58 protein-coding genes and 2 pseudogenes (1 of these 60 cut by a window edge) are annotated in these 54,781 nt (G+C 68.9%); 28 read left to right on the top strand and 32 right to left on the bottom strand.

What is annotated here, in order from left to right; genetic code table 11:
• Window positions 1-190, top strand: the 3' portion of a protein-coding gene (locus ACIA8G_RS42115) for a TetR/AcrR family transcriptional regulator (protein WP_396424427.1). It extends 374 nt beyond the left edge of the window; only the last 190 of its 564 coding nucleotides appear in the window; the start codon falls outside the window, past its left edge; its stop codon occupies window positions 188-190.
• On the opposite strand, the gene ACIA8G_RS42110 is transcribed toward ACIA8G_RS42115, so the two are convergent.
• A complete protein-coding gene (locus ACIA8G_RS42110) occupies window positions 180-989 on the bottom strand; it encodes an LLM class flavin-dependent oxidoreductase (RefSeq protein ID WP_396424426.1) in 810 nt (269 codons plus the stop codon). The genes ACIA8G_RS42115 and ACIA8G_RS42110 overlap by 11 nt on opposite strands.
• A 15-nt stretch (window positions 990-1,004) precedes the next feature.
• Window positions 1,005-1,523: a DinB family protein gene (locus tag ACIA8G_RS42105; RefSeq protein ID WP_396424425.1), complete on the bottom strand. Its 519-nt coding sequence runs from the start codon at window positions 1,521-1,523 to the stop codon at window positions 1,005-1,007.
• A gap of 592 nt (window positions 1,524-2,115) precedes the next feature.
• Here ACIA8G_RS42105 and ACIA8G_RS42100 point away from each other — a divergent pair.
• From ACIA8G_RS42100 to ACIA8G_RS42080, 5 genes are all read left to right on the top strand, one after another.
• On the top strand, window positions 2,116-3,093 hold the full coding sequence (locus ACIA8G_RS42100) for a tyrosine-type recombinase/integrase (protein ID WP_396424424.1): 978 nt from the start codon (window positions 2,116-2,118) through the stop codon (window positions 3,091-3,093).
• A gap of 130 nt (window positions 3,094-3,223) precedes the next feature.
• Complete coding sequence (locus ACIA8G_RS42095; RefSeq protein WP_396424423.1) at window positions 3,224-4,048, top strand: Ku protein; 825 nt, start codon at window positions 3,224-3,226, stop codon at window positions 4,046-4,048.
• Complete coding sequence (gene ligD, locus ACIA8G_RS42090) at window positions 4,049-5,488, top strand: non-homologous end-joining DNA ligase (protein WP_396424422.1); 1,440 nt, start codon at window positions 4,049-4,051, stop codon at window positions 5,486-5,488.
• Window positions 5,481-6,362: a non-homologous end-joining DNA ligase gene (ligD, locus tag ACIA8G_RS42085; protein WP_396424421.1), complete on the top strand. Its 882-nt coding sequence runs from the start codon at window positions 5,481-5,483 to the stop codon at window positions 6,360-6,362. Before ligD (ACIA8G_RS42090) ends, ligD (ACIA8G_RS42085) begins: the two co-directional genes overlap by 8 nt.
• Before the next feature lie 35 nt (window positions 6,363-6,397).
• Window positions 6,398-7,438, top strand: coding sequence for a GrpB family protein (locus ACIA8G_RS42080; RefSeq protein ID WP_396424420.1), 1,041 nt, complete (start codon window positions 6,398-6,400; stop codon window positions 7,436-7,438).
• Here ACIA8G_RS42080 and ACIA8G_RS42075 read toward each other — a convergent pair whose 3' ends face one another.
• The gene (locus ACIA8G_RS42075; protein WP_396424419.1) at window positions 7,439-9,571 is read right to left on the bottom strand and encodes a choice-of-anchor P family protein; all 2,133 of its coding nucleotides are present in this window, start codon (window positions 9,569-9,571) and stop codon (window positions 7,439-7,441) included.
• Window positions 9,572-9,765: 194 nt separating this feature from the next.
• Window positions 9,766-10,731, bottom strand: a complete 966-nt coding sequence (locus tag ACIA8G_RS42070; protein ID WP_396424418.1) for a GlxA family transcriptional regulator — start codon at window positions 10,729-10,731, stop codon at window positions 9,766-9,768.
• Between the two features lie 53 nt (window positions 10,732-10,784).
• Here ACIA8G_RS42070 and ACIA8G_RS42065 point away from each other — a divergent pair, with 53 nt between their 5' ends.
• The 3 genes from ACIA8G_RS42065 to ACIA8G_RS42055 all read left to right on the top strand — a co-directional run bounded on the left by ACIA8G_RS42065 (window position 10,785) and on the right by ACIA8G_RS42055 (window position 14,611).
• Entirely contained in the window at window positions 10,785-11,174 is a 390-nt protein-coding gene (locus ACIA8G_RS42065; RefSeq protein WP_396424417.1) for a cupin domain-containing protein, read from the top strand.
• A gap of 42 nt (window positions 11,175-11,216) precedes the next feature.
• A complete protein-coding gene (locus ACIA8G_RS42060) occupies window positions 11,217-13,952 on the top strand; it encodes a BTAD domain-containing putative transcriptional regulator (protein ID WP_396424416.1) in 2,736 nt (911 codons plus the stop codon).
• A 410-nt stretch (window positions 13,953-14,362) separates the two neighbouring features.
• The gene (locus ACIA8G_RS42055; RefSeq protein WP_396424415.1) at window positions 14,363-14,611 is read left to right on the top strand and encodes a hypothetical protein; all 249 of its coding nucleotides are present in this window, start codon (window positions 14,363-14,365) and stop codon (window positions 14,609-14,611) included.
• 24 nt (window positions 14,612-14,635) lie between these two features.
• Here the strand turns inward: ACIA8G_RS42055 and ACIA8G_RS42050 are convergent, their stop codons facing one another.
• From ACIA8G_RS42050 to ACIA8G_RS42035, 4 genes are read right to left on the bottom strand one after another with little or no spacing between them, the layout of a single operon-like run.
• On the bottom strand, window positions 14,636-16,183 hold the full coding sequence (locus ACIA8G_RS42050; RefSeq protein WP_396424414.1) for an ABC transporter ATP-binding protein: 1,548 nt from the start codon (window positions 16,181-16,183) through the stop codon (window positions 14,636-14,638).
• Between the two features lie 4 nt (window positions 16,184-16,187).
• Window positions 16,188-17,027, bottom strand: coding sequence for an ABC transporter permease (locus ACIA8G_RS42045; protein ID WP_396424413.1), 840 nt, complete (start codon window positions 17,025-17,027; stop codon window positions 16,188-16,190).
• A complete protein-coding gene (locus ACIA8G_RS42040) occupies window positions 17,024-17,974 on the bottom strand; it encodes an ABC transporter permease (RefSeq protein ID WP_396424412.1) in 951 nt (316 codons plus the stop codon). Before ACIA8G_RS42040 ends, ACIA8G_RS42045 begins: the two co-directional genes overlap by 4 nt.
• On the bottom strand, window positions 17,975-19,729 hold the full coding sequence (locus ACIA8G_RS42035; protein ID WP_396424411.1) for an ABC transporter substrate-binding protein: 1,755 nt from the start codon (window positions 19,727-19,729) through the stop codon (window positions 17,975-17,977).
• Between the two features lie 43 nt (window positions 19,730-19,772).
• On the opposite strand from ACIA8G_RS42035, the gene ACIA8G_RS42030 reads away from it, so the two are divergent.
• Window positions 19,773-20,600, top strand: a complete 828-nt coding sequence (locus ACIA8G_RS42030) for a M55 family metallopeptidase (protein ID WP_396424410.1) — start codon at window positions 19,773-19,775, stop codon at window positions 20,598-20,600.
• A gap of 84 nt (window positions 20,601-20,684) precedes the next feature.
• Here the strand turns inward: ACIA8G_RS42030 and ACIA8G_RS42025 are convergent, their stop codons facing one another.
• A complete protein-coding gene (locus ACIA8G_RS42025; RefSeq protein WP_396424409.1) occupies window positions 20,685-21,197 on the bottom strand; it encodes an RICIN domain-containing protein in 513 nt (170 codons plus the stop codon).
• 134 nt (window positions 21,198-21,331) lie between these two features.
• Here ACIA8G_RS42025 and ACIA8G_RS42020 point away from each other — a divergent pair, with 134 nt between their 5' ends.
• Window positions 21,332-22,618, top strand: coding sequence for a M20/M25/M40 family metallo-hydrolase (locus ACIA8G_RS42020; RefSeq protein ID WP_396424408.1), 1,287 nt, complete (start codon window positions 21,332-21,334; stop codon window positions 22,616-22,618).
• 4 nt (window positions 22,619-22,622) lie between these two features.
• Here ACIA8G_RS42020 and ACIA8G_RS42015 read toward each other — a convergent pair whose 3' ends face one another.
• The 3 genes from ACIA8G_RS42015 to ACIA8G_RS42005 form a co-directional block, all read right to left on the bottom strand.
• Entirely contained in the window at window positions 22,623-23,129 is a 507-nt protein-coding gene (locus ACIA8G_RS42015) for a pyridoxamine 5'-phosphate oxidase family protein (RefSeq protein ID WP_396424407.1), read from the bottom strand.
• A 101-nt stretch (window positions 23,130-23,230) separates the two neighbouring features.
• Complete coding sequence (locus ACIA8G_RS42010; RefSeq protein ID WP_396424406.1) at window positions 23,231-23,806, bottom strand: pyridoxamine 5'-phosphate oxidase family protein; 576 nt, start codon at window positions 23,804-23,806, stop codon at window positions 23,231-23,233.
• The gene (locus ACIA8G_RS42005) at window positions 23,799-24,725 is read right to left on the bottom strand and encodes a helix-turn-helix transcriptional regulator (protein ID WP_396424405.1); all 927 of its coding nucleotides are present in this window, start codon (window positions 24,723-24,725) and stop codon (window positions 23,799-23,801) included. Before ACIA8G_RS42005 ends, ACIA8G_RS42010 begins: the two co-directional genes overlap by 8 nt.
• Before the next feature lie 63 nt (window positions 24,726-24,788).
• Between ACIA8G_RS42005 and ACIA8G_RS42000 the strand changes: the two genes are divergently transcribed.
• Window positions 24,789-25,871 (top strand): epoxide hydrolase family protein, encoded by a 1,083-nt coding sequence (locus tag ACIA8G_RS42000; RefSeq protein WP_396424404.1) that lies wholly within the window; start codon window positions 24,789-24,791, stop codon window positions 25,869-25,871.
• 38 nt (window positions 25,872-25,909) lie between these two features.
• Here the strand turns inward: ACIA8G_RS42000 and ACIA8G_RS41995 are convergent, their stop codons facing one another.
• From ACIA8G_RS41995 to ACIA8G_RS41985, 3 genes are all read right to left on the bottom strand, one after another.
• Window positions 25,910-26,494 (bottom strand): DinB family protein, encoded by a 585-nt coding sequence (locus ACIA8G_RS41995; RefSeq protein ID WP_396424403.1) that lies wholly within the window; start codon window positions 26,492-26,494, stop codon window positions 25,910-25,912.
• Window positions 26,484-26,669 carry a hypothetical protein gene (locus tag ACIA8G_RS41990; protein ID WP_396424402.1) on the bottom strand — a complete coding sequence of 62 codons (186 nt, stop codon included), beginning with the start codon at window positions 26,667-26,669 and terminating at the stop codon, window positions 26,484-26,486. Before ACIA8G_RS41990 ends, ACIA8G_RS41995 begins: the two co-directional genes overlap by 11 nt.
• Before the next feature lie 122 nt (window positions 26,670-26,791).
• Window positions 26,792-27,514 carry a class I SAM-dependent methyltransferase gene (locus ACIA8G_RS41985; protein WP_396424401.1) on the bottom strand — a complete coding sequence of 241 codons (723 nt, stop codon included), beginning with the start codon at window positions 27,512-27,514 and terminating at the stop codon, window positions 26,792-26,794.
• A 105-nt stretch (window positions 27,515-27,619) separates the two neighbouring features.
• On the opposite strand from ACIA8G_RS41985, the gene ACIA8G_RS41980 reads away from it, so the two are divergent.
• Window positions 27,620-29,278, top strand: coding sequence for a M14 family metallopeptidase (locus ACIA8G_RS41980; protein WP_396424400.1), 1,659 nt, complete (start codon window positions 27,620-27,622; stop codon window positions 29,276-29,278).
• A gap of 21 nt (window positions 29,279-29,299) precedes the next feature.
• Here ACIA8G_RS41980 and ACIA8G_RS41975 read toward each other — a convergent pair whose 3' ends face one another.
• Window positions 29,300-30,514: an FAD-dependent monooxygenase gene (locus ACIA8G_RS41975; RefSeq protein ID WP_396424399.1), complete on the bottom strand. Its 1,215-nt coding sequence runs from the start codon at window positions 30,512-30,514 to the stop codon at window positions 29,300-29,302.
• An 89-nt stretch (window positions 30,515-30,603) separates the two neighbouring features.
• Between ACIA8G_RS41975 and ACIA8G_RS41970 the strand changes: the two genes are divergently transcribed.
• Together ACIA8G_RS41970 and ACIA8G_RS41965 are read left to right on the top strand one after the other, a co-directional pair.
• Window positions 30,604-31,140 carry a TetR/AcrR family transcriptional regulator gene (locus tag ACIA8G_RS41970; protein ID WP_396424398.1) on the top strand — a complete coding sequence of 179 codons (537 nt, stop codon included), beginning with the start codon at window positions 30,604-30,606 and terminating at the stop codon, window positions 31,138-31,140.
• A 200-nt stretch (window positions 31,141-31,340) separates the two neighbouring features.
• On the top strand, window positions 31,341-32,105 hold the full coding sequence (locus tag ACIA8G_RS41965; RefSeq protein ID WP_396424397.1) for an alpha/beta fold hydrolase: 765 nt from the start codon (window positions 31,341-31,343) through the stop codon (window positions 32,103-32,105).
• Here the strand turns inward: ACIA8G_RS41965 and ACIA8G_RS41960 are convergent.
• On the bottom strand, window positions 32,102-32,650 hold the full coding sequence (locus ACIA8G_RS41960; protein ID WP_396424396.1) for a TetR/AcrR family transcriptional regulator: 549 nt from the start codon (window positions 32,648-32,650) through the stop codon (window positions 32,102-32,104). The genes ACIA8G_RS41965 and ACIA8G_RS41960 overlap by 4 nt on opposite strands.
• Before the next feature lie 7 nt (window positions 32,651-32,657).
• Window positions 32,658-33,749 carry an agmatine/peptidylarginine deiminase gene (locus ACIA8G_RS41955; RefSeq protein WP_396424395.1) on the bottom strand — a complete coding sequence of 364 codons (1,092 nt, stop codon included), beginning with the start codon at window positions 33,747-33,749 and terminating at the stop codon, window positions 32,658-32,660.
• Between ACIA8G_RS41955 and ACIA8G_RS41950 the strand changes: the two genes are divergently transcribed.
• The gene (locus ACIA8G_RS41950; RefSeq protein ID WP_396424394.1) at window positions 33,748-34,341 is read left to right on the top strand and encodes a hypothetical protein; all 594 of its coding nucleotides are present in this window, start codon (window positions 33,748-33,750) and stop codon (window positions 34,339-34,341) included. The two genes, ACIA8G_RS41955 and ACIA8G_RS41950, sit on opposite strands and share 2 nt — an antisense overlap.
• 84 nt (window positions 34,342-34,425) lie before the next feature.
• Window positions 34,426-34,608, top strand: a complete 183-nt coding sequence (locus ACIA8G_RS41945; RefSeq protein WP_396424393.1) for an antitoxin — start codon at window positions 34,426-34,428, stop codon at window positions 34,606-34,608.
• Window positions 34,609-34,620: 12 nt separating this feature from the next.
• Here ACIA8G_RS41945 and ACIA8G_RS41940 read toward each other — a convergent pair whose 3' ends face one another.
• Window positions 34,621-35,409: a pentapeptide repeat-containing protein gene (locus ACIA8G_RS41940; protein ID WP_396424392.1), complete on the bottom strand. Its 789-nt coding sequence runs from the start codon at window positions 35,407-35,409 to the stop codon at window positions 34,621-34,623.
• A 280-nt stretch (window positions 35,410-35,689) separates the two neighbouring features.
• A complete protein-coding gene (locus ACIA8G_RS41935; protein WP_396424391.1) occupies window positions 35,690-36,043 on the bottom strand; it encodes a VOC family protein in 354 nt (117 codons plus the stop codon).
• 500 nt (window positions 36,044-36,543) lie between these two features.
• Here ACIA8G_RS41935 and ACIA8G_RS41930 point away from each other — a divergent pair, with 500 nt between their 5' ends.
• Both ACIA8G_RS41930 and ACIA8G_RS41925 read left to right on the top strand, forming a co-directional pair.
• The gene (locus tag ACIA8G_RS41930) at window positions 36,544-37,455 is read left to right on the top strand and encodes a zinc ribbon domain-containing protein (RefSeq protein WP_396424390.1); all 912 of its coding nucleotides are present in this window, start codon (window positions 36,544-36,546) and stop codon (window positions 37,453-37,455) included.
• Window positions 37,452-38,501, top strand: coding sequence for an acyltransferase family protein (locus ACIA8G_RS41925; protein WP_396424389.1), 1,050 nt, complete (start codon window positions 37,452-37,454; stop codon window positions 38,499-38,501). Before ACIA8G_RS41930 ends, ACIA8G_RS41925 begins: the two co-directional genes overlap by 4 nt.
• Window positions 38,502-38,763: 262 nt before the next feature.
• On the opposite strand, the pseudogene ACIA8G_RS41920 reads toward ACIA8G_RS41925, so the two are convergent.
• Window positions 38,764-39,348, bottom strand: a pseudogene (locus ACIA8G_RS41920) (MFS transporter); the annotation flags it as partial.
• Window positions 39,349-39,447: 99 nt separating this feature from the next.
• On the opposite strand from ACIA8G_RS41920, the gene ACIA8G_RS41915 reads away from it, so the two are divergent.
• Window positions 39,448-39,627 carry a hypothetical protein gene (locus tag ACIA8G_RS41915; protein ID WP_396424517.1) on the top strand — a complete coding sequence of 60 codons (180 nt, stop codon included), beginning with the start codon at window positions 39,448-39,450 and terminating at the stop codon, window positions 39,625-39,627.
• Between the two features lie 9 nt (window positions 39,628-39,636).
• Here ACIA8G_RS41915 and ACIA8G_RS41910 read toward each other — a convergent pair.
• The 4 genes and pseudogenes from ACIA8G_RS41910 to coaD all read right to left on the bottom strand — a co-directional run.
• Window positions 39,637-39,939, bottom strand: a pseudogene (locus ACIA8G_RS41910) (MFS transporter); the annotation flags it as partial.
• Between the two features lie 397 nt (window positions 39,940-40,336).
• Complete coding sequence (locus tag ACIA8G_RS41905) at window positions 40,337-41,482, bottom strand: hypothetical protein (RefSeq protein ID WP_396424388.1); 1,146 nt, start codon at window positions 41,480-41,482, stop codon at window positions 40,337-40,339.
• Window positions 41,483-41,747: 265 nt separating this feature from the next.
• Window positions 41,748-42,065: a hypothetical protein gene (locus ACIA8G_RS41900; protein ID WP_396424387.1), complete on the bottom strand. Its 318-nt coding sequence runs from the start codon at window positions 42,063-42,065 to the stop codon at window positions 41,748-41,750.
• A gap of 46 nt (window positions 42,066-42,111) precedes the next feature.
• Window positions 42,112-42,522 (bottom strand): pantetheine-phosphate adenylyltransferase, encoded by a 411-nt coding sequence (gene coaD / locus ACIA8G_RS41895; RefSeq protein WP_396424386.1) that lies wholly within the window; start codon window positions 42,520-42,522, stop codon window positions 42,112-42,114.
• A 55-nt stretch (window positions 42,523-42,577) separates the two neighbouring features.
• Between coaD and ACIA8G_RS41890 the strand changes: the two genes are divergently transcribed.
• Window positions 42,578-43,795: an epoxide hydrolase family protein gene (locus ACIA8G_RS41890; RefSeq protein ID WP_396424385.1), complete on the top strand. Its 1,218-nt coding sequence runs from the start codon at window positions 42,578-42,580 to the stop codon at window positions 43,793-43,795.
• Here ACIA8G_RS41890 and ACIA8G_RS41885 read toward each other — a convergent pair.
• From ACIA8G_RS41885 to ACIA8G_RS41875, 3 genes are all read right to left on the bottom strand, one after another.
• Window positions 43,792-44,958 (bottom strand): OmpA family protein, encoded by a 1,167-nt coding sequence (locus ACIA8G_RS41885; RefSeq protein WP_396424384.1) that lies wholly within the window; start codon window positions 44,956-44,958, stop codon window positions 43,792-43,794. The two genes, ACIA8G_RS41890 and ACIA8G_RS41885, sit on opposite strands and share 4 nt — an antisense overlap.
• Window positions 44,959-45,022: 64 nt before the next feature.
• The gene (locus ACIA8G_RS41880; protein WP_396424383.1) at window positions 45,023-45,772 is read right to left on the bottom strand and encodes a M15 family metallopeptidase; all 750 of its coding nucleotides are present in this window, start codon (window positions 45,770-45,772) and stop codon (window positions 45,023-45,025) included.
• Between the two features lie 65 nt (window positions 45,773-45,837).
• Complete coding sequence (locus ACIA8G_RS41875) at window positions 45,838-46,404, bottom strand: TetR/AcrR family transcriptional regulator (protein ID WP_396424382.1); 567 nt, start codon at window positions 46,402-46,404, stop codon at window positions 45,838-45,840.
• Between the two features lie 66 nt (window positions 46,405-46,470).
• Here ACIA8G_RS41875 and ACIA8G_RS41870 point away from each other — a divergent pair, with 66 nt between their 5' ends.
• On the top strand, window positions 46,471-46,962 hold the full coding sequence (locus ACIA8G_RS41870; RefSeq protein ID WP_396424381.1) for an FBP domain-containing protein: 492 nt from the start codon (window positions 46,471-46,473) through the stop codon (window positions 46,960-46,962).
• Window positions 46,963-46,972: 10 nt separating this feature from the next.
• Complete coding sequence (locus ACIA8G_RS41865; RefSeq protein ID WP_396424380.1) at window positions 46,973-47,758, top strand: DUF6183 family protein; 786 nt, start codon at window positions 46,973-46,975, stop codon at window positions 47,756-47,758.
• Window positions 47,759-47,762: 4 nt separating this feature from the next.
• Here ACIA8G_RS41865 and ACIA8G_RS41860 read toward each other — a convergent pair whose 3' ends face one another.
• Window positions 47,763-47,939 (bottom strand): hypothetical protein, encoded by a 177-nt coding sequence (locus ACIA8G_RS41860; protein ID WP_396424379.1) that lies wholly within the window; start codon window positions 47,937-47,939, stop codon window positions 47,763-47,765.
• A gap of 108 nt (window positions 47,940-48,047) precedes the next feature.
• Here ACIA8G_RS41860 and ACIA8G_RS41855 point away from each other — a divergent pair, with 108 nt between their 5' ends.
• The 3 genes from ACIA8G_RS41855 to ACIA8G_RS41845 all read left to right on the top strand — a co-directional run bounded on the left by ACIA8G_RS41855 (window position 48,048) and on the right by ACIA8G_RS41845 (window position 50,124).
• Window positions 48,048-48,602, top strand: coding sequence for an RNA polymerase sigma factor (locus ACIA8G_RS41855; protein WP_396424378.1), 555 nt, complete (start codon window positions 48,048-48,050; stop codon window positions 48,600-48,602).
• Window positions 48,599-49,009, top strand: a complete 411-nt coding sequence (locus ACIA8G_RS41850; RefSeq protein WP_396424377.1) for a hypothetical protein — start codon at window positions 48,599-48,601, stop codon at window positions 49,007-49,009. The genes ACIA8G_RS41855 and ACIA8G_RS41850 overlap by 4 nt, the downstream gene beginning before the upstream one ends.
• A 68-nt stretch (window positions 49,010-49,077) precedes the next feature.
• On the top strand, window positions 49,078-50,124 hold the full coding sequence (locus ACIA8G_RS41845; RefSeq protein ID WP_396424376.1) for a M4 family metallopeptidase: 1,047 nt from the start codon (window positions 49,078-49,080) through the stop codon (window positions 50,122-50,124).
• 12 nt (window positions 50,125-50,136) lie between these two features.
• On the opposite strand, the gene ACIA8G_RS41840 is transcribed toward ACIA8G_RS41845, so the two are convergent.
• The 3 genes from ACIA8G_RS41840 to ACIA8G_RS41830 all read right to left on the bottom strand — a co-directional run bounded on the left by ACIA8G_RS41840 (window position 50,137) and on the right by ACIA8G_RS41830 (window position 52,557).
• Window positions 50,137-50,973, bottom strand: a complete 837-nt coding sequence (locus ACIA8G_RS41840; RefSeq protein WP_396424375.1) for a cellulose binding domain-containing protein — start codon at window positions 50,971-50,973, stop codon at window positions 50,137-50,139.
• A 265-nt stretch (window positions 50,974-51,238) separates the two neighbouring features.
• A complete protein-coding gene (locus ACIA8G_RS41835) occupies window positions 51,239-51,976 on the bottom strand; it encodes a hypothetical protein (RefSeq protein WP_396424374.1) in 738 nt (245 codons plus the stop codon).
• Between the two features lie 5 nt (window positions 51,977-51,981).
• Window positions 51,982-52,557: a hypothetical protein gene (locus tag ACIA8G_RS41830; protein WP_396424373.1), complete on the bottom strand. Its 576-nt coding sequence runs from the start codon at window positions 52,555-52,557 to the stop codon at window positions 51,982-51,984.
• Between the two features lie 68 nt (window positions 52,558-52,625).
• Between ACIA8G_RS41830 and ACIA8G_RS41825 the strand changes: the two genes are divergently transcribed.
• Both ACIA8G_RS41825 and ACIA8G_RS41820 read left to right on the top strand, forming a co-directional pair.
• Window positions 52,626-53,192 carry a TetR/AcrR family transcriptional regulator gene (locus tag ACIA8G_RS41825; protein WP_396424372.1) on the top strand — a complete coding sequence of 189 codons (567 nt, stop codon included), beginning with the start codon at window positions 52,626-52,628 and terminating at the stop codon, window positions 53,190-53,192.
• Window positions 53,193-53,197: 5 nt separating this feature from the next.
• A complete protein-coding gene (locus tag ACIA8G_RS41820) occupies window positions 53,198-54,685 on the top strand; it encodes a carboxylesterase/lipase family protein (RefSeq protein ID WP_396424371.1) in 1,488 nt (495 codons plus the stop codon).
• The last annotated feature ends 96 nt before the right edge of the window (window positions 54,686-54,781 follow it).

The raw sequence follows: 54,781 nt of genomic DNA, 5'->3' as shown, positions 1-54,781 counted from the left end.
CATCGGCACCCAACTGCTCACCCGAGCCCGCGACGCAGGAGCAGTCCGCCCCGACCTAGCCGACGGCGACCTCGTCCCACTCATGTGCGGCATCTCCTACGCCACCTACGTCCACAGCGAAAGCCCCGACGACCGCCTCGCCACCGCCCAGCGCTACCTCAACACCCTGCTCAGGGGCTTCAGCGCCTGAACACCGGGGGACCAGCGGCGATGTAGGACCGAAGCTCCTCGAGCGACGCCTTCCACCCGTCCAGCAACAACCACGTCGCCCCCGCCTCGGCGTACTCCGACACCACAGCAGCCGACGGCCGCGCCCCACCACCCCAGATCGCCAGATCCCCGTCAGCAGGCCCACCCGCCGCGACGAAATCAGCCTTCATCCGCGCCGCCTGCTCAGGAGACGCCACCGCGAACCCACCCGAACCGTCCTGAATGATCGGAAACAACCCGGCAGCACTCGACGCCGCCAAGAACGGCACCTTCCGCGGCCAGATCCCCGAAGTCCACACCGGCACCTCTACCGGCGCGAACCGCACCCCAGACACCTCGTAAACCGCGCCGCGATGCTCAACAGGCTCACCGGACAACAACTTCTGCACCACCTCAACGCCCTCGGTCATCCGCGCCGCCCGCTCACGCGCACCCGAAGCCTCACCGAACGACGTGAAATCCCGCGGCACACCCATACCCACCCCGAGCACCAGCCGCCCACCCGACAACCGCTGCAACGTCGAAGCCTCCAACGCGAGCTTCCACGGCCGGCGCCGGGGGACAGGCGTGATCATCGGACCCAGCGTGATCCTCGACGTCCGCGCCGCCACCGCACCCAAAGTCACCCACGGATCCGCCACCAACGGCTGCGCCACCACGTGATCCCACATGAAGAACCCGTCCCAGCCGGCCGCCTCCGCCTCAACCGCCAGAGAACACAACACCGCGGGATCGCCATAGGTCTCGCCGTAACAGGGCACGTAGATCGCAAAACGCATGCGGGGGAGTCTGCCTCACCACCGACCCTCACCCGTCGCGCCGTCCAACTGCTCCCGCAAGATGTCCGCATGCCCCGCATGCCGGGCCGTCTCCGTCAGCACATGCACCAACACGTTGAACAACATCACGTCCGGACGCGGCCACCACGGCACATGACCAGGGGAGTCCACCGCAAGCGCGTGGATCGTCGCGTCGGAATGCGCCCACACGCGCCGATAACGACCAACGATGTCCTCACGCGACTCCTGCTCGGTCGCCCACATGTCCGCACCGCGCGCTGCGAGGTCGTCCCAGCGCGGCATCGGTTCGGGGAACGGACGGCCGAACACCTCACCGAAGTACCGCGACTCCGACAACGTCAGATGCTTCACCAGACCCAGGAGGTTCGTGCCACTTGCCACGAGCGGGCGGCGGATGTCGGCCTCGGGAAGCCCGTCGAGCTTCCACACCATCGCCTCGCGGATCTCTCGCAGATCGGAGTGGAGGTAGTCCTTCGCGAAGTCATCGATCACCGGATCCAGACTGCCAGGCATATCGCCACGGTGACGTAACCCGGGGGACCGTCGCGGGCAGAATCGGCTTCCTCGGCCAGTCTCGCTCGCCCCTGCCTGAGCCGATGCCGAGCCGATGGGTGCGCACCACACACACGGCGCCGGCCGGGTACCCCCAATTTCGATCCTAGCGAGCAGGACCGACACGGCTTCGGTCTCAGACGCCGCACACGCATGGCGCCGCACACGCAGCCAGCGGGAGAGTCCCGGAGGACCCCAGATCCCCGTTACTTGACATAATGTAGATTATCGGCGAAACATCGACCTGCGAAGATCGTTCCCAGAAGCGGTCCGAACGACCGTTGTTGCGCGTCTGCGGATACCACCAACGGGCAGGCTGGCCGTACCCGCAGACGCCACAACTTTCCAACGCCGGCGATGTCGGAGCGCGGTCGACACCGACGACTCGTCAGTGAGACGTACGTAGAGGTCGGTCATTACGCTCACGATCCCCGGCAAGTGACGCCGCCTGGCCCAGCACATGAGTCCGTCCGGCCAAAACGGACATTTCATGCATAATCCCCATTATCCAGCACAGTGATCATCCAGCACGGTGGCGAAAACTGTCGGTGCTGTGCGGTACAAGATCCATATGCACGTGCTCGCCGCTCAGGACGCCTTCTTCCTCGCTCGCCGGACGCGCAAGGACTCGCCGCACACAACGGCGGCCTACCAGCGCGATCTCTCCGGCGTGAACACACTCCTGGCCGAGGCGCTCCCCTCCCCTGTCGAGGACCTCCTGGTGGAGCACCTCACCGGCGGCAACCTCCGGCAGGCCTTCGGGCAGTTCGCGGACACGCACGCCAAGAGCTCGGTGCTGCGGGCCTGGTCGACGTGGAACCAGTTCCTGACGTTCTGCGTCGCCGAGGACCTCATCGCGGGCAATCCGATGGGTGCGGTCGCCCGCCCGAAGACCCCTCAGCTCGTGCCCAAGCCGCTCAGGGGCGAGGACACGCCGGAGCAGTTGCTCGCGGCGGCCGCGGAGGGTGCGACGAAGGGGCGTGACCCGTGGCCCGAGCGGGATGTGCTGGTCATCGCGCTGGGTCTGGTCGCCGGTCTGCGGAGTGCGGAGATGCGGACGCTGACGTTGGCGAGCATCGTCGGCCGTGATGGTGACAAGAGGTTGCACGTGAAGGGGAAGGGCAACCGGGATCGGAGTGTGCCGATCGAGCCGCCGATGGAGCGGATCGTGGAGGGTTATCTGGCGAGTTGCCGGAAGCGGTTTCCGCAGGGGCGGTTCGATCGGGAGAGTGCGTTGCTGAGGGATCGGCACGGTGAGCCGATCGGGCGGGGTGGGCTGGAGTACCTGGTGAAGTCGTGTTTCCGGTGGGCAGGGTTGAACGATCGGGTGCCTACGGGGGCGAATCTGCACGCGTTGAGGCACACCTTCGCGACGCGGCTGGCGGAGGACGGGGCGTCGGCGAGCGAGATCATGGCTTTGCTGGGGCATGCGAGTTTGGCGACGAGTCAGAACTACATCGAGGCGACTGCGCGCGAACGGCGGTCGGCGGTGGCGAGCAATCGGACGTATCGGGCGCTCAAAGAGATCTAGCGGTGCTCCACCGCGGCACGGCACTCTCAGGTAGTAGACGTGGAGCCGGGGGTCGCTCAGTTGCCGGATCGTTAGGCCAAGTGGGTGACCTGATAGTGCGAAAACCGCATTTCAGGGGTACCCAATGAGAATGAGATCCGTGTGGCGTGGGGCCATCTCCTTCGGGTTGGTGACGATCGCCGTGCGCCTCTACACGGCTGTCGAGGAGCACGACTTCCGTTTCAACCAGGTGCACCGGGAGGACGGCGGGCGCATCAAGTACAAGCGTGTCTGCTCGGTGTGCGGTAACGAGGTGGAGTACGGCGACATCACCAAGGGCTATGAGTTGGACGACGGCCGTTTGGTGATCATGGAGAACGAGGACTTCGAGAAGTTGCCGGTGAAGACCGACAAGTCGATCGAGGTGCTGGAGTTCGTGCCGGCGGAGGAGATCGATCCGATCTACTTCCAGAAGACGTATTACCTGGAGCCGGACAAGGCTGCGGCACGACCGTACGTGCTGTTGCGGGATGCGCTGGTGAAGACGGGTCAGCTGGCGGTCGTGAAGATCACGATCCGGCAGAAGGAGACGCTGGCGACGATCCGGGCGCGTGATGACGTGCTGGTGATGCACACGATGTTGTGGCCGGATGAGATCCGCAAGGCGGAGTTCGACTTCCTGGATCAGAACGTCGAGGTGCGGCCGCAGGAGTTGAAGATGGCGACGTCGTTGGTGGAGTCGATGGCCGGGGACTTCGATCCGGACACGTTCACCGATGACTACCGGGATGCGCTGGAGAAGGTCATCGCGGCGAAGGCGGAGGGTGCTGAGTTGCCTGAGGCGCCGGAGGCCGAGGAGAAGGGCGATGTCATCGATCTGATGACGGCTCTGGAGCGCAGTGTGGAGAAGGCGAAGGCGGGCCGGAAGTCGACTGCGAAGAAGGCTGCGCCTAAGAAGAAGGCTTCGTCGGCGTAGATGGCCGGGCTCGACGAGTACCGGCGGAAGCGGGATCCGGCGAGGACACCGGAGCCCGTGCCGAGTGCTGATGAGCTACCGCATGGTGAGAACGACACTTTTGTGATTCAGGAGCATCACGCGAGCAGTCTGCATTGGGATGTGCGGCTGGAGCGTGATGGTGTGCTGGTGTCGTGGGCGGTGCCGAAGGGGTTGCCGGCGACGACCGATGTGATTCGGCTGGCTGTGCACACGGAGGATCATCCGCTGGAGTACGCGGAGTTCTCCGGGGAGATCCCGAAGGGTGAGTACGGCGGCGGTTCGATGTTCATCTGGGATCGCGGTCGCTATGAGACGGTGAAGTGGTCGGACCGCGAGGTCGACGTGGTGTTGCACGGTCATCGCGTGCAGGGGCAGTTCGTGTTCTTCCGTTCGGGTGACGAGGGCAAGAACTGGATGATGAAGCGCCGGCACGCTCCGGCGCGTCCGGACTGGAAGACGTTGCCGGAGCAGTTGAAGCCGATGCTGGCGGTGCCCGGTCCCCTCCCCCAGGACGATGATGATCTTTGGGCTTATGAGTTCAAGTGGGACGGCGTCCGGGCGATTCTGCGGGTGGAGGGTGGCCGGGTGCAGGCCTGGTCGCGGCTGGGGAACGACATCACCGTCGCGTATCCGGAGCTGCAGGGTGTCGGTGAGCAGCTCGGGTCCACGGAGGCCCTGCTGGACGGTGAGATCGTCGCGTTGCAGAACGGCCGGCCGAGTTTCAGCGCGTTGCAGAACCGGATGCACGTGAGCAAGGCCGACGCGGCGCGCAGGGCCGCGCGGCAGTATCCGGTGACTCTCCTGTTGTTCGACCTGCTGCATCTGGACGGCCGTTCGACGATGCAGCTCCCGTTTCGGCAACGTCGTGAGCTGCTCAGGGAGCTGGAGCTGCGGGGTTCGAACTGGCTCACTCCCCCGTCCTACGACACCGATGGCGCCGCGGTGCTGGCGGCGAGCCGCGAGCAGGGCCTGGAAGGCGTGGTCGCGAAACGCCTTGATGCGACCTATCAGCCGGGGATGCGGTCGCCGGTGTGGCGCAAGATCACGGACCTGTTGGCGCAGGAGGTGGTGATCGGCGGCTGGCGGATGGGTGAGGGCAAGCGTGCGGGTGTGGTGGGGGCGCTGTTGCTGGGTATCCCGCAGGACGGCGGGCTGGCGTTCGCCGGTTCGGTGGGCACCGGGTTCAACGATGCGGAGCTGGCGGTGTTGACGCCGCGGTTGAAGGCGTTGGGGCGCAAGGGTTCGCCGTTTGTGACGGAGGTGCCGCGGGAGCGGGCGAAGGGTGCGTTGTGGGTGGAGCCGGAGCTGGTGGCGGAGGTGGTGTTCCGGCAGTGGACGCCGGACGGGCGGATGCGGTTTCCGGCGTGGCGTGGGTTGCGGCCGGACAAGACGCCTGAGGAGGTGCGTCGGATTGAGTGACAGCCCGAAGGAAGTGACGGTGCGGGTCGGGGATCGGGTGCTGAAGCTGACGAACCTCGACAAGGTGCTGTATCCGGAGTTCGGGTTCGCGAAGAGCGAGGTGATCGACTACTACACGCGGATCGCGCCGGTGCTGCTCCCCCATCTGAAGGATCGGCCGGTGACGTTGAAGCGGTATCCGAACGGGGTGGACGGGAAGTGGTTCTTCGAGAAGAACGCTCCTGAGCACCGGCCGGACTGGGTGCGGACGATGCGGCTGGAGAGTCCTGGCAGCAGTCGTGGGACCGAGACGGTCAACTACGTGATGGTGGACGAGTTGGCGACGTTGGTGTGGCTGGCGAATCTGGCGGCGTTGGAGTTGCACGTTCCGCAGTGGACGGTGGGGCCGCGCGGGGGTAAGCGGGATCCGGATCTGCTGGTGTTCGATCTGGATCCGGGTGCGCCGGCGACGGTGGTGGAGTGTTGCCGGGTGGCGGAGCTGGTGCGCACGGTGCTCGATGACGACGGGGTGGACTGCTGGGCGAAGACGTCGGGGAACAAGGGCATGCAGGTGTACGCGTATGCCCCGGCGAAGGACACGTCGGAGTACGCGAAGGCGGTGGCGCAGCGGTTGGCGCGGGAGGAGCCGAAGCTGGTCGTGGCGACGATGGCGAAGGCGCAGCGGGCCGGGAAGGTGTTCATCGACTGGTCGCAGAACAACACGGCGAAGACGACGGTGGCGCCGTATTCGCTGCGTGCGCGTGAGCGGCCGGCGGTGTCGACGCCGATCACGTGGGACGAGGTCGAGGACTGCCGGGTGGCGGAGGATCTGGTGTTCACCGCGGACGAGGTGCTGGACCGCGTGGACAGCGCTGGTGATCTGTTCGGTAGTTGATATTCTGGCCGACTGCCTATCGCACGGGGGAAGCCATGAACATCGAGCTGGCCGACTACGACGCTGCCTGGCCCGGTCTGTACGAGCGGGAACGGTCGAGGATCCTGGGGGTGCTGCCGAGTGCGGACCTCGAGCACGTGGGATCGACGTCGGTGCCGGGGCTGTGCGCGAAACCGTTGATCGACATGTTGCTGGTGGTGGACGACGCGGCGGACGAGTCGTCGTACGTGCCGGCGTTGGAGGCGGCCGGGTATCGGCTGTCGGTGCGGGAGGACGACTGGCACGACCACCGGATCCTCAAGGGGCCGGACACGAACGTGAACCTGCACGTGTTCCCGCGTGGGTGTGCGCAGGTGCGTCGGCATCTGATCTTCCGGGATTGGTTGCGCGACAACGAGTCTGATCGGGAGTTGTACGCGCAGGCGAAGCGGAAGCTGTCGGCGCAGGACTGGGACCGGGTGCAGGACTACGCGGCGGCGAAGACCGAGGTGGTGCTGGAGATCCTCGAGCGTGCCTATCTGGCGTGGCGGTTGCCGTCGGACGACGTGGAGTACATAACGGAGTCGCAGACGGGGAACGTGCGGATCGTGCTGGAGGAGCACAACCCGGAGTGGGCGCGGTGGTACGCGGCTGAGGAGGCCAAGATCCGGGCGGCGCTGGGTGGGCTGATCGTGCGGCTGGAGCACTGCGGGTCGACGTCGGTGCCGGGCCTGGCGGCCAAGCCGTTGATCGACATCCTGCTGGTGGTGCCGGACTCCAACGACGAGGACTCCTATGTGCCGGCGTTGGTGGAGGCGGGGTACTACCTGCGGTTGCGGGAGCACGGCTGGCACGAGCACCGGCTGCTCAAGCGGCATGACGCGCCGGATGTGAACCTGCACGTCTTCTCCCCCGCGTGTGAGGAGATCGACCGGATGCTGGGGTTCCGGGATCGGCTGCGCTCGCACCCCGGGGATCGGGCCGAGTACGAGGCGGCCAAGCGCGCCTTGGCGGGCGAGACCTGGCACAGGGGCCAGGACTACGCCGACGCCAAGACGCGCGTGGTCGAACGGATCATTCTTCGGGCGTTGAGCTGACTATCCGAGGCGGCACGCGGACAGGATGATCTCCTGGCCGAGCAGCGTGCGGACGCGGACGGCGTTCTGGATCAGCTGGCCGTTGGGTCCGGTGGCGGTTTCGTTGAGGTGCACGGTGGCGACGCCGGGGATGCCGATGGTGGCGGGCCCGGTGCCGATGGGCTGGCCGTTGAGCGTGCCGACCTTCGACGAGCCGGTGATGCCGCTCGCGTCACTCACGCACTTGGCTTCGATGGCGTTGAGCTTGATCGCGCCACCGAGCAGTGTCGCTCCCTCGACTCGGGCCTGGGCCACGGTGCGGCCGGTGTCCGGGTCGAGGGTGCAGTCGGCGTGCAGGGCGTTGACCGAGGCGAGGCCGAGCACGTTCACGGTCGCGACGGTCTTGTCCTCGTTGGGCGGGCACTGGGCGTGCGGCGTCTTGGCGACGTTGATCAGGCCCGTGGCGTTGAGTGCCCACGCTTCACCGCGCAGGTAGACGACGACCTTGACGACCGCGGTGGCGGCGGCGCCGTCATCGTCGGTCACGGTGACCAGGACGTTGTGCGCGCCGAGCTGGGTGAACGCCCGCGAAGCGGTGCAGGTGCCGGAGCCCGCGCCCTGGGCGACGGTGCCGTTCACGACCGGGCTGCCGTCGTCGAAGTTGAGCGTGCAGGTGTGCTTGTCGTTGGTGGCGATGTCGGTGAACGGCGCGGTGAAGTTCACCGTGGTGCCGCGGGTGACGAGCGTCTTGTCGGCGCTCAGGGTGACCTTCGGGGCCACGTTGGACAGCGTCAGCGTGGTGGTCGCGGTGACGGGCGGGTTGACGCCGTCGTTCGCGGTCAGCTTGAGCGCCCACACGCCGTCATCGGTGCACTTGACCGTGGTGGCCTGTGCCGCGGCGTTGCCGAAGGAGCAGGTCGCGCCGGCGTCCACGCCCGACTGCGGGGTGGCGGTCCACGCGGTGGTCAGCGAGGGGCCGTCGGGGTCGGTGACCAGGCCGGCCAGTGCGACGTCGGTGCCTTCCTGACCGGCGTACGGGCCGCCGGGCTTGACGACGGGCGGGGCGTTGACCTTCACGGTGACGCATTCGGTGACGTTGCCGTTGCCGCCGCCGTCGGTGCCGTGCGCGGTGACGCACAGCTGGTGCGTACCCGCGGCCAGGGCGGGGGTGGCGACGGTGTAGTCGACGGTGGCGGGCCCGTCCTGGGGCAGGCCAGGGGTGATGGAGGTGATCGGGATGTCCGCGCCGTTGTTGACCTTCAGCGTCAGCTGCGTGAGCTTGGAGGCGATGACGCCGGGGACGACGTCGGGCAGCTGGGAGACGTCCGGTACGTCGGTGCAGGTGCCGCCGGTGGTCTGGGCGATCTTGCGCAGCGAGCCCTGGGTGCCGGGGTTGTCGCACGCGGCGCCGTTGGACACGGCGAAGGTGAAGATCTTGATGCCGGCGTTCACGGCCTGCTGCAGGGCGGCGTCGACGGTGCCGCCGTCGGTGGAACCGCCGTCGGAGAAGAAGACCATCAGCTTGCGCGGCTGCGGTGCCGCGGTGGCCGAGGAGATGCCGGCGGTCAGGCCGCCGACGAAGTTGGTGCTGCCGCCGGCGTTGCGGGGCGTGAAGAGCTGGACGCCGCCGCCGATGAAGGCGCTGCCCAGCGCGTCGGAGACGTCGGTGGTGCCGTTGCCGTTGGCGTCGGTGGCTGGCGGGACGACTTTCTGGTCGCCGCCGGCGGGGCTGACGTCGACGGTCTGGCCGCTCGCGCCGAACACGGCGGCGCCGACGTTGCCGACGACGGTGTTGGCGGCGGCGGCCTTGGTGTGCAGGGCCCTGGCGGCCGCGATCTCGCAGTCGAGGATCGTGGCCGGGTTGCCGTCGCCGTTCTGGTCGCCGCCGCAGCCCGCGGTGACGTTGCCGATGGTGGAGCCGGACACGTCGAGCACGTATGTCAGCGCGGTGTCGACCACTGCGACGCCGGTGGCGATCGTGGCCTTGCCGGTGACCGTGACCGGGCCTGGCACGACGACGGCGTTGTTCGCCGGGCTGGTGATGGTGACGCCGATGCTGGTGCCGCCGGGCAGGTTGCCGGTGGCCGCGTGCGCTGGGATGGCGAGTGCCACGGTGGCCGCTAAGGCGGCGCCGACCGTGATGGTGGGTCTCATGCTTCTCCGCTCGTTGGTTCGTCCCCGACCGAACAGAAGGAGACCGCAGGTGTGGCCTCGGATACACCGGGTCACTGATTTGCATCGATAGTCGGCCTATTCGGCCCAGCGGGGGTTGCGGGCGCACTCATGGCGCTCGCCGCGGCCGTTGGGCGGTTCGTGGCGGCACGACCAGCTGATCGGCGGCTTGAGGTTCAGCTCGCCGGTCCGAAGCGGCGGCGGTAGTCCGACGGGTTGAGGCCGGTCTCGCGGCGCATCAGGGCGCGGAGGTTGGCGGCGGTGCCGAGTCCGGTGCGGCGGGCGACGACGTCGAAGCGGGTCTCCCCCAGTTCGATCAGCCGGCAGGCCAGGGTGACGCGCTCCGCGGTGAGCCAGGCCAGTGGTGTGGTGCCGAGCTGTGCCTGGAAGCGGCGGTGCAGTGTCGCCGGGCTGACCGCCGCCCGTGCCGCGAGCGCGGTGATGGTGAGGGTGGTGTCGAGGTGCTGCTGGGCCCACGCCAGGACCGGTGCGAGGGATTCGTCGGGCAGGTCGGGGACGGGTCGTTCGATGAACTGGCGTTGCCCGCCGTCGCGGTGGGCGGCGAAGACCAGCCGGCGGCTGACGATGCCGGCGATCTCGGCGCCGTGGTCGCGGCGCACGAGGTGCAGGCCCAGGTCGAGGGCGGCGGCGCTGCCCGCGGCGGTGAGGATGTCGCCGTCGTCGACGAACAGCACGTCGGGTTCGAGGCGCACGGCGGGAAAGCGGGTCCGGAACTCGTGGGCCCACTGCCAGTGCGCGGTGGCGCGGCGTCCGTCGAGGACCCCGGCCTCGGCCAGGGTGAACGCGCCGCTGCAGAAGCCGACCAGCCTCGCGCCCCGTGCGTGCGCTCGCCGGACGGCGTCGAGCACGGCCGGGCGGCGGGGTACCTCGACGTCGGGCCGGTTGGGAACGATCACGGTGTCGGCGTCCTCGGTCGCGTCCAGGCCGGCGACGCCGGTGAGGGTGAAGAACCCGTCGCGCATCAGCGTGCGAGGCGCGGGCGAGCACAGGCGGAAGTCGTAGAGGTCGCGGCCGATCTCGGGGCGGCGCAGGCCGAAGATCTCGGTGGCGCAGCCGAGCTCGAAGGGGTTCGAGTTCTCGTCGACAATCACAACCACCCGATGCGAGGATTCTTGCGACATGTGCGATTCCTAGCACTCACGGTCGCGGCGCGGCAGGGGTGAGGATCGTGACCATGAACGAACCTGTCGCGCTGGACGAGGCCCTGAACTCCTTCGACGCCCTGTGGAGCCCGCGCATCGTCACCCAGGTCAACGACTACGACGTGCGGGTGGCCAAGGTCGAGGGCGAGCACGTGTGGCACGTCCACGACCACACCGACGAGTTCTTCCTCGTGCTCGATGGCGAGCTGCACATCGCGTTGCGCGAGGCCGGTGGGGAACGCACGGTCGTGCTCGGCACGGGCGCGGTGTTCACCGTTGCCTGCGGCACGGAGCACAAGCCGTCCGCGCCGTCGGGGGCACGCATCCTGCTGTTCGAGCCCACCGGAACGCTGTCCGTCGGCGACCGTCACGACGAGATCCCCGGCCACGTGGACGCGACCACCGGGCACGCACTGCGCTAACTGTCCTCTGCCGGCGGGCGCGGTGCGGAAGAATCACGCGCTGTGAGGTTCGGGGTGCTGGGGCCGGTCGAGGTGCGCGACGAGACGGGGACGCCCGTCGCGGTGCCCGCGCCACGGCAACGTGCCCTGCTCGCGATGCTCGCCCTGGACGCGGGCCGCATCGTCGGCCACGACCGGCTGCTCGACGGCCTCTACGCCGACCCGCCCGCCGGTGCCGCGAACGCCCTGCAGTCCCAGGTGTCCCGGCTGCGCAGAACCGTGCCGGGACTGGTGATCGAGCACCACCCCGCCGGCTACCGCCTCGTCGCCGAACCGTCCGAAGTGGACTCCCAGCGGTGTGTGGAACTGCTCGACGCCGGACGTGGCGTCGAGGCGCTCGCGTTGTGGCGCGGCCCGGCGCTGGCCGACGTGGACGCCCCGTTCGCCGGCGAGGCCCGGCAGCGCCTGGCAGAAGTGTTCATCAACTGCGTACTTTCCGGCGGGACCACGAACGACCTCCGCGAACTTTCTGCCGAGCACCCGCTGCGGGAGGACGTGCGGGCGGCGTTCATGCGCGCGCTGCACCGTGACGGCCGCCAGACCGAGGCGCTGGAGGTGTTCGCGCAGGGCCGTGCACTGCTCGCGGACGAGCTCGGTGTCGATCCCTCCCCCGGTCTCGCCGCCGCTCATCTGGAGGTGCTGCAGGCGCAGGCACCGCACCGGGGCGTGCCCGCGCAGCTGACCAGCTTCGTCGGCCGCGACGAGGACCTGCGCCGCGTCACCAAGTGGCTGGGCGAGAACCGGCTGGTCACGCTCATCGGGCCCGGTGGCACCGGCAAGACCCGCCTGGCCGTCGAGGTCGCCCACCGCGAACCGGGCGAGGTCGCGTTCGTCGACCTGTCCGCCACCACCGACGTCGCGCGGGCGCTGCTCGACGGCATCGGCCTGCGCGAAGCCGGGCTGCTCACCGCGGGGCTCGGGGTCGAGGAACGACTCCAGGCCGCGCTGGCCACCCGCGCGGCGTTGCTGGTCGTCGACAACTGCGAGCACGTCATCGACGACGCCGCCCGCGTGCTCGGCACCGTGCTGGCCGCCTGCCCGCAGGTGCGGGTGCTCGCGACCAGCCGCGAACCGCTCGGCATCACCGGCGAGACCCTCAGCCCGGTCACCCCGCTCGACGAGGACGCCGCCGTGCGGCTGTTCCTCGACCGCGCGCAGGCCGTCAGACCCGGCTTCACCGCCGAACACCACGTCATCGCCGAGGTCTGCCGGCGCCTGGACGGCATCGCGCTCGCCATCGAGCTCGCCGCGGCACGGGTCCGTTCGCTGCCCCTCTCCGAGATCACCGCCCGCCTGGACGACCGGTTCCGGTTGCTGTCCAAGGGCAGTCGCACCGCCGCACCCCGGCATCGCACGCTGCACGCCGTGGTCGAGTGGAGCTGGGACCTGCTCACCGACACCGAACGCGACCTCGCCGCCCGCTTCACCGTGTTCCGCGGCGGCGCCACCCTCGCCGCCGTCACCGCCGTGTGCAGATCCGATGTGGACACTCTGACGTCGTTGGTGGACAAGTCACTCGTCGAAGTCACCGACGACCGCTACCGCATGCTCGACACCATCCGCGCGTTCTGCGCGACCCACGCACCAGACCTGAACGCCGCGCACGCCCAGTGGTTCCTGCGGCGCGTCCAGGAGGCCGAACCGCACCTGCGCGCCCACGACCAGATCCAGTGGCTCACCCGGCTCGGTGCCGACCACGACAACCTCGTCGCCGCCGTCACCTGGGCCACCACCAACGACATCGAACTCGCGCTGGAACTGGTGGCGGCGCTCGCGACCTACTACTGGTGCCGCGGCCTGCGCACCGAAGCCGCGACCCAGGCCGAGGCCGTGCTGCGCGCGTGCGGCGAGACCCCGCCCGCCGGCCGCGAGCAGGAGTACGCGATGTGCCTGCTCATCGCCTGGCCGGTGGCGACCGGTGACCAGTCGGCACGGCAGCGCCAGGCCGACGAGCTGCTGTTCGGGCTGCCGGGGCCGCCGCGCTACCCGATCCTGAGCATGATGTGGGGCATGGCGCTGGGGGCGCCCGAGACCGAGTCGCAGAACTGGCACCGCCGGCACCGCCTCATCGGCGACGACCCGTGGAGCACCGCGCTGGCGTTCGTCGGCGACGGCCTGATGACCTGGCAGCAAGGCGACCCCGGCGCGGCGCGAGACCTGCTGCACCGCGGTGCCGAGGCGTTCGAGCGGGTCGGTGATCGCTGGGGTGTGGCGCTGGCCGTCAACCAGCTCGCCGAGCTGGCCCTGGCCGCGGGCGACCCCACCGGTGCGCTGGCCTACATCGAACGCGCCCGCGGCCTGTTCGAGGAGCTCGGTGCCGCCGAGGACACCGCCGAAGTGATCGTCAACCGGGCACGGGCCCTGCTGGCCGCCGGTGACCTGGCCGGGGCGCGAGCCGACTACACCGAGGCGCTCACCGCGGCACGACGGGCGGGCGCGCCCCTGGTGGAGGCGAACTGCCACTGCGGGCTCGCCGAGCTGGCACGGCTCACCGGAGACCTCGCGACCGCGCGCGCCGAATGCGACCGGGCGTGGGAACTGACGCCGGGCGGCTGGTACGGCCCGGACGAGATGCGCTGCCACATCGCGTTCGAACGCGGCCGCATCGCCCGCGCCGGCGGCGACCCGGCCGAAGCCCGCCGGCACCTCGAGGAGGCACTGCGGCGGGCCGTGGGTCAGCGCAACGTCGTAACCGAGACCGCCGTGCGCGCGGAACTCGCCGCCCTAGCCGGGCCTTGATCCGCCGCCACCACAACCAGGCCGGCAGCCGCCGGTGCGCGATGAACGTCCACAGGTCGTCCTCGGCCACCTCGTGGGGATGACGGCGCAGCACCTCCAGGCACTCCCGCGACACCACCCCGTGCTGCCGAGCCACGTGCGCCAGCGCCGTCGCTCCGTGCTGCCGCACCTCGATCCGGTTGTGGTCCAGCGCGCGTGCCACCCGCGTCAGCACCACCCACGGATCCGGGTACGACAACGCCAGCCCGATCACCGACACCCCGACCATGGCCTCGCCGCGGTCGAACGCCGCGTCGACCTCCTCCGGGCGCTCGGTACCCATCAGCGCGGAGAAATCGCGCCAGTTCATGCCCTCACCACGCCTCGCCCGATCCAGCAGGAAACGCTGCCTGCCATCGGAACGCTCCCCCGTGCGCTCCCAGTCCGCGGCCAGGTACCGCCACACCGACGCGGTGTCCGCGCGGGAGGTCGAGGCCAGGATCCGGCACAGCTCCAGCACGTGCTCCGGTTCCGACGCCTCCGCCAGCTCGCCCAGGACTCCTGGCGGGCAGCCCAGGTCGTGCCACGCCAGCCAGGCCAGCGTCGGTACCTCGCCGACGTCCACCCAGCCGTCGGCCCCGCCCCTGCCGATCTCGGCAGGCGTCAGCGAAGCCCGGTAGCGGGCGTGTTCGATCGGGATCACGTCAGACACGAGGCCCGAGCCCGGGCCCCAGTTCGGGTACCGCGCGCAGCAACGCACGCGTGTAGTCATGAGACGGATTGAGCAGCACTTGGTCCACCGAGCCTTGTTCCACGATCTTCCCCTGATGCATCACCGCGACCCGGTCGGCGATCTGCCACGCCAGCCCGAGGTCGTGTGTGATGATCAATGAAGCAAGGCCCAGCTCACGGCGCAACCGGAGCAGCAACGCCACGATCTCCCCGCGCACCGAGGCATCGAGCGACGCGACCGGCTCGTCGGCCACCAGCAGACGGGGTTCGAGCACCAGTGCCCCGGCGATCACCACCCGCTGCTGCTGACCCCCCGACAGCTCGTGCGGCAGGGACTCCAGGTACAGGTTCGCCGGCCGTAGTTCCGCTCGCTCGACAGCGGCCGTGACCTGCGATTCCTCGTCACCAGGAATGTTGTGGACGCGCAGCCCCTCGGCGACCGCGTCGAGCACTTTGTGCCGCGGGTTCAACGCGCTCGCCGGGTCCTGCAGAACCAGCTGGACCTGCCGCCGGAACGCCTTGAGCGCCTTGCCCTTCAACGGCACCTCGGACCCGTCGAAGATCACCCGACCGGAGGACGGTTTCCGCAGTCCCATTATGGTACGAGCCAGTGTCGTTTTGCCGGAGCCGGACTGCCCGACCAGCGCCACGATCTCGCCCCGCCCGATCTCCAGGTCCACCCCGTCGACCGCCCGCGTCCTGCCGTAGTCCACGACCAGATCCCGCACCTGCAGCAGCGGCTGCGGTGTCGGCGCGGCTTCCACCCAGCGGTGCGCCGGGTCGCCGATCACCGGGAACGCCGCCGTCAGCGCCGCCGTGTGGGCGTGCCGCGGGTTCGCGATCACCGCGCGCGTGGCGCCGCGTTCGACGACCTCGCCCCGGTACATCACCGCGAGGTCGTCACACGTCTCGGCCAGCACCGACAGGTCGTGGCTGATCATCAGCAGACCCAGGTCCTGCTCGCCGACCAGCCGTTTCATCAGCCCGAGCACCTGCGCCTGCACGATCACGTCCAGCGCGGTGGTCGGCTCGTCGGCGATGATCACCTTCGGCGCGCACGCCAGCGCCATCGCGATCATCACCCGCTGCTGCTGCCCGCCCGACAGCTCGTGCGGGTACGCCCGCGCCTTCTCCCGGGGCAGTTCCACCTGCTCCAGCAACTCGGCGACGTTCCCCGGTGTGCCGTGCAGGCGCATCGGCTCGGCGATCTGGTCACCGACGCGGCGCACCGGGTTGAGCGCGTGCATCGCGCCCTGGAACACGATCGACGCCGACGCCCACCGCACGGCCCGCAGCCGCCCCCACGACATCGTCCGCACGTCCTGCCCGTCGAGCAGGATCTCGCCACCGATCCGCGCCGCCCCCGGCAGCAACCGCAGCACCGACATCGCCACGGTCGACTTGCCCGATCCCGACTCGCCTGCGAGCCCGAGCGTCTGACCCGCCGCGAGATCCAGGCACACGTCGCTGACGACGCGCTTGTGTCCGTAATGGACGGTGAGGTTCCTCAGCTGCAGCATCCAGTCACCTCTTCGGCGTCACAACGGCTTCGAGGGCGCGCCCGACGAGCGTGAACGCCAGCACCACCACCACGATCGCGAGCCCCGGCGGCAGCAGGAACCACCACGCGCCCTGCGGCACCGCCCCGTGCAGCTGCGCCTGGTGCAGCATCGAGCCCCACGAGATCCGCGTCGGATCACCCAGCCCCAGAAACGCCAGCGTCGACTCCGCCACGATCGCCGACGCCACCGCCAGCGTCGCGTTGACCAGCACCAGCGGCACCACCGATGGCAACACGTGCCGGCCGATCACGTGCCCGTGCCCGCCACCGAGCGCCCGCGCGCGTTCCACGAACGGCCTGGCCTCGATCGTCAGCGTCTGCGCCCGCACCATCCGCGCCGTCGACGGCCAGCTCGTCAGGCCGATCGCCAGCACGATCGTGCCCAGCCCGCGCGGCAGCACCGTCGACAACGCGATCGCCAGCACCAGCGCCGGCAGCACCAGGAAGAAGTCCGTGACCCGCAGCAACGCCCCGGCGAGAAACCCGCCGAAGTGCCCGGACAGGATGCCGACCAGCGTGCCGATCCCGACCGCCAGCACCGCCGCCGTCAGACCCACGAACAGCGACGTGCCCGCGCCCTGCGCCACCAGCAGCGCCACCGACCGTCCGGTGTGGTCGGTGCCCAGCCAGCTGCCCGCGTTCGGCGCCTGCCACGCCGCCGCGGTCACCCGCGTGACGTCCAGCGCCGCCGGGTCGATCAGCAGCGGCGCGATCACCGCGATCAGCGCCGTCGCGGCGAGGACCACGGCGCCGGCGACACCGGCCCTGTATGTGAAGAACCGGTGCGTGAGGAAGCGGTTCATACGACCTTCACCCGTGGATCCAGAACGCCGTGCAGCAGGTCGGCGAACAGGTTCATCACCACGACCGCGCCCGCCGTCACCACCAGCAGCCCTTGCAGCAGCAGGTAGTCCGGCCCGGTCAGCGCGTCGTAGAACAGCAGCCCCAGCCCCGGCCAGGAGAACACCGTCTCCGTCGTGATCGCGCCCGCCACCACCAGCCCGAACCGCAGGAACACCAGCGTGATCGCGGGCAGCACGGCGTTGGGCACCGCGTGCCGGCGGCGCACCAGGTCGTCGCGCAGGCCCTTCGCGCGTGCCGTCACCAGGTACGGGGCGTGCATCTCCTCCAGCAACGACGAGCGCATCACCAGCATGTACTCCGCGCACACCACCGCGACCAGCGTGATCGACGGCAGCACCAGGTGATGCCCCACGTCCACGGCCTGCGAGAAGAAGTCCGGCGCCGTGTCGGTGTCGCGCATGCCCCGCGACGGGAACAGATCACCCGTCGCCATCATCAGCAGCATGCCGAGCCAGAACGTCGGCACCGCCCACAACGTCAGCGACACCCCCGTCGTGGCCCGGTCGAACGCCGAGTCCCGCCGCCACGCCGCCCGCACCCCGAGCCACAGGCCCAGGCCGACCGCGATCAGCGTCGAGGTCCCCACCAGCAGCAGCGTCGGGCCCAGGCGTTCCAGGATCACCTCCGACACCGGGCGGCGGAACGTGAACGACGTGCCGAGATCACCGCGCAGCAGCGAGGTGAAGTAGCTCCAGAACTGCTCGTGCAGCGGCCGGTCCAGGCCGAACTGCGCACGCAGTTCGGCCTGCATCGCCGCCGTGGTCGGCCGCCCGCGCGTCATCGACACCACGGGATCGCCCGGCACCACCCGGAACAGGAAGAAGCCCAGCACCGCCACCATGAGAAGGCTCAGGGCGGCGCCACCGAGCCGTCCGACCAGTCGCACCTACTCGCGCTCCCCGGCCGTGGCCTTGCGCCGCCGCGACAGCACGACGGTGAGCAGCACCAGCACCACCAGGACACCGCCGCCGATGGCGAACGCGGGCCACCTGCTGCCCGAGGCCTGCACGGCACGTTGCGCGGGCTCGGCGCCGTAGTAGCCCCACACGCCGTGCTGCGCCATGATCACGCCGCCCTGCGCCGGCTGCGTGGTGAACCGCGCGAAGTGATCCGAGCGGTAGGCCTCCAGCGCGTTGTCGTAGGCCAGCACCACCGCGGGCACCTGGTCGTAGAACCGCGCCTGCATCTGCTTCACGATCTCCACGCGCTTGCCCTCGTCGAACTCCGAGAGCTGCTGCGCGTAGAGCTTGTCGTAGGTCTCGTCGCAGAAGTACGCGTCGGTGGTGCCGCCCTTGCCGTCCGCGCCGGGCCGCTGCGCGCACGTGTGCAGGCCCAGGATGAAGTCCGGGTCCACGTTCGTGCCCCACCCGGAGAACGCCAGGTCGTAGGTCGCCGCAGTGGTGGCCTCGTTGAGCTGGTTGTCCGACACCAGCTGCACGTCCAGCGCGATCCCGATCTCGGTCATCGACCGCTTCAGGTACTCGCTGGCCTGCTCGTCGTAGGCCCGGCCGGCGCGTCCCACCAGGCGCAGCGTGAGCCGCGTGCCGTCCTTGCGCGGGTAGCCCGCGGCGTCCAGTGCCGCGTTCGCCGCGGCCGGGTCGAATTTGCGCAGCTCCTTCTCACCGGGCTGCCAGTGGTACTTGCCGAACACCGGCGGCACCAGCCCGGCGCCCTTCTCCGCGTACCCGAGGCTCACGCGCTGCACCAGGGCGTCCAGGTCGATGCCCTGCGCGATCGCGCGGCGCACCCGCACGTCGGCCAGCGCCGGGTTGCCGGTGCCGATCGGCTCACCGGTCCTGGTCCGCGCGCCGGGGTTGATCAGCAGTTCGGTGAACCGCCGGCCCTGCGCCTTGTTGCGCGTCACCCCGGCCTTGCCGTCCAGCGAGTCGAACTGGGCGGGCGCCATCCGGTTGACCAGGTCGACCTCGCCCTTGCCCAGCGCCTGCACCGCGGCGTCGGAGTTCTGGAAGTACACGAAGTGCAGCTCGTCGTACTTCGCCGCGCCGCGCCAGTACTGCTTGTTGGCCTTGAGCTTGATGAACTGCCCCGCCACGTGCTCGGACAGCACGAACGGGCCCGAGCCCACGACCGGCATCTGGTCGTTGGCGTAGTCCTTGATGTTCGTGACCTTCTCCCACACGTGCCTGGGCACGATCGGGATGTCCAGCGCCAGCATCGTCACCTGCGGCGCCTTGGTCCTGATCACCACCGTGCGGTCGTCGGTGGCGGTGACCGACTCGAAGTTCGTCACGAAGCTGCCGTTCGCGGTCCTGGCGACCTCGTTGGACATCATCAGGTTGTACGTGAACGCGACATCGCGCGCCGTGATGGGCGTGCCGTCGGACCACTTCTTGCCCTCCGGCACCGTGAACGTCCACGTGAGCCGGTCCGCCGACGGCTCCCACCTGTTCGCGAGGCCCTCGGTCACCCGCTGATCCTCAGCCGCGTACGCGGTCAGGTAGTCGTACATCAACCGGCCGATCTCCGTGCTCGACTGGAACACCGCCAGGAACGGGTTCATCGAGTCGATCTGCTGCACGATCGCGACCTTGAGAATCACCGGCTGCTGCGCCACCGCCCCCGGTGTCGCGGCACCCAGAACCGTTGCGGCCGCAAGCAACGCGCACAACTTCACCCGCACGAAAACACCTCTCCCCAGTTGGCCCGCCGCTACGTTACTCAGAATGCGGATCTTGATCTCGGCGGACATGGAAGGCGTCACCGGAGTCACCTGGACCGGGGACGTCGTTCCCGGCACCGAGGGGTGGCAACGCTTCCGGCGCCTGTTCACCGAAGAAGTCGACGCCTGCGTCGAAGGTTTGGTTGCGTCCGGCGCAACAGAGGTAATCGTCAACGAGGCGCACTCCTCGCAGCGCAACCTCCTGATCGAGGACCTGCACACCTCGGCACGCCTGCTCACCGGCCGGCACAAGCCGTTGTCGATGATGCAGGGCATCGACTCCGGTGTGGACGGGGTGGTGTTCCTGGGCTACCACACCGGTGCGGGCGCGGAAGGCGTGCTCGCCCACACCTACCTGGAGAACTCCATCACCGGCGTGTGGCTCGACGGCGTCGCGGCCTCCGAGGGCAGGTTGAACGCGGCGCTGGCCGCCGAGTACGGGGTGCCGGTGCTGATGGTCACCGGTGACGACCGCACCTGCGCCGACGCCGTGTCGTACGCGCCGTCGGCGTGGCTCGTGGCGGTGAAGGAGTGCGTGTCGCGGTACGCGGCCGTGTGCCTGCCGCCCGCGGTGGCTTTTTCACAGATCACAGAGGCGGCCTCCGCGGCGATGGCGCGGGCCGGGCGATCCGAAGGAGTGGTGTCGGCGCATCGCATCGAGGTCGAGTTCGACGCCTCGCACCTGGCAGAGGCCGCGGCCGTCGTGCCCACAGTGGACCTGATCGGCGTGCGCCGCGTCGGCTTCGACGCCGCGTCGATGACCGACGCGATGAAAGCGTTCAAAATCGTCACCCACGTCGCAGCGGGCGCGATCGAAGGAATTTACGGCTGACCAGCGACCAAATAGAGACAAAATAGCCGGGTGGTGTGGCCGCTACACCGAAGCGGCCACACCCAGGCTTAATTCAGTTGCTTATCAGCGAAGGCTCCACTGCTGGTGCAGGCCGTCGTGGCACGGCCACTGCAGCGCGCCGGCGCCGTTGAAGGTGTAGGCGTGGTCGATCTCCAGGCACTGGGTGCTGTGCCTGGCCTGGAGCTGGAAGTAGCCGTTGCCCCGGTCGATCCTCTTCCACTGCTGGTGCGTGCCGCCGTGGCACGGCCACTGCAGAACACCCGCGGCGGGCGCCTGGCTGGCGTTGTTGACCTCCAGGCACTTGTCGCTGTGCTCCACGCGGAGCTGGACGTAGCCGTTGCCCAGGTCGTTGACCCGCCACAACTGGTGGTTCATGCGGTGACACGACCACTGCAGTACCCCGGCGCCGTCGGCGAGGCTCGCGTTGTTGACCTCGATGCACCGCAGGCTGTTGCGGTTGACCACCGAGTAGGGCCCCGCCGGTGCCTGCGCGTTCGCCGGTGCCGCGACGAACAATGCGGCCAGCGCCAACCCGGCGGCGGAAATGAGCGGGACAAATCGCTTCGCTCTGGACATGTTTTCCCCTCGTTCATCGGAGAATTCCTCTCCGCCGCCAACATTGCCGTCGATCATGGGGAAACCGGAAGTCCCCGGCCCGATGAGCGGACCGGGAGAAAACAACGTCACACCGATGCGTACTGTGTGGCCTTATGACGCTGGACGTGGCGCAACTGTGCGCGCAGCTGATCCGGTTCGACACGACCAACCGCGGCGGCGGCGAGTCGGCTGGCGAACGTGAGGCCGCCGAGCACGTGGCCGCGATCCTGCACGACAACGGCGTGCCGCCCACGTTGCTCGAACCGGCGCCGCGCCGCACCAACGTCCTCGCGCGCATCCACGGCACCGACCCGTCCCTGCCCGCCGTGCTCGTCCAGTCGCATTTGGACGTCGTGCCCGCCGACCCCGCCGAGTGGAGCGTCGACCCGTTCGCCGGCGAGATCCGCGACGGCTTCGTCTGGGGCCGCGGCGCCGTGGACATGAAGGACATGGCCGCCATGACGCTGGCCGTGATCAACCGCTGGCACCTCGCGGGCCGCCGCCCGCGCCGCGACATCGTGCTGGCCTTCGTCGCCGACGAAGAGGACCAGGGCGCGTACGGCGCGCACTGGCTCGTCGACCACCACGCCGCGCACTTCACCGGTGTCGAGGCCGCGATCAGCGAGTCCGGCGGCTTCTCCTACGACGTCGACGGCGTCCGGCTCTACCCGATCGGCACGGCCGAACGCGGCACGTCGCACATGAAGCTCACCGCCGTCGGGCGCGCCGGGCACGGCTCACGCCGCAACCCCACCAACGCCGTCACCGCCCTGGTCACCACACTGGCGCGCATCGCCGCCTGGGAACACCCCGTCCGGCTGACCCCGACCGTGGAGGCGTTCCTCGTCGGCGCGGGCAAGGCACTGGGCATCGAGGTCGACCTCGACGACGTCGACGGCACCATCGCCCGCCTCGGGCCCGCGGCCCGGCTGGTCGAGAACACCGTGCGCTGCTCGACCACGCCGACCATGCTGCAGGCCGGCTACAAGGTCAACGTCATCCCCGGCGTCGCGACCGCGCAACTCGACGTGCGCACACTGCCCGGCACCGTCGACGAACTCGTCACCACCATCGACTCGCTGCTCGGCGACGGCGTCACCCGCGAGTTCCTCGAACACCAGCCACCCGTCGAAGCCCCCACCGACACCACCTGGTTCCGGGCGATGGCCGAGGCGTTGCGCGACGAGGACCCCGCGGCGGTCGTCGTGCCCTACTGCCTGGGCGGCGGCACCGACGCGAAGGCCTTCAGCCAGCTCGGCATCCACTGCTACGGCTTCTCGCCGCTGTCGCTGCCGGCCGGGTTCGACTACCGCGCGATGGCCCACGGCGTCGACGAACGCGTCCCCGTCGCGGGCCTGGAGTTCGGCGTCCGCGTCCTGGACCGCTTCCTGTCGAACTGACCGGCTAGTGGTGGGCTGACTCCTGGCGGGCCGTGCGCTGCTCGACCAGCTCCTGCACCGCGCTGGGCAGCGTCGTCTCGAAGTCGATCAGCTTCGCCCACGTCGGCGTCACCACGATCCGGACCATGCCGTCGTAGAGCGAGCGGACCTCGGCCTCCCACTCGACCCGCTGCTCCGCCGACATCTCGTAGGAGCCGTTCATCTGCAGGAACTCCTCCGGGATGCCGTCCACGACGTCCAGCTCGGCCCGGCCGCGCAGCAGCAGGATCTTGGGCGGGTGCACCTCGGTGTCGATCGTCAGCGCCACCGCCGGGTTCACCCGCAACGAGTGCAGCTTCGGGGAGTTCTTCGTCGTGCACAGGACGATCTGCTCGCCGTTCCAGGTGAACGCGATCGGGATGGCGCGCGGCGTGCCGTCCTTGGCCACGTAGGCCAGGCGGACCAGGTCACGCGCCAGCAGCTCACGGCTCAGCGGCCGGTCGAGCACCTCGGCGATCTCGTGCTGCTGCATGACTGCCTCCCTGAGTCGTGGGCGTGTTCTGCCCCTGGGACGCAGCCGTCACCCCGTTCTCGACATCGCCCCGGTCCCGATGTTCTCGCCGCCTGGTCGTCTCAGCGCGGCGGCAACGGCAGCGGCACCGCGGGCAGCCCGTCGATGCTCGCCAGGTTGTACGGCTTCTTGCCGGTGTACTCGCGGAACTCCTCGTCGGACTTGCGGCCGAAGTAGTCCGCGTGCAGCTCCCGCTCCGACCGGTAGTCCATGAACGGCACCGCGAACCCGCAGGTGTCGCTGACCAGCTCGGCCGTCACCACGATCACCGCGCGCAACGCGGGCCCGTCCGCCTCACCGAACCCCGCGACCAACTCGTCGAAACGCGGGTCGTCGCGGAACACCGGCTCACCACGGCCGTGCACCCGCACGATGTTCGGTGGCCCGTCGAACGCACACCACATCAACGTGATCCGGCCGTTCTCCCGCAGGTGCGCGATCGTCTCGGCGTGACTGCCGCCGAAGTCGAGGTACGCCACCGTGTGTTCGTCGAGCACGCGCCACGTCCCCGCACGGCCCTTGGGAGAGAGGTTCACGTGACCGTCGCCCGCCAGCGGAGCGGTCGCCACGAAGAAGATCTTCTGGCTGTCGATGAACTCCCGCAGCCGCGGCTCGATGCGCTCGTACTCCTTACCCATGCCTCGCAGTATTGATCGCTTTGCGGAACCTGTCAGCAGTGATTCCCAGGTGGTGAACCAGCTCCGGTGGCCCGTCGACCTCGAAGTCGCACCCCAGCATCCCCAGGTACACCGCCAGCATCTCCGGCGTGTCCGACCCCGCCGTCATCCGGCACGTGCGCTCGTCGACCGCCTCGACCAGCGCCGCGGGCACCTTCGCCACGACCTCGTCGGCCGGCGCGTGCACGGTCACGGTCGCCCGGAACCGCCACGCCGCCGTCGCCAGCCCCTTGGCCAGGTAGGTCTCCAGCTCGGGCATCTCCCTGGCGGTGAACCGCGGCCCGGTCGGGATCCGCGGCGCGATCCGGTCCGCCCGGAACGTCCGCCAGTCCTGCTTGCCGACGTCCCAGGCGACGAGATACCAGCGGCCCCTGGCGTGCACCAGCCGATAGGGCTCCACCTCGCGGCGGTCCCGCTCGCCGTCGAACTTCACGTAGTCGAACCGCAGCCGCTCCCGCGCCCGGCACGCCGTGACCACCGCGACCATCACGTCCGGGTCGATCTCCGCGGCCGTGCCGACCGTGTACTGCTGCACCGTGCTCACCCGGTGCCGCAGCCGTGACGGCAGCACCTGCTCGAGCTTCGTGAGCGCCCTTTGCGCCGTCTCCGACTCCTGCTCGCTCAGGCTCAGGGCGACCGCGACCGCCTCGTCGTCATCGAGCAGCAACGGCGGCAGGCTCGCCCCCGCACCCAGCTTGTAGCCGCCCGCGACCCCCGGCGTCGCGTGCACCGGATAGCCGAGATTGCGCAGCCGATCGACGTCGTTGCGCACCGTCCTGGTCGTCACGCCCAGCCGTTCGGCCAGCGCCGGGCCCGACCAGTCGCGCGGGGACTGCAGCAACGACAGCAACTTCAGCAACCGCGCCGACGTCTCCAGCATGTCCCGCATCCTCCCCGCCATTGCGGAACGCACCTTTCCGCAATCGTTCCTAGCGTGGCAGCCATGACCACATTTCGCGTGGAGATCCCCCAGAGCGACCTCGCCGACCTGCGCCAGCGCCTCAACGCCGCCCGCTGGCCCGCCCAGTCCGTTCCCACACAGTCCGGCACGGGCGGCTGGCGGCGCGGCGTGCCCGTGACCGAGCTGCGCGAGCTCGTCGCCTACTGGGCCGACGGGTTCGACTGGCGTGCGGCCGAGGCCCGCCTCAACGCCTTCCCGCAGTTCGTGACCGAGATCGACGGCCAGCCGATCCACTACGTGCACGTGCGCAGCGAACGCGCGGACGCCCTGCCGCTGCTGCTGATCCACGGCTGGCCCTCGACGTTCGCCGAGTACCTCGACGTGATCGCCGACCTGGCGCGCGACCACCACGTCGTCGTCCCGTCCATCCCCGGCTTCGGTTTCTCGGTCCCGGCCGCGGGAGGCTGGGACATCTCCCGCACCGCCGCCGCCTTCACCGAGCTCATGTCCGATCTCGGCTACGAGCGCTACGGCATCCAGGCCGGTGACGTCGGCGCCGGCATCGCGGGCGCGATGAGCCGCCGCACACCCGCCGTGGCCGCGATGCACATCAACGGCCCCAGCGCGCACCCGTTCGCCGGCCCGCTGGCCACCGACGACCTGACCGGCGTCGACCTCGCGCGCGCCGAGCGGTTCAACGACTTCGTCGCCACCGGCCTGGGCTACCTGCAGCTCATGTCCACCAAGCCGTGGACCATCGGCTTCTCGCTCACCGACTCACCCGTGGGCCTGCTCGCCTGGATCCTCGAGAAGTTCCAGGCCTGGTGCAGCGAGGTCGACCGCGACGCCCTGCTCACCGCCGTGTCGATCTACTGGTTCACCGGCACCGGCGCCACCTCGGCGGAGTTCATCTACGAGTCCATGAACTCGCCCGGCGCGTGGGGAGCGGCCACCGCACCCACCGGGTTCGCGACCTTCGCCGCCGACACCGGCATCCGGTCGCTGCTCGACCCCGAGCACCAGGTCGCGCACTGGACCGAACACGACCGCGGCGGCCACTTCCCGGCCATCGAGGTGCCCGACCTCTACGTCGCCGACGTCCGCAAGTACTTCGCCGGCATCTAGCCCGAGAAGGTGTGGCCGCTGCGGCGGCCACACCTTCTTCATGACCCAGCCCGGTCCGCCGCCTCCCGCGCCGCCAGTTCCACCCGCGCGCGGTAGGCGTCCCAGTCCTGCTCCGGCAGGTTCGACACCTCCGCCCGCAACCCCGCCAGCCCGTCCAGGCCCTCACGCAGGATGTCCGCGTGGCCGGCGTGCCGGTTCGTCTCCGCGATCATGTGCACCAGCAGCAGGTGCAACGTCACGTACTTGCGCTCCTCGGGCCACCACGGCACCACACCGGGCGCGTCCAGCGGCAGCTCCTCGATGCTGGTGTCCGCGAACGCCGTCGCCTGCGCGTACAGCGACAGGATGTACTGACGGGACTCGTCCGCGGTGGCGTACATGTCGACGTTCGGGTCCGCCTCGACGTCCCACGGCATGTCCTCGCCGTACGGGCGGCCCAGGCAGGCACCGAAGTACTCCCGCTCGACGCCGATCAGGTGCTTCACCAGTCCCAGCAGGTTCGTCGCGGTGGGGGTGAGCGGCCGCCGCGCGTCGTACTCGGACACACCGTCGAGCTTCCACAGCAACGCCTCGCGGGCGGACTTGAGGTAGCGGTGCAGGACGGCTTTCGGATCACTGGCCATGCCGGTCACCCTTCCAGAACCCGCGCCGACGCCACCGCGATTTCCTCCAGCCGGTGTGGTGCGCGGCCCACCAGCCGGCGTGCCCGGCGGGCAGGTGCAGCTCTGTCGACACCTGCATCAGCACCACCCGCAACGTGACGTTCCGCTTCGCGGCGGAGATCCACCACCGCTGCACGCGACTCCTCGAGCGAGGCGCACATGTCCGCCGCCGGTTCGGCGGCCGAGGTCGACCACTGCGGTGGATCCGCGAACGGCCGGCCCGTGCAGTGCCGCCTTCTCATCCACCCAAGCAGCGTCTCAAACACCACCGACAGTGTTGAGCACCACCAGATCCAGATGATCGATCACCGGCCCGGTCTCCACCGCGGCCGCCTCGAGCAGCAGCGCCCGGCCCCGTTCGAACTCCTCCGCCGACAACGACCGCAGCAGCGTGTCCGCCTCCCACCGCACGGTCTCGGCCTTCTCCGCCAACGACGACGCAGTCACCTGTGCGACCGGCTCCAGCCGCTCGACCTCGAAACCCATGCCCGACGCCACCTCGGCGACGGTCGGGAACCCCGACAACGCCCGCACCGCCTCCGGGAAGAACCGGAACAACCCGATCCCCTGATGCCGCTCCCGGAACAACGACCGCAACACCACCACACCACCCGGCCGCAGCACCCGCCGCAACTCCGCCCCGGCGGCGGCCAGATCCGGCACGTGGTGGATCACCGTCGACATCCACACCACGTCCACCGACGCGTCCGGCAACGGGATCGACCCGGCATCGCCGGCCAGCATCGGCAGCCCCGACGCCTCCCGCATCGACGACGACGGCTCGACCGCCACCACCGTCACACCGGGGAACCACTCCCCGAACGCGCGGGTGAACAACCCCGTCCCCGCCCCCAGATCCAGCACCGTCCCCACAGTCGACAGATAAGGCGCCAGCACCTCACGCCACGACGACAACCCAGTCAGCGAAATCTCCCGGGCCACCCGGTACGCGGTGGCCTCCACAGCGTCGTAACGAGTCATCTCACCAGCCAAGCACCTACGGATGGCGGGATGACAGTGAGCCTTAACACGGACTACACCTTGGACAGCCATGTCCTGCCGTGGTCCGCGAAAGGGTTGCCCTGCATGCGTAAGAGTCATCTCAGACCCCTGATCGGGGTCACCGTGGCCGCGAGCGTCGTGTTCGCGATGGGGGGCGTGCCCACCGGCGCGGCTCCCGGTGCCCAGGAAACAACGACGAACTACCAGGTCAGCGACGTCCGCACCGTTGACCAGCGCAGCAAGCTCGCGAAGTCCGGCGCTGCCATCGACTCCGTCGAGGAGCACGGCATCGTCGTGATCACCGCGACCGGGAGCGAGGTCAAGAGCCTGCGGGCCCAGGGCTTCGAGGTCACCGAGCTGCCCAAGCGGATGGAAGCGAACTCGGCCGTCGGGCCGTTCGACTTCCCGCCCGCGGACTCGAACTACCACAACTACGCCGAGATGACCGCGGAGATCAACCAGGTCGTCGCCGCGTACCCGAACCTGATCTCCAAGCAGGTCATCGGGAAGTCGTACGAGAACCGCGACATCATCGCGCTCAAGATCAGCGACAACGTCGGGGTCGACGAGAACGAGCCGGAGGTGCTGTTCACGCACCACCAGCACGCTCGTGAGCACCTCACCGTCGAGATGGCGCTGTACCTGATCAACCAGTTCACTTCGCAGTACGCGAGTGACGCGCGGATCAAGGGCCTGCTCGACACCCGCGAGGTCTGGATCATCCCGGACGTCAACCCCGACGGCGGCGAGTACGACATCGCCACGGGTACCTACCGGTCGTGGCGCAAGAACCGGCAGCCCAACGCCGGTTCCAGCAACGTCGGTACCGACCTCAACCGCAACTGGAACTACAAGTGGGGTTGCTGCGGCGGTTCGTCGGGCAGCACCGGCAGTGACACCTACCGCGGGCCGAGCGCGGAGTCCGCGCCCGAGGTCAAGGTCGTTGCCGACTTCGTGCGCGGCCGCAACGTCGGTGGCAAGCAGCAGATCAGTGCTGCCATCGACTTCCACACCTACAGCGAGCTCATCCTGTGGCCGTGGGGCTGGACCTACGACGACATCGCGCCGGGCCTGACCCAGGACCAGCACGACACGTTCCGCACCATCGGTCAGCAGATGGCGGCGACGAACAACTACACGCCCGAGCAGTCCAGCGACCTCTACATCACCGATGGGACGATCCCGGACTGGCTGTGGGGCTCGCAGGGCGTCTTCGCCTACACCTTCGAGATGTACCCCGGTGCCTCCGGTGGCGGCGGTTTCTACCCGCCCGACGAGGTGATCCCGGCGCAGACCTCCCGCAACAAGGAGGCCGTGCTGCAGCTGCTGGAACGTGCCGACTGCCCGTACGAGGCCATCGGCAAGGAAGCCCAGTACTGCGGTGGCACCCCGCCGATCCCCGGCAAGTACTTCGAGAACGCCACGAACTTCAACATCGGTGACAACACCACGATCAACTCGCCGATCACCGTGGCCGAGGTGGCGGGCAACGCCCCGTCGACCCTCAAGGTCGCCGTGGACATCAAGCACACCTACCAGGGCGACCTGAAGGTGGACCTGGTCGCCCCGGACGGCACCGTCTACACCCTGCACAACCGCTCCGGCGGCGGCACGGACAACATCAACACCACCTACACCGTCAACGCCTCCAGCGAGGTCGCCAACGGCGGCTGGCAGCTGCGGGTCAACGACAACGCCGCCCAGGACACCGGGTTCCTCGACAAGTGGAGCCTGCAGTTCTGAGGTAGCTGAAGAGTTGAGCAGTCAGGGCGCCGGCGTCATGTCGGCGCCCTGACGTTCGTAGTCCTTCACCCGCATCGAGTCGTGCAGACGCACGCCCTTCGAGTTGAGCTTGGCCAACGGCCGCACCACCCACGACGGCAACGACGTCAGCAGCTGCGCGCCCCGCGTCAGCCCCCACACACCCAGTCGTGTAGCCGGAATCAGCGTCTTCGCCACACCGAGCGCGAACACCCTGCTCGCGTGCACCAGATCCCGCATCTCGTTCTCGTAGCGCGCGAACGCCGCCGTGTAGTCGTCACCGGCCGCCAACTCGCCTGCCAGCACGTACGCGCCGACCACCGCGAGCGACGTGCTTCCCCCGATCGCCGGGCCGGGGCAGTAGGCCGCGTCCCCGACCAGCGCCACCCGCCCACGTGACCACCGGTCCTCCTGCAGCTGCGTGATCGAGTCGAAGTAGAACGCCCGATCGCCGTCCAGGTGCCCGAGCCACGAGTCGACCCGCGGGTGCAGGCCGGCGAACGCCTCCTGCAGCAGTTCCTTCTGCCGCGCGACGTCGCGGTGGTGGTAGGTGAGCTCGGGCGACCGGAACAGGAAGACCGCCCGCGCGTCGTCGAGATGCCGCGCCCCGTACACCGCGGCGCTGCGGCCGGCGCCGATGTGCCCGGTCATCGCCCCTGGCACGCCCAGGTCGCGCGGAACCGACAGCACCGCCAGGTACGCGCCGGTGAAGTTCTTCGCGACCTCCCCGAACACCAGCCGCCGCACGGTCGAATGCAACCCGTCCGCGCCGATCACCAGGTCGAACCGCTGCGGCGCGCCCACCTCGAAGGTCACCTCGCCGTCCTCGCCGACGGCCGTGATCGAGTCGCCGAACACGTACTCGACGTCCTCACGCGTGGCGTCGTAATAGATTTCGCTCAGGTCGTCGCGCATGACCTCGACGTGCCGGTCCGAGACCGCCGCGTACAGCTTCGTGACGTCGACGCTGATCGGCTTGCGCGTCCCCTCCCGCACGAACGACAGCCGCGTGGTCCCGGTCGCCATCGACTCGACGCGCGGCAGCACGCCCATCCGTTCCGAGATGTCCATCGCCGGTTTGACCAGGTCGACCGCGTGCCCACCGGTCTTGCGCAGCACCGGCGACCGCTCCACCACGGTCACCTCGTGCCCGTACCGGGTGAGCCAGTACGCCAGGACTGGACCGGCGATGCTCGCCCCTGACACCAGAATCCGCACGTCAAATCCCCTTACTTAACGGTCGGTAAGTCCCCGGCGCGAGCGTACCCCATCGGCTTACCGACTGGTAAGTAAGTTATGCTTCACCGGTGGCCAAACCGTCGGGGACGAAGCAGCGGATCATGCAGACCGCACGGGAGCTGTTCGCGACCAAGGGCGTGCAGCAGACCAGCCTGCAGGAGATCGCCGACCGCCTCGGCATCACCAAGCCCGCGCTCTACTACCACTTCTCCTCACGCGAGGACCTGGTCCGCAGCATCGTGACGCCGCTGCTCGACGACGGCGAGCGGTTCCTCGAACGCATGGAGGCACGCGGCGACGTGCCGCCCCTCGAACTGATCGAGGGCTTCTTCGACTTCCACCACCGGCACCGCCGCGACATGCTGCTCCTGCTCACCGAGATGACCACGCTCGCCGAGCTCGGCCTGGTCGACATGGTGCTGGCCTGGCGCGCCCGCCTCACCCGGCTCGTGTTCGGCGACGCCCCCACTCTGGAGCAGGAGGCCCGCGCGGTGCTGGCGTTCGGTGGCATGCAGGACTGCACCATGCAGTTCCCCGACGCACCGTTCGACGAGCTGCGCGCCGCCACGGTGACGGCGGCACGCGCCGCGCTGGGCCTGAACTGAACCGGGCCTGACCTGGTGCTGGCACATGGCGGAACCCTTGCCGCCTATAGCACGCAAGCCCGCTCTCGCTCTGTGAGGGAGCGTGTCCACGGCCTAGGATTCGGCGGCGCTCAGGTGAGAACCGCCTCTCGAAACCGGTCTCACGTCGGGGGGTGCGCGAGGTAGGGTCCTGAAGCCGAAACACCGCCGCGGGGAGACACATGCGCGCCGTCGAGATCAGACCTGGGGTCCGGATCCGCTGGGTCGAGGTGCCGGGTGCCACGCCTGCCCGCGTCTACCTGCACGGCCTCGGCGCGTCCTCCGCGCCCTACTACGCCGAAGCGGTCGCGCACCCACTGCTCGCCGGGCGCCGCAGCCTGATGATGGACCTGCTCGGGTTCGGCATCAGCGACCGCCCCGCCGGGTTCGCCTACTCGCTGGAAGGCCACGCCGACGCGCTGGCCGTGGCGCTGGCCAAGATCGGCCTGCGGCGCAGCGAGATCATCGGCCACAGCATGGGCGGCGCCGTCGCCATCGTGCTCGCCGCCCGCCACCCCGAGATGGTCCGCTCGCTCGTCCTCGTCGACCCCACCATCGACCCCGCCACGCCCTCGCTCGGCGCACCCGGCAGCCGCGGCATCGCCGCCTACGGTGAGGCGGACTTCCTCGCCCACGGCTTCGAGCGCGTCCTGCGCGACGTCGGCCCGCACTGGGCCGCCACCATGCGCATGGCCGGCCGCGAAGCCCTCTACCGCAGCGCCGTCGACCTCGTCCGCGGCACGTCCCCGACGATGCGGAAACTGTTGCTGGAACTGGAGATCCCGCGCGTCCTGCTGCACCCGGAGGACGCCCAGCCCACCGGTGCCCGCGAACTCGCCACCGCCGGTGTGCAGCTCGTCTCCGTGCCGAACACCGGCCACAACATCATGATCGACAACGTCGAGGGCTTCGCCCGCGCGGTCGCCCAGCAGCGCCTGTCCGTCTAACCCAGTTCGCGGCCGATCGCACCGCTGAGCAGCTCACGAGCCCGGTCGAGGGTGACCGAGCCGCTGTGCCAGCGTTCGCTCAGGCCCTCGACCAGCGCGGTGAGACGTTCAGCGGCCGCGGCGGCATCGACGTCCGGATTCGCCTGCCGGACAAGGGTTTCGACATCCGAGTTCCAGGCCGCGGTGGTGGCGCCCAGCGGCTCGCGCAGCTCCTCGTGGAACACCGCGCTGGCCCGCAACTCACCCCACGCCACACTCGTCTCGCGCACCTGCGCCACGTCCTGCAGCTCACCCAGCAGCAACTGCTCGACCCGCGTGCGCGGATCATCCGACACCGCGTCGCGGTCGGTGTAGACCTGCGCGCGGTGGTTCACGTGCTCCAGCGCCGCACGCAGGATCCCGGCCCGGTCCTTGAAGTGGTAGTAGATCAACGCCGTCGACACCCCGGCCTCGGCCGCGAGCTTCTCGACACGCAACCCGCGCACACCGTCCTGCGCGATCACGCGGACAGCGGCCTCGAGCATCTGGGTCCTGCGCTCCGACACGGTGTCCTCACCTGGGTTCTTGCTGCGTGGTGCAGTGGATACCGCCACCACCCGACGCGATGCCGTCGATGTCGATCTGCACCACCGTACGTCCGGGGAACAGCCGCTCCATCGTCGCCTTCGCTGCGGCGTCGGCCTTCGCGTCACCGAACTGCGGCCCGATCACCGCGCTGTTGCAGACGTAGAAGTTGATGTACCCGGACGCGAAGTCCTCGCTGCGGACCCGCGTGTCCGACGGCCCCTCCATCACCTCGATCCGCAACGGCCGGCCGTGCACGTCCGTGGCCTGCTTGAGGATCTCCAGGTGGCGGCGCGTGACCTCGTAGTCGAACGAGGCCGGGTCGTTGTCCAGTCCCGCTACCACGACACCGGGACCGGCGAACCGGGCGTAGAAGTCGGTGTGGCCATCGGTGATGTCGCGCCCGGCGATACCCGGCAACCAGATCACCTTGCGAAGGCCGAGCAGGTGCGCGAGCTCCGCCTCGACGTCGCTCTTCTTCCAGCCGCGGTTGCGGTTGCCGTTGAGCACACAGCTCTCGGTGATGATCGCCGTGCCCTCACCGTCGACCTCCAGCGCCCCGCCCTCCAGCACCAGATCGGTACGGGTGCGCGAGACGCCGGCACGGCCGGCGACGAACCCGGCGACCTTCGCGTCACTGCGGTGCTCCTGCTTGCCGCCCCAGCCGTTGAAGTTGAAGTCGACCCCGGCCCTGCCCTGACCGTCGCGCACGAACACCGGCCCGGTGTCACGCATCCACAGGTCGTCCAACTCGGCCTCGACCAGCTCGACGTTCGCCCCCACCAACTCCCTGGCCTGCGCCACATCGCCGGGGCGCACCAGCATCGACACCGGCTCGAACCGGCCGATCGTGGTCGCGATCGTCGCCAGATCGCGCTGCACCCGCGGCCGCAGCTCAGGACCCCAGATCCGCTCGGCCACCGCGAACGCCATCCACGTGCGCTGATGCGGCTGCCCCTCCTCGGGCATCACACCGGTGGCCTTGTCGTGCTTGGTGTCGCTCTTGGTCTCGCCGTCGCAGCCGCCCAGCAATCCGGTGATCGCGGCCGCGGCGGACTGCACGAAGGTTCGTCGCCGCATGCCGCGAGCGTACGTCCTGACTGAAATTTCAGTCAATGCGACCGGCCCGCTGACACCTCACCAGGAATTGCGTAACAACGCCCCTATTCACGACGACTTCCGCACGGACCCACTATTCGAAAGCAGGTGGCTGATGCCGTCCATGCGCACTGCCGAGGACAATTGGCGGAAGATCCCTTACACCACCAAGAGCAAGCTGCGCGTCATTTCGTTCGACGACGACAAGGTCGACGTCAAATACAGCGGAAACGGGGCGTGGGTCTACCTCGAAGGGATGGAGGTCACGCTCGGCAAAGACGTGTTCGACGCCCACATCACCGTCACGAAGTCGCCGGTAGGAGACCTGCGCACGGACAGCGACCCGTGGACCCCATGCCATCTCACATTGACTCGCGCGTACAACAACCACGTTTTCTACAAGTGGGACGAGACGAATCAGCGGTTCAACACCACCAGCGAAGTCATCGACCCGAAAGGAAAGCACCGGTCGGCCAAGGACCACTTCGCGATCGAGGAGTCCCAGATCAACGACCCGAAACTCGTCAGCGCCGTGAAGGACGACATGACCGAGATCTTCCTGAACCTCGTCTGACTCCGCCCGATCGAGTGGTGTAGGCCGCTGCCGACGGGGAACCCAGGGCGGGTACGTCCATTCGGAGCAGGAGGGGTGACCCCTATGGGCCTCATGGACAAGGCCAAGGAAATGCTCGGCAAGCACCCGGACCAGGCCAAGCAGGGGATCGACAAGGCCGGGGACATGATCGACGAACGGACCGGCGGCCAGCACGCCGACAAGGTCGACAAGGTGCAGGACAAGGCGCGGGAGTACCTCGACCGCGACCAGAACCCGCAGCAGTAACGCCGCCTGGCCTCAACGCCGTCTGGTGCCGTCCTGGCGCCAGTGCGCGGGGAAGGTCAACGCCGCGGGCAGCTTCGTTTTCGCGTTGCCGCGCGCGGCGTTGACCTGCGGCTGCGTCAGGAACAGGCACGTGCTGAGGTCAGCGCCGGACAGATCGGACCCCCGCAGGTCGGCACCGATCATGTCGGCCCTGGTCAGGTTCGAGTTCGTGAGATCGGCGCCGATCAGGTAGGCGCCGCGGAAGTCGGCGTTGCTCAGGTTCTTGTTCCGCAGGCGCGCCCCGATCAGATCGGCGCCCCGGTAGGACTTCGCGCTCGTGCGCAGCCGTTCGCTGGTGCGCAGCAGTAGGACGTTCACCTTCGCCCGGATCTCCGCGACGTCGAACGTCAGGATCTCGTCCGGCGCGGCCGTGGTGTGCCGCTCGACCTCGGCGTAGGCGGCGTCGAGGTCCTCGTGCGGATCGAGGTGCCGCGCCTCCGCCAGGTACCAGAGCAGCTCGTGCAGCTGCCGCACCACGGGGAACACCGCGAACATCTTCTGCCGCTCACCGGTGCGCCAGTCGTTGCCCCCGAACACAGTCTGCGACACCCGCTGCCCCGCACCGAAGCAGTCGTAGACCGTGCAGCCGGCATAACCCTTGTCCCGCAACCGGTCGTGGATGCCGCACCGGTGATCGGCCAGCAGGTTGCGGCACGGCGTACCGGCGTCCTTGGTGGCCGCGAAGTCAGCTGATTTCGCGAACGGCAACGCGACGCAGCACAACCCGAAGCAGTTGGCGCAGTCGCCCCTCAGCTCGTCCATCGCAGATCAGCCTACTAGCGAGCTCAGCGACCGTTGCTGTCCCCTCGAAGGTCACCTCGTGACGGTCGGTCCCAATTCTGGCTTTGTCTGTGTGAAGTGACCGCGTTTGTCCGTCGGTCGTGACCGCACTGACTGCGGTCACGGTGGGTGTGTTCGTGGCATGTGACCGCAGGAGTCAGGATGGTCGGCATCGACCGGCACTTTGATGGCGCGGGTCGAGCGAGTTCGCTCGCCTGTTCTGGGACACCCGTCGCCCCGTCGACTGTGGGGATCCGACGCCTCAGTCTGGGCCGATCACGCAGAACTCATTGCCTGCCGGGTCTTGGAGGACCCGTGTCGTCCACTCGCCGGCCTCTGTGATCGTGAGGGAAGTCGCGCCGGCAGCGATCATCTCGTCGACCATCGGCGCCGCGTGTTCGACAAACAGGTCGAGGTGCGTTCGGCCCTTCGTGGTCTTCGCTTCGGGAACCCTCTGGAAGGTCAAGTGCGGCGGCCCATCGACGCCGCTGGGCCGGTCGATCGTGACGTAGGGCCCGCCCCCACGGTCCGTACGTCGCACGTAGCCGAGGAACCTCTCCCAGAAGGCGGCCACCTGATCGGGGTCTGGGCAGTCGATGGTGATGCCGACCTTCATATGTAGCCTCTCGATTGCGTCAAAAGGTGGTTGCGTGCGGTGGGAGGATGCGTAGTGCTCCGGATGAGGGAGCGTCGATGTCTCCTGTCCGTTGCCAGTGAAGGCTGTCCCAGTGTCATCGAAGTCTGTCCGGACACGGGTTTCTGCCACTCAAGTTCGCCCGATGTTCTGCCGAACGATTCGGGGTTGGGTGGCCAACGCAGCAGAGCCTGGATCGCAGCATCGTCGAGCTGGACTCCGTCGACCCTGTAACGGCCACCGCGTCCGATTGTCATTGACACCAATTCCGGGCTGGTCCTGAGTCTGTTGTCTGGTGCCCACCGACGTCGTACCGATCGCCGCTCCTGCTCTGGTCGACCCGTTCTCGTGCGCGGCGTCGCCCGGACGGTGAGTCGATGATCGCCCTCGACAAGAACCCGTTTTCACCCGAACAGCCGCTAACGACGTGGTCTGCATGGACGACAAGTCAACTGGTGATCACTTGACGTCCAGGAGTACCGGTGAGCCCGCTGAAGACGTGTCCGCAGTGCGCGGAGTCGGTCCAGGACGCTGCCCGGCGCTGCCGGTACTGCCAGCACGGCTTCGATGACCACGCCGAAGGGCTGGCGTTGAACCGGTGGATCCGGTCGCACCCGACGATCGTCGTCTCGCTCGCGACGTTCCTCTACGTCGCGTTCCAGGTGCACAAGGCCGGCGATTTCGAGGGTGTGACCACCTTGGAGATCGTCCACTCCAGCAGCCTGACCTCGATCCTGGTCGGTGTTCTGATGGTGCAGCTGCCCCTCGAACTGCTCATCCTCACCGGCGTCACGTGCTGGTGGCTGCTCGCCACCGGTGCCATGGTCCACCGGGGTCACGTCGCCAGGCGGTCGAAACCGTTGCTGCTCGCCGATCCCAGGACGTTGCCGCAGATCGTGCTCACCGTCCTGCTGCTCCTGTTGTTCTTCACCAGCCCGTGGCTGAACTTCGCGCTGGCACTGGCGGTCGCGGTGACCGTCGCCGTGATCGCGCGACGCCGGCGGCCGTTCACGACGCGGTTCATGAAGTGGTCGCGCCGTGTGGTCGTCGGGCTCGTCATCGTCCTGGTGCTGTGGTTGCTGGAAAGGCCGACGACATGGGTCCCACTGGAACGGATCACGATCGCTGGGAACACGACGCTGGTCGGCTACGTGATCGCGGCGGACGCGCAGTGGACGACGGTCTTGTCGCCTCGCTGGACCGGTCGCCTCGCGCCGGGGCAAAACACGTTGCGGCGGGTGCCGACCAAGGAGGTGCAGACGCGGGCGACGTGCCGACTGTCTCTGGCCGAGGACAAGATCTTCGGGCGGGTCGTCCGGCTGCGCGCACCACAGCTGATCGCAGCGGCGCGCGACGGGGCGTTGCCGGCGCCGCTGACTCCGCTCTGCCCGTGACGCGCGACCGTTACCTGGATCTCGTCCGCGTGTTCTGCGTACTGAAGGTAGTGGTGGTGCATTGGCTGACCGCGAGGGTGTGGGAAGGCGGCGGCCAGATCGGTGCGGTCAGCATCGTCGACTCCATGCCGTGGCTCGGCGTCTTCGGCTGGCTCGCGGTGAGCTCTCCCGCGCTGTTGTTCGTGGGCGGCATGATCAACCACAGCACGTGCACCAAGTACGGTCCGCGTGCGTTCCTGCTCAAGCGGGTGAAGCGGCTGCTGGCCCCGCTCGCGTTCTTCGCGGCGGTGTGGGTGGCAGTCGAACTGGTACTGCACGTACTCGACGTCGGTGGTAGTGGTTTGTGGCGCTGGGTCGGCTGGCGCGGCGTCCTTCCGTTCGGACCGCTGTGGTTCATCGGCGTCTACCTGATCCTGGTGGCGCTCACGCCGGTCACGACTCGCCTGACCGATCGCTTCGGCCTGGCAGTGCCGCTGGCGTTCTGCGGCGCCACGGCAGGTATTGACGTGGTGAGGTTCGTGTTCGACGTACCGCTCGTGGGCTGGCTGAACCTTGTGCTGGCGTGGCTGGTGCCGCACACGCTGGGGCACTGCCGCATCTCCGGACAGCGGACGGCCGTGCTGTTGATGGTCGGGGGACTCGCGGCGCTTCTCGGGCTCACGGCGACCGGGTGGTACCCGGCTGCCGTTGGAGGAGGCCCCGGCTTCCCGTTCTCGAACATGAGCCCGCCGACTGTGTGCATCGCGGCGCTCGGGGTGCTGCAGGCCGGTCTTGTGCTGCTGTGCCGTCCTGCCGGCGCTGCGGTGCTGGCCTGGCGGTGGGCCGACACCGCGGTGCGGCGGCTGAACGGGTGCACCATGACGATCTACCTGTGGCACATGACCGCGGTACTGCTGGCTGTGCTGTTACTCGCGTCGTTCGGCGTCGCGGACAACGCGTCTTCGGGCAAGGACTGGGTCGCGCAACGGCCGCTGTGGTTCGTTGTGGACGCTGTGTGCCTGGTTCTTCTCGTGCTGGTGTTCCGGCCAGTCGAGAGAATCCGTTAGTACGTTTCCGGCCTCAGGTGATGTGACAGTTCTGGCGACCGACCTCGTTGATCAGCTATCGACACAAAAGGCCAGGACATGGAGCATTGGATCGCCCCATCCCCTGGTCGCTCCGCCGCAACCAGACAGACTCAAGCGGCAGAAATCCGTGTCCGGACAGACTTTGATGACACTGGGGACAACATTTACCGGCAACGGACACCTCCGACGTCGAAGCTGGAGCGTCACACCGCCGAGTGCGGTCACTTCTCACCAACATTGATCATGCCCTTGATCGGCAAGTGCGGTCACAGCTCACGAACACCGCGGCGACCCAGAACGGAGCCGTGATCTCCCAGACCGTCGCGAGAAGGCCCCCGAGCAGGGAACCCACCGCGGCTCCGTCCAGGTCCAGCAGCGCGTACACGCTGCCGACCCGGCCGAGTAGGTGGGAAGGGACCATCCGCTGGCGGATCGAGGCCACGATGATGCCCCACACCATGGCGTGGACGCTGAAGACGACCAGGGTGGCGGCCGCCACCCACGGCGTTGTCGTCATTGCCAGGGTGAGGTGTGTGACGACCTCGATGGGGAGTCCCGCTCGCAGCACTGCGGCGCTACCGCACGTGCGAGCGAGCTTTGCCGCGACGGTGCTACCGAACAGACCCCCGACCGCGAATGCGGTCAGCAGAAAGCCGTAGCCGATGTCCGACAGGCCGAGTCGCTGCCGGCAGTAGAGTACGAACACCGCGAACGCCGCGGAGAACGCGATGTTGCCCAAGCCCATGCTGACCGCCAACGTGCGCAAGAGGCGATGGTGCAACAACCACCGCACCCCTTCGCCGATCTCGGCACGCAGCGATGTCCGGTGTAGACGTTGCGGCCCGGGCGATGGCGGGCGGATACGCGCAGGGCCGCTGCCACCGCGAACGTCAGAGCGTCGAGACCGAACGGCACGGCGGCCGAGATGACGAACAACCACGCCCCCAAGGGCTTGGCGACCAACTGGTTGCCGATGGTGAAGGTGGCGGACAGCCGGGCGTTGGCGCTCGGCAGGTTCTCGGGCGCGACCACTGACGGCAGCAGCGCCCCCATCGCGGTGTCGGCCAGGCTCTCGCCGGTACCCAGGAGAAAGAGCGTCGCGTAGGTTGACGACCACGACGAGCAGGCGCCGGTCGAGCCGGTCCACGTAGGCGCCGCTGATCAGCGCGAACAACAGCCACGGCAGCTGCTGGACGAAGACAGCGCCGGCGATCAGCGCCGGATTGCCAGAGACCGCCGCGACCAGCAGCGGACCGGCGGCCATGGTGACACCGTCACCGATGTTCGAGACCGCCGCAGCGGTCCACAGTCGGGTGAAGTCCGCACCTAGACGTGCGGATACAAGGGCACGCAAAAGAGCTCCTCGAGCCAAGGAAAGGAAACGGTCGTCTCGAGACCGCTCCGCGGCGAGGAGCACTACACCGGCGGTGACCTGTCAGCGCGCGGTAAGCCCTCGCAGCGAAACGGGGACCGTCACCAAGCCGATGCGCATGTCAGCTCCCTAACTGTGGATCAACGTTCCGGGCAGGATAGTCCCGGACATCGCTCAGGTACGAGCGCTTTACCTGCACCGACGGCCAGCGCGCCCGACCGCAGCAGGTGGTCGAGGCCGCCGATCTGGTCACCGTGCCGAGATGGCCCACCCGGCGGTTCCAGTCCCCAGGTGGTCAGTGCGAGGTCGCCTGGAGCCGCGTCAAGCTCGTTCCGGCGGCGTTCAATGCGAGCTGGTGGCCTTTCTCGATCTGGCGAGCGTCTGGGACATACCACCCAAGCCGCCGCGCGGCTCCCCTCCCACAGACCGCGGTGCAACGTGGTCAGGGTTGCTGAGCTGCTGACGTGCGCAACGCACGCAGCTCAGCGGTTGCCTCGTCCAGCTGTCGCTCCGCCCGTTCCGCACGGGTCAGCACCTGCGTCCGCGCGTCCTCGACCGCCGCCAACGCCTGACGCACGGCCCCGACCTGCTCGACGCCTTCCTGCCTGACCTGCGCCAGCCGTGCCTCGACCTCGCCGCGGGTCCGCTCCAGCTCGGTGCGGGCGTCAGCGGCGGTCTGCTCGGCACGTTCCGCCCGCACGACGGCCTGATCGCGCGCCTTGGCGGCCCGGCTGACGGTCTCGGCAGCGTCCAGACGGGCCTTTTCCGCCTGGGCTGACGCATCGGCACTAGCTTGGTCAGCGGCCTGCACGGCGGCTGCGGCCTCCGTCCGCGCCCGCTCGACCTCCGCCTGGCCCTCCACGCGAGCCTGCTCGATCTCCTTCGCGGCCTGCCGCCGGGCCTGCTCCGCGTGCTTCACCGCGTCCGCCCGAGCCTGTTCCGCGGCCGCGAGCGCCTGGCGCACCTTCTCGTCCGCCTCAGCCCGGATCTCCTCGATCACTGCCGCCGCCTGCACCCTGACCTCGGCGATCTCCGCCTCGGCCCGATCCTCGGCAGCCCGCGCGGCCGCGCGAGCCTCATCCCGCTCGGTCAGCGCGGTGTCCGCAGTCTCGTCAGCCTCCTCGGCAGCCCGGACGGCTTGCTCCGTCGTCTCCTCAGCCGCCTTGCGCGCCTGCTCCGCCTCGTGCCGGCGCCGTTCCGCGGCCGCGAGCGACACCTGAGCCTCAGCGACCCGGCGAGCGGCCTCGGCTTCCGCGGCCTGGATCTGGCTCTCCGCGACGCTCGGATCCGCCATCGCGTTCAACTCGCCGACCGCCCGCCCCAAGGTCTGCGTCATCTGCTCGGACAGCACCCGGAAGCGGTCGAGGAGCTCTTCGGCCCTGATCTTGGCGGTACCGGTGACCCTCGGGAGATTCGTCACGGTGACGACCTCCAGGTTTTGCTCGGGCTCCGCGGCCAGCCGCTGCCGCTCCCGCCACGCCCGCCAGCGCGTGTGCTCGGGCAGGTCGCAGTACTCCGAAGGCCTGCCCGGCCCGCCACCTCGAAAAACGGGGCGCTCGCAGTCGGGGAAGTTGCAGCTCGTCTCCACGGCAATATCGTAGCAGAATTACGTGTGCAGTTACGTTATCCAACGCAACGCTACCCAATTGGGCACGAAAAATCTGACCGCCGATAAGTGAACGTTATCGGAGGTCAGACTTGGACAAGAGACTGCCTTGGGCCGGTGGGCTTCGTAGTGCCGAAGTCGTTACTGATCTTCGGGCGGTGTGATGACAGATGCTGGGGCGGAGGGGCTACCCGTGCGCGAACCTAGCGGCGCACCGGGGCCCGTCTCCGCCGATCAGATGATTCCCTCATGAATTGGCCGGTTCATCGAAGTGCTTCGCGAGGCCGAGGAACTGCTGCGAGAGCGAGCCTGCCCTCGTGACGAGCTCCTCGTACTCGTCGAGTAGCTGTGCCGCACGCGGGTTACCACTCAGTCCGTGAGCCGCGCCCGAGCGCACCCGCCGGGCCACGTTCATCCCGTGGAACGCGAGCATCACCATGACCTCGCTGAGGATGTCGACCTCGCTTTTGGTCGCAGGCTCCGCGCCCGCATCGTGGCCGGGCAGTTCCAGCAGCGCTTCGCGGAGCCTGCGCCGTCCTTCCGGCGTGATCGGTCCGTTCGCCATCAGATCCCCCGATGTTCGCGGGTCAACCTCTATGAGACGCAACCAGCTACCGCTGGGCCGTCTCCGCGATGAGGGTTGAGGAGATGTACGCCCGCTCGGGATCAGTCGGGACGAAGAGCGTTTCGAGGCCACTCAGATGGCGGTTCATCTGAGCCATCGGCAGCTCGTCCTCCAGATCGCGCGCGGTGCGTACGCCTCGCACGATCACGCCGATACCCGCCCCGCGGCAGTAGTCGACCAGCAGGCGGCCGGCGCTGGAGTCCACCGTGACGTTGGCCAGATCGCTGGTCATGTCGGCCAGCAGGGCCAGTCGTTCGGCGAGGGGGAGCCGGCCGGTCTTCTTCGGATTGGTCAGGACGCACACGACGACTTCGTCGAACATGGCCGCGGCCCGGTGCGCCACATCGAGGTGTCCCTGCGTGGCCGGGTCGAAAGAGCCGGGGAATACGGCGCGCATGGCTTGGGATGCTAGCTCCGCGAGGTCACCCCGTGTGGGTCTACGGTTGAGGCCCGTGGAGCCCACCCCGATCCATGTCCCCGACGAGGTCCTCGACGACCTGCGCACCCGCCTCACCCAAACCCGTCGACCACTGGACGAGGCAAACGAGGACTGGTCCTACGGCGTCCCGGCGAGCTACCTCCATGAACTGGTTGCCTACTGGCGCAACGACTACGACTGGCGCAAGGCCGAGGATGCCATCAACGCCTACGACCACTACCAGGTCAGCGTCGCCGGTATCCCGGTCCACTTCCTGCGCAAACCCGGCCGCGGCCCCAGCCCGATCCCGCTGATCCTCACCCACGGCTGGCCGTGGACCTTCTGGCACTGGTCGAAGGTGATCGACCCGCTGGCGGACCCGGCCGCGTTCGGCGGTGACCCCGCTGATGCGTTCGACGTCATCGTGCCGTCCCTGCCCGGCTTCGGATTCCCGGGCCCGCTCACCGGCTTTCCGGACGTCAACTTCTGGAAGGTCGCCGACCTCTGGCACACCCTGATGACCGAGACCCTGGGCTACGCGAAGTACGCCGCCGGGGGCTGCGACATCGGCGGCATCGTCTCCAGTCAGCTCGGCCACAAATACGCCGACGCGCTGTACGGCATCCACATCGGCTCCGGGTTGCCGCTCGACTTCTTCAACGGCCCCCGCGCGTGGGACTTCGCCCGCAACCGGCCCCTCACCGACGACCAGCCCGCCGACATCCGCGCCCGCATCATCGAGCAGGACCACCGCTGGGCATCCCACCTCACCGTGCACATGCTCGACGGCGCCACGCTGGCCCACGGGCTGAGCGACTCGCCCGCCGGACTGCTCGCCTGGCTGTTGGAGCGCTGGAACGCCTGGAGCGACAACGGTGGCGACGTCGAGTCCGTCTTCACCAAGGACGACCTGCTCACCCACGCCACCATCTACTGGGTGAACAACTCCATCGCCACGTCGATGCGCTACTACGCCAACGCCAACCGCTACCCCTGGACGCCGTCCCACGACCGCACCCCGGTCGTGCAGGCACCGGTCGGCATCACCTTCGTCACCTACGAGAACCCGCCCGGCATCCACACCGCCGACGAGCGCGTCCGGGCGTTCAAGTCCGGGCCGATGGCCCGCTGGTTCAACCACGTCAACGTCAACGCGCACGACCGCGGCGGTCACTTCATCCCCTGGGAGAACCCCGAGGCCTGGGTGAGCGACCTGCGCCGCACCTTCCGGTGGCAACGGCAAGACGACTAGGGACGTGTCGTCGCGGTGCACGTGCCGTCAGGCTGGCACACGACGTAGTCGCCGGTGTTGAACCGCAGGATGTTGTTGTAGTTGCCCGTCGCCGAGTAGACCGGCACCCCGAGGGCCGCGGCGAACCGCCTGAGCAGCGCGCGGTTCTGGCCGACGGTGCACGATTCCAAGTGGACGAACCCACCCGCGGAGAAGTGGCCCCGCAGCCGGGCCAGCACCGGTTGGAAGCTGCCGAAGTTCGACACCGTGACGACGTCCGAGCCGATGATGATCTGGGCCGGATTGCCGTGGGCGCGCACGTCCAGGCGCGAGATCGGCTGACCGCCCGTTGCCGCGAGCACGTTGGTGACCATGCTGTTCACGTCGGACATGTAGACCTCGCCGGTGCGGAAGAACCCTTCCAGCCACCCCGTCGCGTCGTATTCGTCGCCGACGTCGATTTCCACCGGCACCGGCGGCGCGGGGGCGGGAGGAAGCCCGGCGTCGAGGTCGCGGGTGTTGCCGAGGCCGCCCGGCAGGCTTGCGTCGCGCGGACCGTCGGGCACCCCCGCGTCGAGGTCACGGCGGGGGCCCGCGTCCACTGAAGGTTGTTCGGGCGCGGGAGCAGGGCTCGGGGTCGCCTCGAGGAGGATCACGACCGCTCTGTTGGCCGCGCGACCTGACGGTGCGTCGTTGCCGTCGAGATAACCGGTTCCCGCGGACGCCGCTCCCCCGGTCATGCCGTGGCCGGCGAGGTAGGCGAGGACCGCCTGGGCGCGGCGCTGACGCAGCGCCGAGTTGCGAGCGGCGGTACCGACCGCGTCCGTGTGACCGGCGACCGACACGACGCGCGCTCGGCGCGGCAGGCCTTCGCTCACCGTCAGCTGGTCCAGCAGGGCCCGGTGCGCCGGTTTGAGCTCGGCCGAGTCCGGGGCGAAGCCGGCGAGCACGATCGTCTGCGGTGGGAGTGGCCCCGGCGGATGTCGCACCGCTGCGCCAGGGCTGGCGGCGGCGTCACGGCGTTCCGCGGCCAGGTAGGACGTGCGCTGCACCGCGAGGAGGCCGGCCACGGCCCGGTTGCCCGCCTGCCGCTGCACCTCGGTCACCACCGACTCGGCGGGACGGGTGCGGGACTGCTGCGCCGGGGTCTCCGGCGCAGCACGGTCTTTCCGAGCCTTGGTCATGGCTCCATCGTGTTGCGCCGCACGGCCGCAGCCACTGTCCTAAAGGGCATCCGAACGGACAGACCTAGACCGAGTGGCGCGACACCGGGAAGTTGAAGTAGGTGTCCGGGTACGGCTCGCCGTTCAACGTGAAGTGCCACCACTCCTCCGGCAGGTTCCGGAACCCGGCCCCGACCATCGCCGACTTCAGCAGCTGCCGGTTCTCCCGGGCCTGACCGGTGATCCGCGGGTCGTCGGTGTGCGAGAGGGTGTCGAAGCAGTCGTACCCGGTGCCCATGTCGACGGTGTTGTCCGGGAACCGGTTGGGCGCGGCGCAGTCCACCAGCCGCTCCCCCGGCACGTACGGCCGCTGGTGGCGCGCGGGCAGCTTCACGATCGTGAGGTCCAGCGTCGAGCCACGGCTGTGCCCGGACTTCTCGGCGATGTAGCCGTCCTCGAACAGGCGCGTCTTGTCGACCCGCGGGTAGAACTCGGGCTTCATCCGCTGATCGGCCAGGTCGCGCGCCCACCGCACGAAGTGGTCGACACCGCGCTGCGGCCGGTAGCAGTCGTAGACCTTGAGCGTGTAGCCCTGCGCGAGCATCTCGCGCTGCACCTTGCGCACCGCGAGCGCGGCGGGCCTGGTCAGGATGCACAGGGGTGCGCGGTAGCCGTCGATGCGCTCGCCGACGAAGTTGTGCGCGGTGTAGTACCGGATGTCGTGCAGGATCGTCGGGTCGACGTCGCGCAGAGCGACGAACCCGGCCGGTGAGGCCTGGGCGGCCGCGGGCGTGGTCAGCAGGATCGCGAGCAGCACAGTGATCAGGGCGCGCATGTCGGTCATCCAAGCAGCGGGCAGGCCTGCGCCGAAGGGCCCAGACCGATCAGCGGAACAACGGCCTAGGCCGGCCAGGCCCGCAGCAGCGAGTCGAGTGCGTCTAGGGCACGGGTCCACGACGCCTCGACCCCGCGCGGGTGGTTGTGGAACGCCCCGGCGCGCTCCAACGAGACGTACCCGTGGAACGTGCTGTGCATCAGCCGCACGGCGTCGGTCTGGTCGGGCTCCCACAGGTCGTAGCCGCGCAGGATCGCGCGGGTCATCTCAGCGTGTTTGCCGGCCGCGCTGGTCGCCGCGGTGTCCGGGTCCAGCGCCATCTGCGTCGCCGTGTACCGGCCGGGGTGCTCGTGCGCGTAGGTGCGGTAGGCGTTCGCGAACGCCACCAGTGCGTCTTTGCCCGAACGGCCGGCCAGCGCGTCCGAGACCCGGTCCGCGAGCTCGGCGAGTGCCTGTACGGCGACCCGGACGCGCAGGTCCTGAGCGTTGCGGATGTGCGAGTACAACGACGCGTCCTTCACGCCGAAGTGGCGGGCGAGTGCGGACACCGTCACGTTCTCGAAGCCGACCTCGTCCGCCAGGTCCGCCGCCGCCTGCGTGAGGCGGTCGGCCGTGAGCCCCGCGCGTGCCATGCGCCACCCTTCCTAGGGTCCTTAATTAGTTGCCTAGGACCTCTAGGCAAACCTACCGTTTTGGTCATGAAGCCGCTCACCGAACGCGAGATCCGCGCGTCCTTCGTCAATTCCACCAAGGGCGAGGCGAAGCGCATGCACGTACCCAAGGATCTCGCCGACCGCCCGTGGGACGACCTGGACTTCCTGGGCTGGCGCGACCCCGCCGCCCCCGACCGCTCGTACCTGGTGATCGAGCTGGACGGCCGGCTCGTCGGTATCGCGTTGCGTCGTGCCGCCCCGGCCGCGCACGCCCGTAAGACCATGTGCGCGTGGTGCATGACCACGCATTCCGGTGACGGCGTGTCGCTGATGACCGCGCGCAAGAGCGGTAAGTCTGGGCAACTGGGCAACTCGGTCGGCATCTACCTCTGCGCCGATCTGGCGTGCTCGCTGTACGTGCGCGGGAAGAAGAGCGCGGGGCCGGGTTCGCGGTTCCGCGAGTCGCTCACACTGGACGAACAGGTCGAGCGGACGCTCGGCCACGTGGCGGCTTTCCTCGGTCGGGTCGACTCGTAGGCTCTGCGCCGTGGTTGATCATCGGCACACCGCCTCCATGTTCGCCTCCCGCGGTGCGGGACTGTCCTCGGCACGGTCCACCGAGGAGCGCGCCTGCCTGATGCACGAGCTCGTGCTTCGGGGCGTCCCGGTGCCTGGCGGCACGCGCGGCGACCACCCGCTGGCCTGGCTGCCGCTCACGCGGTCCAGCCTGGAGGAACACGTCGACCTGCCGGAGTACGAGGACGACGGGCACGCCATCTACACCAGGCCGCAGGGCCCCACGGGCGGCCGGACTGTCGTCGCGGGAGCCCAGGTGCCGGTCGCGACGGAGACGGCGTGCCCCAAGCACACGACCGCCGCCGTCGACGGCTGGACCGAGGGGTCCAACGGGTGCATCGAGGCGCGCGGCTTCGAGTTCGCCGAGCCCCTGGACGTGGAACTTCTCCCGAACGTGCTGCTCAGCCTCGGGCTGCAGTGCACGGACGGCGAGACCAAGCGGTTCTGGGTGGCCGACTCGACCCCGGCCGAGGTGTGGCGCACGTTGTTCGCCGCGTCGTCGCTGGGAGGCGCCTGCAACGCTGGTGCGTACGGCGCCTACGGCCGATTGGCCGCTTGGCGATCGCTGGCCGGGCTGGTCGGGCTGGAGGAAAGCGCGAGCGCCGCGGAGGTCGAATCTCGCGCGGGTGAGTGGAGCTGGTACCAGTTCGACCCGGAAACCTGCTGGTTCGAGGGTGTCGACTGGGATCTCGCCGTGGTCGCGGTGTCGCCCGACCGCACGTCTCTGACCGTGCTGGCCGCGACGGACACCGACTAGCTGGTCAGAGTTCGAGCACGAGCTCCGCGGTGCACGCGCGAGCGCACGGCCACGGGTCGCCGCACTCGCTGCATCCGGTCAGCGCGGGTACGTGCTGCTCGAGCACGGTCACCGCCTGCGTCCGGTAGCGCTCCAGGTCGGACTCCCAGTTGTGGCGGGAGGCCGCGGTCGCACTGGTCATTTGTCATCAGTCCTCAGGTTCGGCTGTGGACATCAGCATGCACCCGCGACACCGATGTTGGGCGCTAATTTCGCGAATCAAGACCGTGTGGCGCGGCATCATGTGCACATGGACATTCCAGCGGCGCTGACCGCGGCCTCGCGTGGCGACCAGGCCGCGTGGGACGCGCTGGTCAGGCAGTTCAGCGGGCTGCTGTGGTCGATCGCCCGCGCCTACCGCCTGAGCGACGCCGACGCGGCCGACGCCGTCCAGTGCACCTGGATCAAGCTGGTCGAACACCTCGACCGCATCGCCGAACCGGAACGCCTGGCCGGCTGGCTCTCGACCACCGCACGGCACGAGTGTCTGCAGCTCCTGCGCCGTGCCGGACGCCTGCCAGAGCCGGCCGAGGAGATCGCCGACTCCCCCGATCCCGCGCCGCCGGTCGACCACGGCCTGATCGTCGGTGAGCGCAACGCCGCGTTGTGGCGGGTGTTCGACGACCTTCCGGACCGCTGCCGGCGGCTGCTGCGGGTGCTGACGGCCTCGCCACCACCCGCGTACGCCGAGGTGGCCCTCGCGCTGGACATGCCGGTCGGCAGCATCGGACCCATCAGGCAACGCTGCCTGAACCGGTTGAAAGCGCTGGTCAGGGGCGACGAACTGCTGGAGGAACGGTCATGAACGACGACGACTTCCTCACCGAACTGCGCGCCGCCGCGGACGAGTTCGACCCGGTGCCCGCAGGCGTGCTGCGCGACGCGAGCGCCGCATTGGCCCTGCGCGCCCTGGACGCGGAACTGGCCGAACTGGTCGAGTCCGAGGCGCTCGTGCGCGGCGACGGCCCGGTGCTGCTCGCGTTCGAGTCCGAGCGCGTGACGGTGAACCTGGAGATCAGCGGCGACGTGGTCCGCGGGCTCGTCATCGGCGCCGCAGGAGAGGCGGTGGTGGAGACGCCCCGTTCACGCCGAGCGGTGCCGATCAGCGACGGCTGGTTCACGGTGACCGAGGTGCCGAGCGGCATGGTGCGCATCCGCGTCACCGCGGTCGACGGCACGCCGGTGGTCACGCAATGGACCCGAGCGGACTGAAGCTGTATTTGCGGGCTATCCAGCGCCCTCTCCCCTGGTACAAGGGGAATTAGAGGGGGTAACGACACATGGTCTGCTTCATCCTGCCCGCGCACCTGCTGATCGAACTCGCCGAGGCCGGGAACGTCGACATCCGCGACACCATCCCGACTCTGCTGGCCTCCGCCGCCATGCGCACCCAGCGCGACACGCTCACCGAGGCAGTGCAGTTCCTCGGCCTCAACGCCGGGCAGCTGCGCGGACCGGCAAGCGAGTTCAAGGCGGTGCACGACGTCCAGGGCGGCGACGAGCGCAACCTGCCCGGCGTCATGCGCCGCAAGGAGGGCGACGGCGCCGTCGGGGACTCCGCCGTCAACGACGCCTTCGACAACGCCGACCGGACCTACGACTTCTACCGCGACGTGCTGGGCCGCCACAGCGTCGACGGCAACGGTCTGCGCCTCGTCAGCTCCGTGCACTTCGGCCGCGCTTTCGACAACGCCTTCTGGGACGGCACCCAGATGGTCTACGGCGACGGCAGCGGCAAGGTCTTCCAGCCCGGCGCACTCGCACGCGACCTTTCCGTGGTGGGACACGAGATCACGCACGGCGTCGTGCAGTACACAGCGGGCCTGCGCTACCGCAAGCAGTCCGGTGCCCTGAACGAGTCGATGGCCGACGTCTTCGGCTCTCTGGTCAAGCAGCACACGCTCGGCCAGAGCGCGGACCAGGCCGACTGGCTCGTCGGCGCGGGCATCCTCGGCACCCAGCTGCAGGGCGTCGCGCTGCGGTCCATGAAGGACCCCGGCAAGGCCCACCAGCTCGACCGCCAGCCCGGCCACATGCGCAACTACGTGGACCTGCCCGACGACGGCAACCCGCGCAACGACAACGGCGGCGTGCACATCAACTCCGGCATCCCCAACAAGGCGTTCCACCTCGCCGCGACCCGGCTCGGCGGCAACGCCTGGGAGAAGGCGGGCAAGGTCTGGTACGACGCGCTCGCCACGAAACTCGGCGTGAACTCCAACTTCGCCGAGGCCGCTGCCGCGACGGTCGCTTCGGCGCAGACGTTGTTCGGGGCCGAGGTGGCGGGTGTGGTGCGGTCTGCGTGGAACGACGTCGGCATCAACTAGGGGTGGGCCTGCTCAGCCGATCGAGCAGGGCCTGCCGTGCACCGCGAACGAGCCGGGGGTCACGGGCGAGCCCGTCGCGGTGAACCGGAACGTCACCGAGGCATTCGCGTTGAGCGACGCGCCGCTGTTGGAGCCGGTCACCAGGACCTCAGCGGCGTGTTGCTGCACGGTCGCGTTCGACCCCTGCACGACCCTCTGGCCACCGGGGAACTGCCAGCGCAACGCCCACTGCTCGATCGTGATCTGCGAGGTGTTGCGGAGGGTGACATCGGCGATGAACCCACCGTTCGACGAGCCGAACACCCGGTAGGAGACGGCGCAGTCCTTCTTGTCGGCCGGCGGTGCGGGCGGCGCGGTGGTGGTCGTGACGGGCGGCGGCGCGGAGCTCGACGTGGTGTCCTGCCCGTTGCAGGGCGATCCCCACAGGCCGACCTTCGACGTCTCGGCGGTCTTCTCCAGTTCGGTGAGCACCGGGTCGTCCTTCTCAGCCCGAACCACACCCTTGACCACCGCCATTGCGGCGTAGTCGTCGTTGTTGCCCAGGCGCAGGTTGATGGCCGCCTCCGACGCACGGCTGTAACTCACCGGCTTGCCGAGCAGGGTGTCCTGCGCGAACTTCAGCGCCGCCGCCGCATAGCACTCACCCGGCGCCGCCAGCCCGAGAATCCGCGCCTCGACCCCGGTGGACAGCTGCACGGTCCTGGCGTCGACGACCTTCGTCACCCGGTCCGGAGGCGTGCCCTGAATGGTGACGAACTGCTGTCCCGGCACCGAAGTGGCTGGTGGCGGGGTGTCGGCCGCATTTGTCGTACACGCCGCGACGACCGGCAGCGTCGCGAGTGTGTACAAGACAGGGTGGAGACGGCCGAGCGATCTCATCGTTCTCCCGCGTTGTGCTGAATGCGACTCGTCGCAACGGCGACCGGCGGTGAAGAGTACGGCCTTTCAGCGGAATGCGGGAGGTCTCCTTCTGGAGGTCAGGCGGACCTGACCTGGGTCAGCAGCAGCTTCCACTCCGCAAAGGCATGCGGGGACGGTAGAACCGCCGATCCGTTTGGCTCCCCCATTCGCCGCAGATCAACCTGAAAGCATGCTGTTTGGCGGCGTTCCAAACTCACTTCTCGGAGAGCCTCTGCCGAATCCACTCCGCGGACTCCGCTGCCTTCGCGTGGCCGGATTTCTCACTGGCCTGGAACCACCGTCGAGCCTCGGCCAGTTCGCCGCGTTCGGCCAGCTTGATCCCGAGCTGGAACATCGCTTCGGCGTCGCCGCCCTCGGCTTCTGTGCGGTAGCCGGCCTCGGCCTCGGCGGCGATCTCCGGTCGATCGGGTTCCGAGTGGAGGTTGGAGTTCTTCGTCACCGTGCCGTCCGGGTGGTAGCGCACCATCGTGCTTTCCGCGGTGGTGCGGATCTTCCAACTCGCCATGCGCGGCTCGGCGTCACAGCTCCACTCAAGTCCGAGAGCCCACTCGACGTCGTGCTCGCGGGTGTGGGCGGTCAGGAAGAACATCTCGTTCTGACCGCCAGGAACCGTGGTGGGCAGAACGAGGGGAACAGGTCCGGGAGCCGTCTGGGCCGGCTCGTCGAGCCACACCCTGACGTGCGGGTCCGGGATCACAACTCCGGCCATCATCCCGTCCATCGACACGGGGGCCACCCGAGTGGGATGACGAGCCTCCACGCGGTGCGCCAGGCTGTGCACGACCACCGGAGCCTCGTCGGGTGCGGTCACCCGTATCGCGACGCCGTGCCCGCTGACCTGAACCGGCAGCGGCCGCGGCCCGGTGGCCGAGCTGGGCGGGTAGATCAGATGAATCCGGCCGATCAACCAGACTTCGAAGACGGGTTCCACCCCGGTCACCTCTGCGTCGGCATGGCGGTGAACCGGAACGGATGCCCGCCCAGGTCGACGACGCTCGTGCCCGAGCGTCCGGCGCAGGTCCAGTCGAGTTCCAGGCGCCATTCGACGTCGTAGCGGTGGCAGCGGACGTCCAGTTCGAAGACTTCCGGATCGTCCGGGGTCACCGTGTACAGGAACTTCGGGCCGGTGAGCTCTGGCGGGTCCTCGTCGAGGTCCAGCTCGTACTTGCGGACCACGGGGATGCCCATGCTCCTCGTCCGCGTGCCGTCGTGCGGTGGGCGCCGAGCCACCACGGTCGGGCGCAGGGCGCGCAGCAGCACTGCTCGGTCCGCACAGGCCTCCACGAAGATGCGGACCAGGCCGCCGCTGAGCGGGACGGCGTCGTCCCAGCTGTGCTGGATCACGTAGTCGGCCTCTACCTCGCACGTCACGGCGATCGGGGAGTCGACGGGAAGCAACGGTGAGGGCGAGTTGTAGATGTTCAGCGAACCGATCGTCCCGGCCTGTACGGCTGTCTGAGCCTCGCCCGAGATCTCGTTGTGCGTCTGAGACTGCCCGGTCTCCTCGTTCATGCTCCCCCGTTCCCTTCGGAAACAAATGGTCTCACAAGCGGTTTGCTCGCCTGTGCTAACTTTTGCTCATGCGAGCAAAGTCGGTCACGGAGCAGGCCCGCCGAGCCCAGATCGTCGGCGCGGCCATCGCCACGATCGCGGAGCTGGACTACGCGGAGACGTCGTTCAAGGCGATCGCGGCGCGGGCGGGGCTGAGCAGCACCGGGCTGATCTCGTACCACTTCAAGAACAAGCAGGAACTGGTCGACGTGGTGTTCGCCGACGTCCTCGCGCGGTTCGGGGCGTTCGTGCAGGAGCGCATGGGCCAGGGCACGGCGCGTGAGGAGCTGCGGGCGTTCCTGAGCGCGAACATCGCGTTCCTCCGCGCGCACCGCGACGACATGCTCGCGTTCCTGCGGATCAGGGCACACGCGGCGGTGACCGACGGGGGCGTCGCCGACTCCGATCACGTGGCGCTCGCCGCACTGCTGCGACAGGGGCAGGAGAACGGTGAGTTCCGCGCGTTCGACCCGGACGTGATGGCGGTGTTCATCCTCGCGATGCGCAACGGCGTCGTGCTGCGGTCCGGGGCACTCGATCTCGACGTCTGCGAGCGCGAGCTGATCGCGGCCGTCGAACTAGCCACAGGAGGGTAGTCAACATGCGTCGGGGGACTTTGTTGTTGGCCGCCGCGTTGCTGGTCAGCGCGTGCGGGAAGGGGGAAGCGGTGCCGGCGAACGTGGTCACGACGGACACCGGGCAGGTCAGGGGCGAGCAGCGCGACGGGCACCTGGTGTTCCAGGGCGTGCCGTACGCGGCGAAGCCCGAACGGTGGCAGCCACCGGCTCGTGCCGCGGCGTGGAGCGGGGTCAGGGACGCGCTGAAGCCGGGCAGTCCGTGTCCGCAGGTCGGATCCAGTTACGCGGACACTCGCAGCACCGACGAGGACTGTCTCTTCGCCAACGTCACCACGCCCTCGGTTTCGGGCCACAAGCCGGTGCTGGTGTGGGTGCACGGCGACGGCGCGGTCGGGGCAGGGCACTACTTCAACGCCGAACGTCTTGCGCGGCAAGGCGATGTCGTCGTCGTGACGTTCAACTACCGGATGGGCGTGTTCGGCGGGTTCGGCGTGCCGGGGCTCGAGCACTCCGGTGAGTTCGGGCTGCTGGACCAGCGGGCCGCGCTGGAGTGGGTGCAGCGCAACATCGCCGCGTTCGGCGGGGATCCGGGAAACGTGTCGCTGTTCGGAGTCTCGTTCGGTGCGACGGCGGTCAGCGCGCACCTCATCGGGCAGAAGCCGCTGTTCCACAAGGCGATCATGCACAGCTCGTTCACGCTCGTGGACGTGCCGAAGGGTGCCTGGTTCCCGGACCTGGAGGCGTTGCCGTCGCTCGCGTGGCGGCCGGTGCCGGAGATCCAGGAGATCGGCGCGATGATCATGCAGGAGCTGGGCTGCGCGGACGTCGCGTGCCTGCGGCAGCTGCCGGTCGAGAAGCTGCTCGACTACCCGCAGATCATGAACATCTTCCAGCCCGTCGGCTACGGCGGTACGGCGCTGCCGAAGCTGCCGGGGGACTCGCTGGAGGCGGGCGAGTTCGCGCAGGTGCCGATCCTCGTGGGGTCCACGCGCGACGAGCACAACAGCTTCGTCGGGCTGTTCCGGCCGGGTCCGATGTCCGCGGAGGACTACTCGCGGCTGCTGCGGGAAGCGTTCGGGGACCAGGCCGTCGCGATCGAGCGGGAGTACCCGGTCAGCGCCTACGCGTCGCCGAAGCAGGCGTGGGCGAGGGTGTTGACCGATCGTGTGTGGGCGCGGGCGACGTTCCGGCAGAACTCGCTGTACGCGCAGAAGGCGCCTACCTATGCGTTCGAGTTCGCGGACCGCAACGCTGCGACCAACCCGGAGTTCCCGGTGGAACTGCACGGCGCGAACCACTCGTCCGACATCGACTACCTCTTCCCCGACGGCGACTTCGCCAAGGACCGCGGGCTGTCCGACCACATGATCAAAGCCTGGACGGACTTCGCCCGCACTGGGACGCCTGGCTGGCCGAAGTTCTCCGACGGGCAGTACGTGCAGTCGCTCGCGCCGGGGGCGATCGGGCGGGTCGCCTACGCGGCCGAGCACAAGTTGGGGTTCTGGAACTAGGTGTACCTGGCTGTCACGTTGGTGACTGGGTGCGGCTGATGGGTGGGTGACCATCGAGGGCGGTGTGACCGCGTTCAGTGTTGTAGTAGTCGAGCC

The organism is Lentzea sp. NPDC051213 (assembly GCF_044455585.1).
GTDB lineage: Bacteria > Actinomycetota > Actinomycetes > Mycobacteriales > Pseudonocardiaceae > Lentzea.
The sequence above is the reverse complement of the archived record's forward strand: the minus strand, read 5'-3'. Positions and strand labels throughout refer to the sequence as shown.

Bases quoted from the DNA above. Each gene is read 5' to 3' on its own strand.
- ACIA8G_RS42110 (WP_396424426.1), bottom strand. From the start codon at position 989: ATGCGTTTTGCGATCTACGTGCCCTGTTACGGCGAGACCTATGGCGAT.
- ACIA8G_RS42105 (WP_396424425.1), bottom strand. From the start codon at position 1,523: ATGCCTGGCAGTCTGGATCCGGTGATCGATGACTTCGCGAAGGACTAC.
- ACIA8G_RS42095 (WP_396424423.1), top strand. From the start codon at position 3,224: ATGAGATCCGTGTGGCGTGGGGCCATCTCCTTCGGGTTGGTGACGATC.
- ligD (WP_396424422.1), top strand. From the start codon at position 4,049: ATGGCCGGGCTCGACGAGTACCGGCGGAAGCGGGATCCGGCGAGGACA.
- ACIA8G_RS42080 (WP_396424420.1), top strand. From the start codon at position 6,398: ATGAACATCGAGCTGGCCGACTACGACGCTGCCTGGCCCGGTCTGTAC.
- ACIA8G_RS42075 (WP_396424419.1), bottom strand. From the start codon at position 9,571: ATGAGACCCACCATCACGGTCGGCGCCGCCTTAGCGGCCACCGTGGCA.
- ACIA8G_RS42070 (WP_396424418.1), bottom strand. From the start codon at position 10,731: ATGTCGCAAGAATCCTCGCATCGGGTGGTTGTGATTGTCGACGAGAAC.
- ACIA8G_RS42065 (WP_396424417.1), top strand. From the start codon at position 10,785: ATGAACGAACCTGTCGCGCTGGACGAGGCCCTGAACTCCTTCGACGCC.
- ACIA8G_RS42050 (WP_396424414.1), bottom strand. From the start codon at position 16,183: ATGCTGCAGCTGAGGAACCTCACCGTCCATTACGGACACAAGCGCGTC.
- ACIA8G_RS42045 (WP_396424413.1), bottom strand. From the start codon at position 17,027: ATGAACCGCTTCCTCACGCACCGGTTCTTCACATACAGGGCCGGTGTC.
- ACIA8G_RS42030 (WP_396424410.1), top strand. From the start codon at position 19,773: ATGCGGATCTTGATCTCGGCGGACATGGAAGGCGTCACCGGAGTCACC.
- ACIA8G_RS42025 (WP_396424409.1), bottom strand. From the start codon at position 21,197: ATGTCCAGAGCGAAGCGATTTGTCCCGCTCATTTCCGCCGCCGGGTTG.
- ACIA8G_RS42020 (WP_396424408.1), top strand. From the start codon at position 21,332: ATGACGCTGGACGTGGCGCAACTGTGCGCGCAGCTGATCCGGTTCGAC.
- ACIA8G_RS42015 (WP_396424407.1), bottom strand. From the start codon at position 23,129: ATGCAGCAGCACGAGATCGCCGAGGTGCTCGACCGGCCGCTGAGCCGT.
- ACIA8G_RS42010 (WP_396424406.1), bottom strand. From the start codon at position 23,806: ATGGGTAAGGAGTACGAGCGCATCGAGCCGCGGCTGCGGGAGTTCATC.
- ACIA8G_RS42005 (WP_396424405.1), bottom strand. From the start codon at position 24,725: ATGCTGGAGACGTCGGCGCGGTTGCTGAAGTTGCTGTCGTTGCTGCAG.
- ACIA8G_RS42000 (WP_396424404.1), top strand. From the start codon at position 24,789: ATGACCACATTTCGCGTGGAGATCCCCCAGAGCGACCTCGCCGACCTG.
- ACIA8G_RS41995 (WP_396424403.1), bottom strand. From the start codon at position 26,494: ATGGCCAGTGATCCGAAAGCCGTCCTGCACCGCTACCTCAAGTCCGCC.
- ACIA8G_RS41985 (WP_396424401.1), bottom strand. From the start codon at position 27,514: ATGACTCGTTACGACGCTGTGGAGGCCACCGCGTACCGGGTGGCCCGG.
- ACIA8G_RS41980 (WP_396424400.1), top strand. From the start codon at position 27,620: ATGCGTAAGAGTCATCTCAGACCCCTGATCGGGGTCACCGTGGCCGCG.
- ACIA8G_RS41965 (WP_396424397.1), top strand. From the start codon at position 31,341: ATGCGCGCCGTCGAGATCAGACCTGGGGTCCGGATCCGCTGGGTCGAG.
- ACIA8G_RS41950 (WP_396424394.1), top strand. From the start codon at position 33,748: ATGCCGCGAGCGTACGTCCTGACTGAAATTTCAGTCAATGCGACCGGC.
- ACIA8G_RS41955 (WP_396424395.1), bottom strand. From the start codon at position 33,749: ATGCGGCGACGAACCTTCGTGCAGTCCGCCGCGGCCGCGATCACCGGA.
- ACIA8G_RS41945 (WP_396424393.1), top strand. From the start codon at position 34,426: ATGGGCCTCATGGACAAGGCCAAGGAAATGCTCGGCAAGCACCCGGAC.
- ACIA8G_RS41940 (WP_396424392.1), bottom strand. From the start codon at position 35,409: ATGGACGAGCTGAGGGGCGACTGCGCCAACTGCTTCGGGTTGTGCTGC.
- ACIA8G_RS41935 (WP_396424391.1), bottom strand. From the start codon at position 36,043: ATGAAGGTCGGCATCACCATCGACTGCCCAGACCCCGATCAGGTGGCC.
- ACIA8G_RS41915 (WP_396424517.1), top strand. From the start codon at position 39,448: ATGACGAACAACCACGCCCCCAAGGGCTTGGCGACCAACTGGTTGCCG.
- ACIA8G_RS41900 (WP_396424387.1), bottom strand. From the start codon at position 42,065: ATGGCGAACGGACCGATCACGCCGGAAGGACGGCGCAGGCTCCGCGAA.
- coaD (WP_396424386.1), bottom strand. From the start codon at position 42,522: ATGCGCGCCGTATTCCCCGGCTCTTTCGACCCGGCCACGCAGGGACAC.
- ACIA8G_RS41885 (WP_396424384.1), bottom strand. From the start codon at position 44,958: ATGACCAAGGCTCGGAAAGACCGTGCTGCGCCGGAGACCCCGGCGCAG.
- ACIA8G_RS41880 (WP_396424383.1), bottom strand. From the start codon at position 45,772: ATGCGCGCCCTGATCACTGTGCTGCTCGCGATCCTGCTGACCACGCCC.
- ACIA8G_RS41875 (WP_396424382.1), bottom strand. From the start codon at position 46,404: ATGGCACGCGCGGGGCTCACGGCCGACCGCCTCACGCAGGCGGCGGCG.
- ACIA8G_RS41870 (WP_396424381.1), top strand. From the start codon at position 46,471: ATGAAGCCGCTCACCGAACGCGAGATCCGCGCGTCCTTCGTCAATTCC.
- ACIA8G_RS41860 (WP_396424379.1), bottom strand. From the start codon at position 47,939: ATGACCAGTGCGACCGCGGCCTCCCGCCACAACTGGGAGTCCGACCTG.
- ACIA8G_RS41855 (WP_396424378.1), top strand. From the start codon at position 48,048: ATGGACATTCCAGCGGCGCTGACCGCGGCCTCGCGTGGCGACCAGGCC.
- ACIA8G_RS41850 (WP_396424377.1), top strand. From the start codon at position 48,599: ATGAACGACGACGACTTCCTCACCGAACTGCGCGCCGCCGCGGACGAG.
- ACIA8G_RS41845 (WP_396424376.1), top strand. From the start codon at position 49,078: ATGGTCTGCTTCATCCTGCCCGCGCACCTGCTGATCGAACTCGCCGAG.
- ACIA8G_RS41830 (WP_396424373.1), bottom strand. From the start codon at position 52,557: ATGAACGAGGAGACCGGGCAGTCTCAGACGCACAACGAGATCTCGGGC.
- ACIA8G_RS41825 (WP_396424372.1), top strand. From the start codon at position 52,626: ATGCGAGCAAAGTCGGTCACGGAGCAGGCCCGCCGAGCCCAGATCGTC.
- ACIA8G_RS41820 (WP_396424371.1), top strand. From the start codon at position 53,198: ATGCGTCGGGGGACTTTGTTGTTGGCCGCCGCGTTGCTGGTCAGCGCG.